We start from the raw sequence: 57,671 nt of genomic DNA, 5'->3' as shown, positions 1-57,671 counted from the left end.
GTTCAAGGCCAAAACCTCCCCATTCAGCAACTGGATGAAATGACCGAGAGGCATTGGCAATTGGGTTTATCACTCCTACAAGAAATCGTTGCTATTCCTAATGACGCAGCAAAAGCAGAACAAATCGAACCCAATATTCAATGGACAGAAAACCAGTTTACCCAAAGGGGCTGGCAGACCATGCGATTAAAAACAGAAGGGGTTCCTTTGCTTTTAGTACAAAAGGAACAACAAGGAGCGGAAAAAACTGTACTTTTTTATTTTCATATGGATGGTCAGGCGATCGATTCCTCTAAATGGGATCAAGCCAACCCCTACCAAGGAGTGCTCAAGAAACAAAATGGAAACGGATCTTGGGATAGCCTTCCGCTTTCTCTACTTCATAAAGAGTACGACTCCGAATGGCGAATTTTTGCAAGATCCACCTCGGATGATAAAGGACCTGTCGCTATGTTTTTGACGGGTTGGGATGCTATTTCTGAAGCGGGATTATCTCCTAATTATTCTATTAAAATCATTTTTGATTTCGAAGAAGAACAGGGTTCTCCCAATCTTCCAGCAGCAGTCATCAAGCATCAAAAAGATCTCAAAGCAGATTTAATGCTAATCATGGATGGCCCTCGTCATATTTCCAACGAACCTACGCTTACTTACGGGGCAAGGGGAATTTCTGAAATGACATTGACCACTTATGGGCCGAGAGTTCCTCAACATAGCGGACATTATGGAAACTACGCTCCAAATCCTGCCCTGATGCTTTCCCAGCTTCTAGCCTCCATGAAGGATGAAAATGGCAGAGTGAGCATTCCAGGCTTCTATGATGGAATAAATCTTAGTGAGGAAGAAATGGCAATCCTGAATGCAGTACCCGATGATGAAACAACCATAAAAAGGAAAATCGGTATAGCCAGAACAGATCAAGTAGGCAACTCCTATCAAGAAAGTATTCAGTATCCGTCTTTGAATATACGTGGTATGTCTTCTGCCTGGGTAGGTCCTGAAGCAAGGACGATTGTACCCGCTACAGCAGTTGCAGAATTGGATATGCGTCTGGTTCCCGAGTCAGATCCAATTCGGCTTTTTGAGTTGATTGAAACCCATATAAAAAATCAAGGATTTTATATCATCGATCGAGAGCCTACTGAGGAAGAGCGTCAGATTCATCCCAAAATTCTTTCTATGAAAAAATCAATTTCGTATCAGGCCTTCCGCACTCCCATGGACTCGGAGGCAGGGGCTTGGTTGAGAAAAGCCATGAAAAGGGCATTTGAGAAAGAACCTGTTCAAATTCGTATCTCGGGAGGCTCAATCCCGATTTCTCCATTTGTGGATGCTTTAGGAATTCCAGCAGTCACTATCCCCACTGTAAATGCTGACAATAACCAACACAGTCCCAACGAAAATATACGTCTGGGTAATTACAAGGAAGGAATAAAAACTATTATTTCTGTTTTAACAGAACCCTTAAATTGAAGCAAACAAAAGATTAAGTTTACTTACCGAGGCATTTATAATTTGACTGCTTTTTCAATAAACTGCTTTTTTCTAGTAGCTAATTTTTCAAATCTATCGTGGTTTTGTTCGGTTTCTAGCGGACTTGTTAGTAAAGTTCCTCCTTGACAACGAGATGTGAATTCATTTTAACTTATTAACTAAGAAACAGATATTCATTTTGCATATTTTTTCTTAGCTTGTTTTTTCAGTTCATCAAACTATTCAGATATGAGGTTATTTTTTCTAACAATAAGCTTGTTTTTATATTTTATCTCTACTCAAAGGTTGGTAGCCCAATCACAAAATGATTTTGAAATCATCCTAAGCCAGGCTTTTAATGATTTTCAATCCAGTCCTTCAACCCAAGAATTAGATGAAAAGGCGCAGGATTGGAAAAGGCAGTTGAATCAAGATGGAAGCTGGAGTGACATAGACTATAAAGATACCTCCCCCACGGGCTGGCAACCGAAAAAACATTTGGATCGAGTGAGTTTACTAAGTAAAGCCTACACTAGAAAAGGCAGCAAACATTTTCATGAAAATGATTATTACGAGGGAATTCTATCCGCTTTGCGCTACTGGACAGAGGTCAAGCCGGCACCACGCTCTACTAACTGGTGGTGGTTAAGCATCAGCGTGCCTCAAGAGCTTGGTGAAATTCTCACTAGCATGAGATTTGCCGAAAATGGACTTCCACCCGCTCTCGAAAAAAATCTTTTGGAATGGATGAATCAAACCGTATCAACGGATAAATCACCCGGAAAAGATGGGTCAAATCTCACTGACATTGTTCAACATCGGGTAATTCAGGCAGCGCTAATTCAAGACGAGGAGCTTTTAAAGAAATCAGTTTCCCTAGTTTCAAAATCGATAAAGATCTCTAAAAGTGATGGGATCAAGCAAGACCTTTCCTTTCATGCCCATGGTCCAGAATTGTACACCCACGGATATGGAAGAGAGTTTTTATCAGGAATAAGAAATCTACAGATTTATCTCCGAGGAACTCAATATTCCTTCACAGAAGAGCAAATGAACTTAATCTCTGAATTCACCCGGAGAAGCTTTCTAAAAGTAACCCGAGGTCGATATGTGGACTACAGTGTATTGGGAAGAGGGATCGCCAGATCCAATGCCACGAGAGTATCTCCTGGAATCATCCGCCAAATCAAAGCCATAGATAAGCCCGAATACCGTACAGAATACGACGCAGCCTTAGCCAGATTGGAAGGAAAGGAAGCTCCATCCTTTAGTATTCAAGCAGAGAATTTACAATTCTGGAAGTCAGATTATATGGTGCACCACCGACCCCATTTTATGGCTAGCGTGAATATAGCTTCTAAGAGAACCATCAGAACCGAATCTGGAAATAAGGAAAATCTGAGAGGGCAATTTTTGACGGAAGGAGCCATGTTTTTGGCCGCAGATGGAGATGAATACTTCAATGTATTTCCTTTTTGGCATTGGTACATGATACCCGGAACTACCACACCTGCCAACAAAAATTTAAGAAAAAGGACCAATTGGGTGGCCGAACGTGGCAATGCAGATTTCGTCGGGGGTGTCAGTGATGGGCAGGATGGCATTTCTGTTTACCATATGAATGCCTACCGCACAGAAGCTAAAAAAGCTTGGTTTTTCTTCGATGACATAATTATTTGTCTGGGTTCCCAGATTTCGGCCGATCGGCCCGAACCCATCTACACTACTGTTAATCAATCTTTACTCAAAGGCCCAATTTGGATTAAAGAGGCGGAAGACTTTCAAGAATACACTCCTTTCACCGATTCTCCTTCGGAGATAAGCCTAGTCTATCATGACCAATTCGCATATTTTTTTCCAGATGGTCAAAAAGTTCAATTGACAGCGGAAAAAAGAGAAAGCTCTTGGTCTGAAATCAATGGAAACTCATCCAATAAGAAAATCGAAAAGGAAATTTTCAGTCTCTGGATAGACCATGGACTCAATCCAAAGGGGAGCTCTTATGCTTACTATATTTTGCCTGGTATCGAAAAAAACGAAGTCCTATCAAAATTTGAACGAACAGAAATAGAAGTCTTAAAAAACAGTCCTCAACTACAAGTTCTGATGGATCCATCTCTCCAACTGACTGGAATGGTCTTTTATGAAAAAGGAGATTTTGAATGGGATTCAAAAACTATTAGTCTAGATCAAGCTGGATTGGTATTACTTAGAGAAATCGATAGCGACCTGTATGAGATTTCCTATTCTGACCCCACCCAACTTCTGAAAGGAAAAATAAATTTACTTCTGAAAATCCGAGGTCAATCCCATTCACTCAGTTTCGACCTACCCACCGGAGAGTTTGCAGGCTCAAGTGTATGCCAGACACTTTCCATTAATTCTGTACTATAAAACTATACAAATACGGTGCTTTGTGAGATCCTCCTGAATAAAGCTTTTCATGACGCTCCAAAATTCCAAGACTAAGCATTTTTCGCTGGAAATTAGCCCGGTTTTGCTTTTCCCCTAGAATCGCCTCATATACTTGCTGCAGCTCCTTCATCGTAAATCGCTCCGGAAGTAAGTTGACCGACAGCAGCTTTTGGTCAAGATGGGTTCGAAGATGCTCCAAGGCCTTTTCTACAATATGATTATGATCAAAAAGAAGCTGTGGCACAGCATCTACATCATACCAGTCAATAGAGTCTGACAAAGCATCTGGCTGAGGTTCTACCTTGGTATAATCGATCAAAGCATAATATCCTACCGAGATGAAACGCTCAAAAAGCCAATGCTTTTCTGGAACTACTTTATGCTGAGCTTGGAGGATTTTTCTCATAGCTTCAGGCCTGACTCTCTCGAGCGAGCCAAAGGTGTAAAACTGCTCCAAGTAAATGGATTCCAAGCCTGTTCGCTCTCGCAAGCCGCGGCTTACCGCTTCATCTAAGGGTTCATTGATTTTCACAAATCCACCTGGTAATGCAAACCAGCCGGTATTGTGGTATTCCATGAGCAGAATTTTCAGCTTCTCTCCAGAAAAACCAAAGATCACAGAATCATAGGCTATATGAGGAAGATATTGAACAGCTTCTGGTAAAGACATAAGGCGATTAGAAAATTTCCTCAAATAAATAGGATTTCAGTCAAATACCAATTACTATTGTTTCAACATGAAACAATAAATTCTTGCTATGCGATCAATTTATGCACTGATATTGGCTTTTATTCTGCTGCAAGTGAATGCAAAAATGGCTTATACCCAAGGAAATAACACGTTTTCTGTCCGCGCTTCCACCCAACAGGGAATCATAGAAGGTCACTACGACACAAAAACCAACATCCAAAAATATTTTGGAATTCCTTATGCTCAAGCTCCTGTAGGAGATTTAAGATGGAAAGCTCCACAACCTTTATCTCCTTGGGAGGGAATAAAGGAGACAACTTCTTTTGGCCCCAGAGCAGTACAAGCTCCAATTTTTGGAGACATGAGTTTCCGCTCTGATGGAATCTCCGAGGACTGCCTCTACCTGAATGTCTGGACTCCGGCCAAAAAAGATGATAAAAACTTACCCGTATTAGTTTATTTCTATGGTGGAGGATTTTCTGCAGGTGATGGTTCCGAGCCCCGCTATGATGGAGAAAGTATGGCCCAAAAAGGAATCGTAGTCGTTACTGTCAATTATCGATTAGGGCTTTTCGGGTTTTTGGCTCACCCTGATTTGAGTAAAGAATCAGCCCAAGGAGGCTCAGGAAACTACGGGCTCATGGATCAGCAAGCAGCATTGACATGGGTTCAAAAAAATATAGCAGCATTCGGAGGTGATCCCAAAAAAGTAACCATAGCAGGAGAATCTGCAGGCTCGATTTCAGTTAGCTATCAAATGGCGTCCCCATTATCCAAAGACCTTATCGCGGCTGCCATCGGAGAAAGTGGAGCGGGAATAAATCCAACACTAGCTCCTATACCCTTAGATGAAGCGGAGCAAGTGGGAACTGAATTTGTGAAAAATGCAGGTTATGAAACCATTGCTGATCTTCGGAATCTCAGCACCAAAGAACTCTATGAGTTATTCATCGAATCAGGAAGGTTTGGATTCCCTGTGACCATAGATGGCCATTTTCTTCCCAAAACTGTAACTGAAATCTTTGAAGCACAAGAGCAGGCTCAAGTACCTTTATTGGCAGGATGGAATTCAGCAGAGACACCCGGACAAGCCTTTATGCAGGGCAGACCATACACAGAAGAAGCCTTTGTAGAAAAGGTAAAAGAAGTCTATCCCACTGACTGGGAGGAAGTGCTTGAGCTTCACCCACATCAAACCAAAGAAGAAATAGAATGGTCAGCTACGCATTTAGCCTCAGACAGATTTATCTCTTACAGCACATGGAAATGGCTTGACCTTCATTCAAAAAATTCTAACCAGCCTGTATACCGATACTTATACGCCAAGCTTAGGCCTCCTTTAAGAGATCCCAACTTGATCTCGGGACTGGCGGGAGGTACTATGGAATCCAACGGTCAGGAGGCGCCAAGAGCAATAGGTGCTCCACATGCCTGCGAAATAGAATATGCGATGGGAAATTTGCATTTGGTCAAGGATTATGCCTGGGAAAAAGAAGACTTTATCGTTTCCAAACAGATGCAGGAGTACTTCGCCAACTTCATCAAAACGCATAACCCCAACGGTGACAATTTAGTGCATTGGGAGCCCATGCAAAAAGGGGATCCAAACCCTTCTTATTTAATCATCGATACCGAATCAGCTGCAGCTAAATCCGAGGTGGAGCCCCGATATCAGTTTCATGATCGCTTTTTTGGCAACAAATAGGTAGTACTTAATTTCAAAGCCTGTTGTAGCTGGAGGAAACCGAAAGATTTCCTCCTTTTTTTTACTTTGAATCAATCACCAATACCCAATCCTGCTCCTCCTCTGAAGGAGGTGTATTCCAAACCTTTTGATTCAATCCAAATTCGGATAGAATAAATCTGCTTCCATCCACAGGATTGAACCAAAATGCAGTGAACCTCTCCCCTGCAAGCAAGGATAGGTCGAGGGTAAACTCCTGTGGATTTGCCAAATAAATGATAGCAAACTTCCCATCCTCATGGATGGCGGCGCGAATATGATTTTCACCCTCTGGATTAGCTGATACTATCAGTTCCTGGGCGGGAATTATAGATGCAAAAGACCGCATTTCAAAAAGTTTGCGGATGTACTTCATACTTTTAGCCCCGGGTCTGTTAAGAGCTTCTTTCCAATCTGTCAAGGTGGGAATGACAAAGGTCTCCCCCTTCTTGTGCATTTGCCACACCGCATTATTGCCATAGGTATATCCTGCCGCGCCAGCCAAAAAATCCCAATAGGCATGGACTCTGACGCTTTTACCATCAAAAAAACCTTTATCAAACCTATTTTTATCAATCAAGTTTCCATCTTCTCCAGTGATATCAGCAAACTCCCCCGGCTTAAATTCCATGTACTCCCAAAAGGCTACAGGAATATCCTCATAAGGAGGTTCACCATCTATGGTTGGCTTAATTGGGTTCCTGGCCCTATCCTTCCTAGCAAAATTGTAAACTGGGGTATAAAATTGAGCATGGCTACTCTGGTACATATTAAAGTCCATCCATTCTGCTTCATGGAGATAATCCCCACTTGATCGACTACCCCTTGGATGGTAAGTTAGAAGGTGCTTGCCTTTGTCTCCTTTTTTCAATCCTAAAGCCATAGCATCCCAAACTGTCCGTACCGTATCATTCGCAATATCGCGATCTCCTCCTAGGATCCAGACCAAGTTATCATCTTGATATCGATCCCCGAGGAATTCGCCAAAAATCCGGGCATTCTCTTCACCAAAAAGGATTGGGCCTGCACCTGGATGCTCTGAGTAAACTTTATCCCCCCAAGTGGGCAAGACCCCTATTAGCAATCCTAATTTATTTCCTTCTCGGATTATAAAATCAACATGCTGAAAAAAGGCCTCATTAGGCTGCTTTGGATCTAAGTCATGAAAAGGTAGTTCCCCGTAGGCATTGGGTGTCCTAACTCCATCACGCTCGGCCAAAATCACTGCTTGAATCACAGTGAATCCTTGCTCAGCTCTGGTGCTCAGGTAATGTATGGCTTCTTCTCGATCCAATTTGTGAAAAAGCTCCCATGCTGTATCGCCCAACCAGAAAAATGGGGTGGAGTCTTCTTCATTGATGAGGTATCGCTGATTGGGAGAAATAGCTAGCTGCTGCGAAAAAAGATCTGACAGAGAAAGAACAAAGACCAAAATAAACACTAAATATCGCATGGCTTACAAATTTTTATTTCCAGCGATGACCATTTTGATAGTCCCGTAATCATACTTCCCTTCGAAGTGCTCTCGGAGTTCTTTCATCCCCGAAAACTTATCAAGCTGATCCATGATTTCAAGAATTACTTCCTGAGGAAGACAGTCTTCCAAATCGATTCTTCCAGTTGCAATTCCATCTGCTAAATGCCCCTTAATGGTAGAGGCTGCGAGTCCACGATCCGAAGCGATTTCGGAAATCTTTTTTCCCGACTCAAACAATTTGAAAGTTTCTTCTTTAGAATCTCCTTTTTGACGCTTTAGCTTTGGTCCATCCGCTTTTTTTCTTCCGGTTTTTGATTTGATATTTTTTATTTTCTCATGGGATTTTTCTTTGGCTTGAGCGATGAGATTCCTTCTGAGAGCTAAAACCTCTGATTCCAAATCATCCATTTTATCGATTGTTTCTCCCTTAGAAATCACTTGAATCAATTTACTTATTTTATTGATTTCAAGCATTTTTCTTACCATTAACTCATCAATAGCTTCAAGTCCATCTTGGTATTTTTTGGTTCTTGAAAAATTGGCCACCATTCCTCTTTGCTCCAAAATTTTCCCCATTAGCTTTTTAAACAATTCCTTATAATAATCTACTCCTTTTTGGAGTCGCTCATTGAGTTGTTCGAATGCTTCTGCCTGAAGCAAGCCTTGCAATTGCCTTCGGAATTTCTCTGTGTTTTCTGTTTCTACTCGGAGATTTTCATACACCACCGGGATGGCAGCTTGCATTTCCACGTCTTCAAACTCCATACTGCTTTCCTGATTTTTTTGAAAGTATTCGATCTCTTTCAGAATGGGGACAAAGTCAAAAGTCCTTTCTATCAAATGCCTCAAAAATTGACGCTGATGAAGCTTGAGTAGTTGGTCTAATCGCTCTTGCTGATGTGAGGATTGAGAAAACTTCACCACCTGATGATCGGAGTAAATCAGATCCGACTGTATCCGACTGCGGAGAATCAACCCCTCCAGACTTCGTAGCCTACTGAGTGCCACATAGACTTGTCCGGGAGCAAAGGCCTGCCCCACATCGATGATCGCTTTGTCAAAAGTGAGCCCTTGACTCTTGTGCACAGTCACGGCCCAGGCCAACTTTACAGGGAAATGGGAATAGGTCCCAATTACATCCTCGTCGAGCTCCTTGGTGTCAGGATTCACCACGTATCGCTTATTTTCCCAAACCTCTTTTCGCAAAATAAAGGATTGATCGTCATCATTCATCTTGACGGTCACCTCGTCCTCTGTAAGCGCCGTCACCTTGGCCAGCTTCCCGTTGAAATACATACCCAGACCTGAAGTATCATTTTTGATAAACATGATCTGAGCACCTTCCCGGAGTTCAAGCTGCTTAGGCAGGGGATAAAGTGACTCTGGAAAATCTCCATCCAATTCTGCCTGATAGAGATAGGATTCCCCATCTAGGGCCTGTAGTTCTTTTTGATTGATCTGATCCGCTTTGTAATTGTGCGTGGTGATGGTAATGCAATCCTTTTCTTCCTTGATTTGGTCCTGATTTCTAAAGTGCCGATTGAGTAGCTGAATATCCTGTGGGGTGATTTCATTATTGCGGAGGTGATTTAAAACCTGAATAAACTCCTCATCCTGCTGCCTGAATATCTTGTCTAATTCCAGATACACCAAACCCGAGTTTTGCAAAGCCTTGGCCTCAAAAAAATGCATGCTATTGTAGAAGCGACTTAAAATCTGCCATTCTTGATCCCTAACAATCGGAGGCAATTGATACAAATCCCCTATCAAAAGCAGCTGAACACCCCCAAAGGGATCCCGAAAATTCCCCTTTACACTCCTCATCCTATAATCTATCGCATCCAAAATGTCTGCCCTGAGCATACTCACCTCGTCGATGACTAATAATTCGGCTGCTCTCAATACACTCTTGCGGAGCTGATTTAAAGGATGTTTTCTGGCTAGTGTATGTTGAGTATAAAAGCCATATTGATCTGTAAAATTACCTTCGGGTTCTCTGACGGGCAAAAAACTCCCCAAAGGAAGTAAAAACTGGGAATGAATCGTAACTCCCTTGGCGTGCAGTGCCGCAATCCCTGTGGGCGCCAAAATCACATGGCTTTTATGAGTTTGATGTGTCAGGTTCCGCAAAAAAGTGGTCTTACCTGTTCCTGCCTTTCCCGTCAGAAATATCGGGGCGACAGTGGAGTTTACAAATTGGGCGGCAAGTTTGATACGATCGGTAGATTCCTCTTTCATTTAACTAAACTACCAATTTTACTAAAAAAAACCTTCCTTTCCACAGAATAATATCAAGGATCTCTACTTAAACTGCTCCTGATACTTCATCGACTCTCCCTCCACTTTTCTGAGTGTAAAGTAAAATATAGAACCGTGACCGAACTCCGATTCAAACCAAAGTTCACCTTGGTGCTGTTCCACTATCTTTTTGCACTGAGGCAGACCAATTCCAGTACCTTCCACGCCATTGTTACCGGGCACTCTTTTAAACAAACTAAGCACCTTATCTTCATACCTAGGGTCCACTCCTACTCCATTATCCTCTACTGTAAATAGCCAAAAACGGTCTTCCTCATGTGCGGAGATCTTGATTAATGGATTTCGGTCCTTATGCCTGTATTTGATGGCATTCGAGAGCAGATTTTGAAACAAAAGCGTAATCTCCATTCTAAACCCTCTGATACTAGGTAGCGCTCCCACTTCAATTTCTGCCCTACTCGAGCTGATTTGGAAATGAAGAGTGTTCATTACTTCTTGTATTACTTCCTTACAATCCACCTGAGTCATCATCTCATTTTTACCGATTTTGCCTAAGGCGATCAGAGATTCTACCATTTGCTGAAGACGTTTCCCCGTAGAATGGATGGTCTGCATGTAATTCAAAAGTTGACCGTCATTCAGTTCACCGCTTCCAGACTCCATTTTTATCAACTCAGATATCCCAAGGATATTATTAATAGGCTCCTTCAAGTCGTGAGTGGCAATATACAAGCTGCTTTCAAGTTCGGATTTTTGGTTTTCAAGCATCCTCACGTATTGGTCCGCTTCCAGGCGACGCTGACTAAGGTCAGTGACATCTTGTATTGTCCCAAAAGTCTTATAGGCCCTACCATCAGCGGAATAATAGCTTTTTCCCCTGGTCCGCATGTAAGATATCGACGGGTTGGGTGAATTAACCCGATGGATAATATTATAAGGAATACGGTTTTTGATAGAGTTAGCAAAAGCCTTCCCAATAAATTCCTGATCATCAGGGTGGAAAATCTGTTCCAAATCTTTGAAGCTGCATTGTTCAAATTCCTTTCCAAGGCCCAAAAGATCCATCAATTCTTCCGATAAGATCAATCTGTCCTCTTCAATCAAATATTCCCAAGTTCCAATTCGATTGATGACAAATGCCTCATCAAGCCGGGCTTTCGCAGATTCCAGCTGTATTGAATTATTGATAAATTCTGAGATATCCCTAATAACTACCAGAATCTGATCTGAGTCCAATAAATTCTTTGTGGAGAAATTGATAAAAAATCGACGCCCTGTTTTGGACTTACCGTAGTACCTCAACCTCGTGGTCTTATGCCAATCTACCACCTGTCTGCTCAGATTCTCAATCAAATCCGACTGGGTAGGAGTTAATGGAGCATCGAATAAATCGATAAAATTAGCTCCCAAGAGCTCATTCAATTCAAATTCAAACATTGTCTCTGCCTGAGAATTGGCAGAAGTTATTTTGAGCGTACCGTCTAAAAACACTACCGCATCCGGAAAGGAGTGAATTAAAACCGAATCGACATAAGGCTTCGATTTCATCAGGCTGGAATTTAGAATTTGAACTACAAAATTACTGATAATTCGCCAAATAGTCGATTTTACGAAGAAAAACAACGGCACAAAAACATGATCTTAATCAGCATTTTGGGTTGAAAGAATTCAGCTGTGTAATCTTGGGTAAAGGAGTTTGGAGCCTATCTCGAAAACCTCAAAATACCTCCTCTTAAATTTCATATTACCACTTAAATTCATTAGTTTATAGTTCAATTTAAACCAACAAACTTTTAAACATGAACACTGAAGAAATCAAAGCAAAATTTAAAAGCGCACTCACTGAAGCCAAAACCAAGTTGGCTGATTTAGAAGCTAAAAGAGAAGATCTTTCCGATAATTTGAAGGCTGAATTTGATGAGAAGCTTGCCCAAATGAAAGCTAAAAAAGACGATCTGGAGAAGAAACTCGATCAGTTGGAAGATACTTCGGAAGACAAATGGGATGAGGTAAAGGATCATCTCAGTGACGCTGCAAGCTCATTTAAGGAAGGCTTTTCCAAATTGGGAAAGCTATTCGGATAAAAACTGAAAGCGGGTCAAACGATCCGCTTTTTTTATTTAATCATATGGGTAAAAGTGATTTCCTTAATGAGTAATTGGCTTAGGCTACTTTTCTAACTTAATTCCATTGTACTCCAAAAAATTTAACCAGAGTAGCTACATCTTTTTTCAGGACTAGTTTGTAAAGAGCTTGGCTGCTCCCACAGGGACAATTTCACCCAATCCCGTTTTAGTATTTTCCCACATGAAATTAAAAGGCCCTCTGTAGGGATTACGAACGCTGCTGAACTGTCCGATTCGATATCTTTTTTCTTGGGGAATGTTTTCTTTAGATACAGCAAAACCTGCCAAGACAGTCAGAATTCCACTTTTTTGATTTTGTCTATCTGGATTGAGCACCTCTACTTTTAAGCCCGAATAGTCAAACACAAATTTATTGGTAGCGCTTTTTGGGTTTCCTCTCATTTCTAATTTGAGATGGTGCAGCAAACCACTTCTAATTCGCATATGAGCAAGTCGCTCCAGGACAGGATTGAGGTGAATCAACTGAAAATCATTCATCTCCAAATCAAGATCAAAATACTCTTGATCAAAGGGTATAGTAAAATCAGCCTTGACCAGTCCTTTCTCCATAAATTCCGTTTCTACAGACATCCTCATAGCCCCTTCCAACTGAAGGGAATCGATAGATACCAAATTGGAAATATCAGCTTTAAAACGATCAAAAATCAATACTCCCGGCTCTTGATCCCCTTCAGGAACTTCCGCATAGCGTATCCTTGAATCCTCTATTCTTACCTCATCGATCTTTAAAGGTAAGGGTAAGGATTGGAGCATTTTGGCAAACATTGGCTTTGCGTCCTGATACTTCCTGGGAAGATTTTTATTTCGATAATCATATAAATCCAAGCCTTCCAACTTCGCCAATCCAGCAATAATAGACCAGTCACCGTATAAATTACTACTCGCATCTAGTTGCTCCACTTGGAAACGTCTCAAATCAAAACTAATGAAGTCCTGTTGGTAGGATTCCTTTAAAGCCATTTCAAGCATTGGCAGGGTATACGATAAGGATAAGCCTTCCATTAGTAGCAGTTTTGAATTATAGTCAAAGCTCATGGAGTCCATAGAAAAAGTCTGCTCTTTGGTCAGATTAAGTTTAAAATTCTTAAGACTGCTGGTAATTTGATCTACTTCGAAAGGAACCGGATGGGTTAGGATCAAATAGTCAGTTTTCAGCCCCAAGGCATGTATGTTCAAATCTGTAAATTGCCCAAATCGAAAGAGCGTATCCCGTCCAAAAAACAACTCGCCTGTTCCTCCACTAAGCTTAAAATCCTCAATTCTTCCCCTTTGTATCAAATCTCCAAATAGATTTTGAAAAGCTTGCGTATTATCTCTTCCTCCTGCTGTACTATCTTGTCTTACTAATCTAAAAGAGGGCTCTACCAAAGACAGCTCACCGATAGAAACCTGATTGTGGAGCAACAAATCCCAATACCTCACATCCAATAACTGTATCTGATGTATAGAACCATTGACTCGAATGCCTAAATCTGCTTGTAAGGGCACCAGTCGAATTGCGTTCAGCGCAATTTTTCGCCCAAGTAAATCAATGGCAATATCATCAAAAAGTAGGTCATACTTTCGCTCCTCATCTGCATTCAAAAGTTGCCGAACCTTATACTCCAGCCAATATTCTAGAGCAAAATTTGCCCCGACTAAAATTCCGAAAAAAAGGAAAACCCCAATGACAATTCGTTTCATAGGCTATTTTCTCAAAAGATACCAAGATTCTCGGTGAAATGGGTTGAAATACTAAAAGGGAACCATCATTTTAATCAGCTCACCTACTACCATTTGTAAAATTTGAATACAAATTCTTCAGTTTTTACCTAGTTTGATGTTATTTACCAATACAAACCCTACCAACTATGAAGCTTTTGATTTGCTTTCTCTTTACCCTTTTTACCACCATCACTCTAAGCCAAGCTTTGCAAGGAGATTTCACTGTCTTGACGTACAATATCTATCATGGGGCCAACCCGAATGATGCCGGAAAAACCAATCTCAAGGAAATCGCCAACTTGATCATGGACTTGAAACCGGATTTTGTGGCCTTACAAGAAATAGACAGCATGACCCTACGAAGCCAAGAGATCTTTGGGAGGAAAGTAGATATTATGCAGAAACTTGCCGCAATGACTGGCTACACAGGCTTTTTTGCCAAGGCAATGAATTTCTCAGAAGGAGGCTATGGAGAAGGACTCTTGGTAAAGGGGGAAGCAAGTTTCTATCCACAGCAACTCTCTATCCCTGCAGGTGGGGAACCCAGATCGGCTGTATGGGCTAAAATTTCCTTAGGAAATGGGAGAGAGTTTCTAGTAGGAGGTACCCATCTCTGTCATCAATTTGAAGAGAATCGCTCGGCTCAAGTCAGAGATTTGCTTTCCTATAGTCAATCCAGGGCTCTGCCAATTTTGTTGATGGGAGATTTTAATTTTTCTCCGAATAGTAGTTCTTATGATCTCATCCCTGATAATTGGGGTGACGCAGCACTAGATTTCGAACCAAAAACTCCTACTTACGGTAATGCTGAAACTGGAGAGCGAATTGATTACATTTTCTACGACAAGGAACAATTTGAAATCTTAGATTATAAAGTCATTACTGTCCCATACTCTGATCACTTTCCTGTTTGGTCAAAAATTAGAATGAAACGTTAAAGAAACCAATGGCTTTAAGCGTCCTAGAAATAGGTCCTGAAAAACAAAAACATTAAATAAAAACTCATGAATCGCATTTTCATTTTACTCCTCGCAGGCATAGGGCTTTGTCTTTTTTCTTGCGAAAATCAACAAAACAACATCTCTGACGGTCCGGAATGGATCCAACTCTTCAATGGGAATGACCTCGAAGATTGGACTGTGAAAATCCGAAAACATGATTTGGGTTACAATTATGGCAACACCTTTCGAGTAGAGGATGGCTTGATGAAAGTGAGATACGATGAATACAGTGATTTTGACCAGCAATATGGTCACATTTTTTACAAAGAGCCTTTTTCTTACTACCTCCTTCAGCTCGAATACCGCTTTGTCGGAGAGCAAGCTCCCGGAGGAGAAGGGTGGGCATGGAGAAATAGTGGAGCCATGCTTCATGGTCAAGCTCCAGAAACAATGCTCAAGGATCAAGACTTTCCTATTTCAATAGAGGCCCAACTTCTCGGAGGAAATGGAAGCGAAGAAAGAAGCACCTGTAACCTTTGCACTCCAGGCACAGAAGTATACTTAGCTGATACACTTTTCACTCCCCACTGCATAAATAGCAACTCAAAGACCTTTCATGGAGACCAATGGGTCAGTGTAAACTTCCTGGTTTTAGGGGGTGAAGCAGTTCATCATTTGGTAGAAGCAGACACAGTGTTTAGCTATTACAAGCCACAGATAGGTGGAGGAATGGTTAACCCAGTGGATGAAACGGTCAAAATTGACGGGAAATCCCTGACACAGGGATATATTTCATTACAAAGCGAATCTCATCCGATTGACTTCAGAAAAGTAGCACTTTTAGACTTGAGCCAGGTCAAAGATCAACCTTTGGAGATGAAAAAGTGGATAGATCAAGCACTGAATCAATAAGTCCAGAACACTATTATTACATACAAAAAGAGGCTATCTCTTAAACGCTGAGAGTCAAACTGGGTACACTTTTAAAGCAAGGCAGGAAGTGTCAAGTTGAAATAAAGCGGATCGGAAATAGCCTCTTTTGACGAAATGATTTTCTAAACTCTGACTTTTGTATTTCCTCCACCGTCCAAGGTGATGGAAACAGGTTTATTGGTTTTCCAATGCCCTGCCGTGAAATCTGGTACATCTATGGAGTTGGATCGGTTGGCGACTGACCACTCACTCAGCGGGCTGATACAGCTCCACAAGGCTGCGTCGTAGACATCTTGATCTAGCGGAAGTCCATTTCTCAAACAATCAATCAGGCGCCAATCCATCATGAAGTCCATTCCTCCATGCCCTCCTACTTGCTTGGCCAACTCACCCACTTTTTGGACTATTTCGGGCGTATACTTCTTTTCTAGTTCTTTCATTTCCTCCGCACTCATCCAACTGTGACCCTGGGCCACTTTATTTTCAGGATATTTTTGGGCGTAGCCTTCCGTACCACTCACTACATGTAATCGAGAGTAAGGCCGCGGAGAAGTCACATCATGCTGAATCATGATCGATTTTCCATTTTTTGTTTTCACCATGGTGGTATTCATATTTCCACGGTAGTCTTTCGCGGCATAAGAAGACCAAAAAGCATCTTGCTCTGCCAGTTCTTGAGCTTTCTTTTTCATTTGAAAATCATCGGAGGATAATGAATTCAGATAATCCATCTGATCACCTCTATTGATATTCAAAATCTGACATATAGGCCCTAGACCATGTGTGGGGTAAAGATTTCCATTTCTAAAATTTTCCTTCAATCTCCACATGTCCTGATAGCCTGATTCCTTATCAAAATTGAGCCAAAGTAAATCATGAATATAGGCGCCCTCCACATGCAAAACTTCTCCGAAAAACCCTTCTCGGGCCATTTTCAAAGTCATCAATTCAAAAAAATCATAGCAGCAATTTTCAAGCTGCATACAATGCTTTTGAGTACGCTCAGAAGTCTCCACTAATTGCCAACACTCATCTAAGGTTCTTGCAGCCGGCACCTCCACCGCAGCATGCTTCCCCGCTTCCATCGCATATACGGCCATAGGCACGTGCCATTCCCAGGGGCTAGCGATATAAATCAAGTCCAAATCGGGCCTATCACACATTTCTTTGTAAGAATATACTTTACCCGAATAGGTTTCGGGACGATGTACCGTGTCTTTCAGCATATCCTTCGCTTTTTCTGCTCTTTCGGGAATCAAATCGCAAAGTGCTTTGATCTCTACTCCTTCGATTTTACTGAGACGCTCTACAGCACCTGGACCACGCATTCCCAATCCCACTACTCCTACTCTGACGGTCTCTAGTTTTGGTGCAGCAAAGCCCGACATATTAAAAGATTGTACTCTCTTCTTAGCATAGTTTGCCTCTATCGGCAAGGTACTCAACTCTCCTCCAAGTACTGATCCTGCCCCAAAAAGTCCAAGGCCTGCCAAGCCAGTAGATTTTAAAAATTCGCGTCTTGCATTATTCTTCATCGTGATCAATTTTAGGTTTTAGATTTCCAATAAATAAAATTATCACTGAAGTTTCTACACTTTTGTAAATTCTTGTTAAAAAAAAACCGAAAGCTACTGCTTCCGGCTTTTCCCAAAACTATTACGCATTATCTATCTTTTCGCTGATCGCGAACAAGTATTTATTCCCAAAATCGTGTACAATGGGCAAAAACCAACGAGTGTAGTCAATGTAAACACGGCAGCCACAATAAGTGCAACTATTCCAAGGGTTCCGACTATGATTCCCGAAAAATAGCCCCCTACCAAAACTGCTGCTACCAACAACCTAATCGCTCTGTCTGTGCTTCCCATATTAATTTTCATGACTTTGGGGGTTTATTTCCGAATGGATTATCTTCTTATTGATAATAAAACTAGCCCACTTCTCACAAAAGTCACATGACAAAAGTCACAGAAGAAACTGATTTTCAAAGATTGGAAAAATAATGCCGCAGCACTTCCTCTGCTTGTAGTCCTTGAGGGGTAAAGTCAGGATCTCTTCGCTTCCCATCGGGATACCATTTCCAAAAATAAACTCCCGCTAACCAGTCTTTCTCCCAAACAGATTGAAAAAACGCCTCGTAACAAAGCGCCTGAATGGCTTCTGAAAGAGCTGTTTCTTTGCGCTCATTTGGCCATACCCAAGGTTCTCTTGCGGCATCTGCTGTATTGCAGTAACCGATTTCAGTAAATATTACCGGTTTTTGAAATCGAATCACCGTGCTCTCGATAATTTTCAGATGTGACCTCCAGGACTTGAGTAAATCTTTGAGTTGAGGTTCATCCTTTTCTGATAGGGGAAAATAAGCCTGTATTCCGATGAAGTCTAAGTCGGTCCAAAACTCAACCTGCTCAAACTCGGTGAAATTAGCAGCATAGGTCAACTGTCCGCTATACACCTTTCGGATGGCTTGAATAATCTTCTTCCAGTCTGCTGTGCGATGGCTGCTTTTCTCCAGTTCTGTGCCAATACAGAAAAATGGCATCCCTGTGCGCTCCGCAAAATTGGCATAGTCTAAGATAAAGGCCTCATACTCCTCAAACCAAAGCTGCCAGTCTGTCTCAGATTTCATTTCAATCTCCCCAGGCCAAGCTCCTCTTACCCACAGATGGGGTTTTAGCATAGTGGATATTTGATGAATATTCCCTGAGTCCAAGGTGGCTTCCAATCCTTTACCGGACTCACCCCACCACTTCCTGTCATCCTCTAGGGACCAGCGAATCTCAGGGCTATTTGGGTCTGACTGCCAACCAAATGGAGTTTGAGACATAGCATTCGCTCCTATTGAAGCTAGATTTTTGAGTTCGCCTCCTTTGAGGCCCTCTCTACCACCAACCCAACATACTCCTTTCAGCTTGTCTTTAATGATCGGGAATTTTTCATCAGAACTTGGGTAAAAAAACCAAAACCCAAAAATTAAAAACACCAAGCTTAATGAACTGAAAAGATATTTAGTGGAGAAAGGTTTCACTTTGCCAGCATGGTCTGAATCAAAATATCATCTTCTAAGGTTCGATGCACAGGACAGCGGTTGGCGATTTCCAACAAACGGTTTCTCTGTTCCCCATCCAATTCTCCCTCTAGCTCCAGTAGCCGGGTAAATTGAGATACTTTTGCGCTCTCTTGTTCGGCTTGTTCAGAATCTTCCTTATGTACTTTTTCATGATTCAGATAGACTCGTACTTCTTTTAGGTCCCACTTCTTTCTGGCCGCATACATTTTCAGGGTCATGGCAGTACAGCTTCCCAAAGAGGCCATTAGAAAGTCATAGGGATTAGGACCTAGATTTTTACCTCCAACCTCAATTGGCTCATCTGCTATTAAATGATGGTAAGGAGTTTTGATTTCTGTGGTATAGCCAGGCCCATCAGTCAGCCTGACCATTACCGGATTACCTTTTGTTTGATTTTCTTTGACTTCCTCATGATCAACATAGCGCACACTCCAGGAAGCAATCACCTGCCCCGCATACATGGCATCCTTTTCTTTTTTCAATAGGTGATCCGCGCCATCCAAAGACACGAAACTTTTGGGATGAAAAGCGCTTTGATAGATTTCTTGCGCATTCTCTATCTCCACAATCTTATCCTGAGGAGAATGTAGAATCAGAATTGACTTCCTCATCTTCTTCAAAAAAGACGACAAAGGCTTCTGCTCTAGATCTTCTATAAATTGCTTGTCTATTGCAAATGGTCTTCCACCGATATTCACTTGGGCTTTGCCTGACTTCTCAATCTCTTCCACATCCCCTTCGAATAAATGTCTGACATGTCCTGGATCCGCCGGTGCGCCAATTGTGGCTATTGCAGAAACAGCATCCAATTCACTAGCCGCATACAATACTGCAGCTCCACCCAATGAGTGACCGATCAACAGTTGGGGAGCAGCATAATGCTCCTTGAGATAGGCTGCAGCATCAACTAGGTCAGAGATATTTGCAGAAAAGGTGCTTTCCTTAAAATCTCCTTCGCTCATCCCCAATCCTGTAAAATCAAAGCTTAACACTGCGATACCTTCCTGAGAAAGCGCCGTACAAATTCGAGTGACCGAGGAAAGGTTTTTGGAGCAGGTGAAACAATGGGCAAAAATTGCGTAAAATTTCGGCACCCGATCTAATGGCTGATACAAATCAGCCGCAAGATCCAAGCCTTTACTATTTGGAAAAGTAAGTTTGGTGGGATTCATCTCCTATGGGGTTAATGATTTGACCTTGATATTCTCCAGATTGATTTCAGAAAGCAATTCCAACTGGCCAGTTTCGTAAAGCTCCTGCAAATCCTCAACTGGGGTGACTTTATTTTCCGGTTTATAATTCAAGTAGTTTTGAAAACGGATGCCACCGACCTCTTGACTAGTAGACACTTCTCTCATCCTGACTCCTCCTCCATCGGTATGATAGCTGTAAGCCAAGAAGTCTACATAATAATCCTCCGTGTCTATCCAATACAAAAATTGATCATCATAGTCTTCTCCGCCTCCTTCTTGCTCAAAAGTGACTTTGATGAGATGGTAATTTTCTCCATTGAGACTGACTTCACCCAAATATTCTTTGATAGTGGCAGGATCATTCAGTCCGTAGGGCAAAAATGCAAAGTAAGCCACCGAATTGACCGATCTTGAAAAAGCCCCTATTCGCTCCTCCGTCAAGGTATCTACCCGAGTTCCATTGAGGGTTCGTACAAAGCCCGAATTATTCAGCACATCCTTGATAAGACCCGTAGAATCTGTAAACTCACGCGTGTATTCAAAAGAATCTGCTGTCTTATAAATCTGATAATGAATATCTCGAAAATCAAATTCGATTTGTGAGCGCTCAAAAGCTTTTCCTCCATGTGCTTCGATTGCCAAATCCACAATTTTCTCAGCTTCTGATCTCTGATCACATGCCTGAAGGCCCACAATGAGCAAAAAGGCGACAAATAGCATTTTTTTCATTTATCGTATAAGTTTGAAATTATCGTATTGATAGCTTGCTCTTAAATAAGTCTTTGCACCGGAAGAGTCTAACCTGTAGCTCTTTCTCCCGCCGTAAAATAGAAAATCCTCCACCTGACTGTAATCCAGGTTCTCTACCAAACTGCGGTGGTCCTTCAATTGTACCTCATTACCTACCATCAAGTGGGTTTTGGGATTAAAGTAATACCACCACCTGTCGGCATCCGGTCCGTAATCCACCTCTATGACTTCCACATTACCCAATTGACTTTCTTGGATGCCTTGGTAAGACAGCTTTACTTCCTCATCCTTCAGAAGCATCCAAGGCATCCCTACCACATAGAGTGCAGCATCCAATTCCTTCTTTTTAGCTTGGAGAAAATCAGGATTTTGGATTGGATTTCCTGCCATTTGGTAGCTTATCTTTTCTCCGTCGAAGGAAAGCTTATGCTCAACCGAATCCTTCACCCATTGCATAGTGCCGGAATAGACCAGTTTGAATCGAAAATCAATCCGCTGTATCAAATCCTGCTCTAAAGTACCATCCTCCAGATAAAGCTGGGTGGATTTGGAGAATTGTATACCTTTCAAACCCTCCCATGTCTCCTGACCTCCATGAGCTGCTATTGATTTTTTCAATAAAGATATCGCCTCTCGCTCTTCCTTAGGCATACAGGAACTGAAACTGAGCATAAAGAGCAGGCAAATCCAGAAATAAGTATGGGTCTGCTTTATTTTTTCCATAGGTGGATCAGAAAGTTAAAATATTGGGAGCGATAATCATATAGCAAAGCTAAAGCAAGAAGGCTATATTCTAAGACTAAGAACGTCGGCCTCTCGACATAATTCTCATTTCCGTAGGCTTGATAGGAAAATATAACCGCAAAGCTCCAAATCAAAAACCCCACTTTTCCTCTCAAAATACTCAATCCCAAGCCAGGGATCAAATACCACGGATGAATCACAGGCTGCAAAAGCAAGTAGATTAAATAGATTCCTATCCAAAGCTCTACCCAGTTTTCGACTTTTGAAGAGTTATTTTTCCAAGAAATCCATAGGATTAAAACCAGAGTAAGCAAGCTAAGACCTTTGGTCAAAACAGCAATCGTATTATAGCCTTCCACCCAATACCCCACAGTGCGGGCCAAATAATAAATGGATGCATTAAATTCAAACTTCCCCTGATATAAACTTAAGCTTTGAGCAAAATTTTGCCAAGATTGATCCCAAAGCAAAGGAGTAAATAGGAAAACACCGACCAAGCTCGCCCCTATCCAAAAGGCCCATTTTTTCGATTGAGTATTCCAAAAACTCGGAGCCAATATCAATGGAAGTAGTTTTAATCCAATAGCCACCGCCCAAAAGGCACCTGCTGAGTAAAAGCGGTTTTTTAAACTAAAGAACAAAACCAATAACAAGACCAATAGTACCAACCCCTCAAAGTGAAGGTTGCCACTGATTTCTAGAATCACGAAAGGATTCAGCCAATACAATAATATAGCTCTTTTCTCCATCCGGAACTTTTTAAGGAGAGAGCTCATCAAAAAAAACACACCAACTTCTCCCCCAATGAGCAGTATTCTTATAGCCATGAGATTTTGAATCAGTGAGTCTCCACCGATCTCGGCAATGAGCCAAAAAAAGAATTGATTTAAAGGCGGATAGACAGAAAAGTAATCAGGAGAATTCATTTGACTCAAAAGCTCTGCTAAATAGGCTGAAAAATACTCGGAATAGAGTTGGGCCCATTGATTGGGAGTATGCAAATAAGGATTAAATCCTAATTGCAAGAGTTTGCCATCCCATAGAAATCTTGCAAAATCCTCTGACCATGTAGGAAAAGATAGAAGGAGAAGTATTCGGAGGATTAATCCAAAAATAAAAACAGTCCGGACCGAACTGGTGCTCTTTGCTAACCCATAAAAAAATGCCATTAGCGCAAAAAGCCCCAAATAAATGCCAAATAATAGTGCAAAATCCGTCCTTGGTACTTGATAACCCAAAGAATAAACCCCTGCTGTCATCAGCAAAACACCAAGGATACCAAGCTCCTTTTTCCCTGTTAATTTCAAAGACCTAAATCTTTTCTTAAGGGTTCGAAAATTTTATTATTCTTTTCCCAATAATCTACCATTTCAAGGTTTCTTCTTACGGCCTTGGTGACTTCTTTGTCCCCATTAGGTTTTGCCTGCACTTCCTCCCAGGAAATGATTTCATAAGGAAAGAATTTCTTGAATTGAATAGTCAGCGTCCTCTTCAATGTGGGGTAATTAACGACAAACTGATTGGTGTTATCTCTTAGTTCTTCCAATGAGATTTTGGCTCGCTCCGAACTCAAAGGCACGTGAGAGAAACGCTGATAAATCAAGCTGGGAATTAATCTCACATCGCCTAGAGGTACAAGCTCTGGATTCAATCGAATCAAATTGAAAAGTTCATCCTCTGGCTGTGCATCAATCTTTAATTCCTGATCACCCTCCGACTCAAAATAAGAAAACAGCTTCACCTGATAGCCAGAATTTTTCCAGTTCATCTGCGTAAAAGCCTGCCCACACCACTCGGTGACTGAAGCCGTCAGCTTGTAGGAGTTCACCTCATCATAGACAGGTGTAAAAACGGAAAGCATGGTATGATAAGGATAGATACCTGTCACAAATTCACGCATCATATTCAGTTTCATCACCTTTCTCGCATCCGCTCCGGCACCACTAGGATCATCAAGCTTGACTTGCTTTCTTCTGGAAAAATCCTCTGTCACAAAAATCATCACCGCATGTCCTTCTCTCTCCTCTCCATACCTCACTTGCGTCAGATCGAACACATTAATCTCTGCGAGTCCCTTATACCAATACCCGGCAAACTCCTCTTCTTTGACTCCATCACGTCCTTCAGGTCCACAGGCGGAAAGCAACACAAGAAGTAAACTACTCCATCCCAATAGGGCCCGAGAATAGTTTGTGAGCAGACTAAACTTCAAATCTTGAAATTTCATTTTCACTGATTTTAGACGATTTACCAATACCTAAAGATCGTCAAAATAATTTTGTATCCTGCGCCGATTACTCCTTTAACTGTTCCACTGACTTTAGACACACCTATCCTTTTTCTATAATTTACAGGAACCTCCACATAGCTCAATCCGGCTTTATGGGCCTTGATTTGCATTTCTATCGTCCATCCGAAATTTTCATCCTTCATCTCAAGTGCCAGCAATTTATCCCACTTGATCGCTCTAAAGGGGCCCAAATCCGTGAAATGAGCACCTTGGATATGTTTCATTAAGCTAGTAGCAAGCCAATTCCCGAAAATCTGCGGTGGAGTCATAGAGCCTGAAGCCCTTTCTCCCAAAGATCTCGAGCCAATCACCATGTCCACATCATCATGAATAATGGGATCGATCAAATCTCTCATTTGCTCCGGAAAATCGCTGTAGTCTCCATCGAGAAATACAATGATTTCGGGAGGGGTTTCTTGTTTCCTTATCCAATCCATGGCGGTGAGACAAGCCATACCATATCCTTTTTGAGGTTCAAAAACCACCACAGCACCAGATTTTTCAGCAACCGATGCGGTATTGTCAGAGGAATTGTTGTTTGCTACTACGATATTCCTGACAAAATCCGGGATTTCAGCCAATACTTTTGGAATAGACTCCTCTTCATTGTAGGCCGGGATAATTACGTCGACAAGGGGAAATCTATTCATAAATTAGGATCGTCCGAGTGCATAAGATTTGAATGAAGTATAGAAAACCAGACTGTAGCCAAATGCCAGCATGGCGTGGAAAGGTAAAAAAAGATAGTTTTCTTCCTTGAAAGCCAACACAACCATGAAACTAAAAATCAATGCAAAAACACCTTCTAACCAAGTAGTCACCGGGGTTTTGAAGGAGAGGTAAAGATTTGACTTCAAGCTTTGTTTTTTGCCTTCGAGATTAAATTTTGGTGTGCGAATAAATGGGGACTTTTTTCCCGTAAGCCCTTCCCATACCGCCTGTGCATTGTGTAGAGCCATACCCATGGATACGGAGAGAAATAAAGGAAGAACAAAAATTGCCTCGGCAAAGCTTCGGAAAAAACTACGCTTTCCGTAGAAATAGGAAAGCAAATAAACCAAAGCAATCAATACAAAGCCGATTAAAAAAATGGCAGCGAATCGGAGCCATTGATCCGATAAAAGCCCCTTTTCTCCCAAAAACCAAACGCCTATACTACTCAAACTCACTATCAAAACGGCTATAAAAATACTGCTATTGAATAAATGAGCCATGGCATGAAACTTCACCTGCAAAGGCAAGTTTTTCTGCTTTAAGACAGATTTGGCATGTTTAACCGCACATTCCGCACCTCCCTTGGTCCATCGAAACTGCTGTGATTTGATTGCGGACATGATGGGGGGAAGTTCAGCTGGTGATTCTATTTCGGGTCGATAGACAAATTTCCATCCTTTTTTCTGGGCTCGATAGCTTAAATCCAAATCCTCCGTCAACGTATCATCATGCCAATTGCCCGCATCGAGGATGCAGCTTTTGCGCCAAATACCTCCAGTTCCGTTGAAATTGATAAAAGCCCCTTGTTGATTTCTGCCCATTTGCTCAATCAAAAAATGAGCATCAAGCGCAAAAGCCTGAAGCTTGGTAAGCAAGGAGTAACCTTCATTAAGATGGGTCCAACGAGTCTGAACCATCCCTACGTCATCAGCACTAAAATACGGAATAGTCTTCAGCAGAAAATCAGGATCAGGCACAAAATCCGCATCAAATATGGCTATGAATTCTCCCTCCACAACATTCAATCCCTCACGTAGAGCTCCTGCTTTAAAGCCTTTTCTATCCACCCGATGAATATATTTGAAATTGACGTCAGGGTAGTTTTTCAAGCTCTGTAAAATTAATTCCGCCGTACGGTCTGTGCTGTCATCCAAGAGTTGAATTTCCAATTTGTCTGATGGATAGTTCAATTTGGCTACGGCGTCTATAAGTCGTTCGGCTACGTAGAGCTCATTAAATATCGGCAGTTGGACAGTGACTTGGGGCCATTCGCTAGGTTTATTGGGAGTAGTCTTCCCCAAGTTTTTCTTTGCTTTCAAAAAGCTGAACAGCAAATGTCCCTGTGCAAGACTGTAAATGAAAATAAATAGCATGCCCAGCAGATACAGCAGCAGCAAGGCGTAAAGTAAAATATCAGGCATTCAATTTAATCGAATCATTTCCAATAATTATGGGCAAGTCATTTATTCGGCCTTCTTCTGACTCATTCTCCAACTTGAGTACACCTCGGGGACAGACCGCAGAGCAAACACCACAGCCCACACAGGAGGATCTTACTATATTTTGGCCTCGCTGAGCATACCAACGCACGTCTATGCCCATCTCACAATAAGTGGAGCAATTGCCACAAGAAATACACTGTCCTCCATTGGTGGTGATTCTGAATCGCGACTTAAAGCGCTGTACTATTCCCAAATAAGCCGCAAGAGGGCACCCAAATCTACACCAGACGCGATTTCCCATAAATGGGTAAAAGCCGGTTCCCACTACTCCCGCAAAAGCAGAACCTATCGCAAATCCATAGAACGAATGTAGCTGGTTGGTCACATTTCCCAAAAAGGAAAACCCAGAAAAATAATTGGCAATCGTAAGAACGGTCATAACCACCGCCAAAACCAACACGGAATGAACCAAGTACCGCTCAATTTTCCATGATTTCAAGGATTTGTCCGAGAGTTGGCGATAGGGATCACCTACAGTCTCAGCCAAACCTCCACAGCCACAGACCCAAGAGCAATACCAACGCTTACCGTAGAAATAAGTAAATAGCGGCACGGCTACGATAATCAGGATAATTCCCCAAATCAGCATGAATAAACCGACTCCTCCACTAGACAAAAAAGTACTGATCTGATAATCGTAAAAGAAATCGTAATCCAAAGGCCAAATATTTTTGAAATCATAGTAGGGCTGATTTAACAAAACCAGAATTTCCGGAATCAAAAAGGCAAATGAGGTCTGGAAAAACATGACCGATGTCGTCCGTAACTGCTGGTATCGGTTCCCCTTATATTTCCTAAACATCCTCACTCCCATCACCAAAATGGCAAGGGTATAAATTAAACCATATAAAAACCATTGACTGGCAGGATTACCAGAAAGTATCTGGCTCAAAGGATCCACCATCCAGACCAAGCCTACCAAATAAGCCGGAAACCAGTACAACAAAATGTAAAAAAGGATGAGATAGGTTCCAGTTAGCATTCCTACCCAACCTCTGTTTTTCATGGCCGAATGATAAATCCCATTATTTTTGATTCCATCCGGTTCTCCTTGATGCTTTGGCAGGACATACATCACCCCCCCTAGTACCACAAGCCCAATGGAAAGCAGCAGAAAAAGATAGGGACTTTCCCTTACCGGGCTTTGATGGGAGGCTTTAGCAAGGGGGAAACTGTAATCATCCCAAATGACCTCATCCCATTTTTGCTCTGATTTTAATTGATCGTTGTAAGTATTAAAATGAGAATTGTAGGCCGATATAAAGGAAAAATTAGAAGAATAAGGCTCACCATACATCGGTGCCAAAATCTCAAGCATTTTCTCCTGATGGATTGATTTTGTCTCACGCTCAACCATCTCTTTTTCCAATTGGTAGTTTCCTAAAAAAGGAATCATGGTAAAAACCAGGAGTCCTACTAAAAAGAAAACCAATCCAATTATTTGTATTTTTTTCATACTCTTGCTCCGAATAGTTGATAAATCCAAGATCGCTTGGCTTTAGAAATAGAAACAGAAAACTGATGACTAAACGCTTCCTGTATGGCTTGATGATAAGGGGCGTAAAACTCCGGATCGAAATTAGCCCGATCCAAGTGGGCGATCACTTTCTCACCTGACCACTTTTCACGGATGGCTGTATCAAAGAACTCATGCCTTAATCTTAAACCGAAAGAGTTTACTCCAATTATTTCTCCATCAGAGCCCATTAGCATTCGAAAAGCTACCTTTCCTCCAGAGTGTTCCCAATAAAAATTTTGAAGCTTCTCTATCTCCCAATCAGCAGGGACATAGCCGTAGGTTTGGTATTCGATATCTAGAAATTTGGCCGAATTAAACCACACGCCCGGTCGATAAGGTACAGGCTCATTCAATAAATTATAAGCCAAAGTCTCCCCATGCATCCGACCAGTGTACCATACTTGCTCGATAGAGCGTCTATCGACAGCAGGTGGCACTTTAAATTCTGCACAATCTCCAATTGCATACACATCAGGGATATTGGTCTTGAAGTAAGCATCTACCACTACACCACGCCCAATCTCTAAGTCAGAACCCTTCAGAAAATCAACATTAGGGCTCACCCCTGCAGTCAATCCCACAAAATCGCAGTTAATCTCTTCACCTGCTTTGGTCCGAACTGCTTTTACTCTTCCTTCGGTATTGGGAATGATTTCCTCCAGTTCGCTTTGTAACCTCAGATCAAAATGATGTTCTCTTATGTGTCTACCGACCAATTCCGACTCTTCCTGAGGGAGAATATTTCTCCAAAAACCAGTTTCACGCACTAAGAAAGTGACAGGGATTTTTTTATAGGCCAACATTTCGGCCATTTCAATCCCAATTAGGCCTCCTCCTACGATCACTGCATGATTGACATTGGATCGGGTGTTATCCTCCATCAGTTCCAGATCTTGCTTGGTGTAAAGTCCCTGTACCCCCTTGAGGTCCTCTCCCGGCCATCCGAATTTATTGGGCTTTGAGCCGGTGGCGATGATCAACTGATCATAATCAAGGAAATCTCCGTTGTTGAAAATCAGCTTTTTTGAAGAAAAGTCCACGGACTCAACCCAAGCTTGCTTTAGATTAATTCGGTTTTTTTCCCAAAACCAATTTTCATAGGGCTGCGTGTGCTCAAACTTCATGTGTCCCATGTAGATGTACATCAGTGCTGTTCGGCTAAAGAAATACTCACTTTCACCTGAGATTAAGGTGATTTGAATAGTCTCATCCATTTTTCGCAGATGCCTAGCGCAAGTGACTCCGGAAATCCCATTCCCGATTATTACTACATGTTTGGAAGTAGACATGAAATAGACCTTTTTACCGCTTCAAGGTAAGTTTATTCGTTTAGACTCCAGTTATAATCCATGTGTTTTATACTGGCCTGGGCAGAAATTTTAACTTCACTGTACTGATTCAAAAAATCGATCAGACTTCCGTTTTTGGTAAAATCACCTTTAAACCAAGAGAAAATAGAAGATATCTCAACTTTATCCGGGCTAATCTTATTTCTGCTTTTATCATTGATGAATTGCTTCGCCACATATTCGAGTTGCTGATCTATTTTCTCTGGCACAAAAGCTTCATTGTGTAAGCGAGGACAAGAAATAGAAGCACAATTGATGGCAAAATGAATTCTGGGTTCCTCAAATTCCTTTCGCAAAATTCCATGTTCGATTTCATCCAAACTGGACTCCTTTCCTCCAATTTTGAAAAACTTGTAGTGCCAGACATCCTTTATCAAGGGGATCTTAAGCTTTGGTCCTAGGTCCCGGATACTTTCGACGGGATAGTTATCCGTGATCAGTTTCACGGTGAATGCATTATACGCATTGATCCAATAGGCAAGTTGTTCATTTTGAGTCCAAGTATTTCTGTCGGGAGCATTGGCGCTCAGTAGTTTTAGATATTCTTCAAGTTGAGCCTTATCCGCAATAAAACCAGGATAATCCACCAATCCATTGGCTTTGACATGTTTTTTGACCAATTGATCCCAAAGCTCATGGCTTGGTGAATTGGTTCCTGACATTCCAAGGGTAGATGAACTACAGTTGAATAAGAAAAGGCTTAGAAAGAGGAATGCTATTGATTTAAAGTTGTGCATCTTTTTTATCTGGATTTACGAATGCGAACAAGGTATAGATCATTAAGGAGAGAAAAGGTCTTGAAGCAGACAGTCAAAGTAGAAGGACTCTAAAGTTTGAAAAGATCCTTTTCAGTAAACCTTTTCACCATTTTGAAGCCATATTCCCCAGGTGCGAGTGTAGGTATGAACCTGACGTGTAAGGGAATCATCTTGGTAAAGGGGGTTTTCTTCATTTGCCCAATGGATAATCCCTCCGTAAAGATTATATACTTTAGAAAAACCAGCCTCTTGCAGCTGCTTACCTATAGTTTGGGACCTTGCCCCGACGGTACAATACACAAGCACGGGCTTTTCTTTGTCAAGGTCCTTTACATTTTCCAAGGAAAAACTGTCATAGCCTACCCAAATTGCACCTTTCAGATGACTGACCTGAAATTCTTCTTTTTCACGACTATCAATCACCTGAAACTTGCTCAAATCCTGTATTTCCTCCGGTTTCAAAACAGGAAATTGCGAATCATACAGTGTATTTAGAAGTGTCTTGTACGCCAAAGATTGTGAAAAGCCCATTTGACAAATCAAAAAAAGGCTGACCGTAATCAACCCTTTCCATAAATTTCTTGATTTATTTTCTGAAAGATTCATAGGTCAAAAACCTCAATCTACTCCGGAAGGTTCTCCCTTAAGCATAAAAATCCGATAAACGGGCAAGTCCTCGAGGATCTTTAATGATGATTTTTTTACCCTCCAATTCGATCAGTTTGTCTTTTTTGAATTCTGACAAAAGTCTGATTATTGACTCAGTGGCAGTTCCTACTATGCTCGCAATTTCTTCTCTACTGAGTACCAAATCTATTCTTTTGCTATCGCCACCTTCTACCCCATAGCTACTGGCAAGATGCAGGAGAACGAAGGCCAAGCGCTCCCTGATGCTTTTCTGAGTAGCATCGGTAAGTTTTCCTTCCATGATTCCTAACTCATGGCTCAACTGCTTGGTCACTCTTTTAAAAAATTGGGTATTGGATAGCAGGGTGTTCAGAAAGGCCTCTTTGGGAATAAAGCAGATCTTGGCGTCCTCTACGATCATGGCAGAATTAGTATAATTCTCTTCCCCCAAAAGGGCTGCATAACCCAAGAAATCACCTTTTTGAGCTAAATGAACGATTTGCTCTTTCCCATTGGAGGCAGTTTTGTAAACTTTAACCACACCGGCATTAATGCAAAAAATACCCAAAGGCTTGGTCCCCTCGTAATAAAGGATTTGACCTTTTCTATGTGAAATAAGATTCTTGTGGTCCGAAATCGTACAAACTTGCTGCTCTGACAGATCAGAGAACATGGAGTACTTTCTACTTGCACATAGCTCGCAAGGTGTATTATGAGAATTATTGGACATGTTTTTCTTGCTTAATTGAATTTACTTTCACTGCCTAAAAGTTAAAAAAAGCCTGATTAATATCATAGAAATAGCTATTAAATCGGTGCTTCAGGAAAACTTTTAAGTTGTTCAAAACGATTTTCCTCAGCAATCCATCTTAAAGAAACATGCTTCATTCCATTGCTGAGAATCAGGAATTTTGATTTTAAGGTACTATGATAGAGACAAGCCTGCTCTAGGGTCTTTTGATTGATCGAAATTTGGGGCGCCTTGCATTCGATGATAAGGTAGGGACTGCCCGACTGATCAAATACAAGCACGTCGGTTCTTTTCTGCAGTTGATTGTATTTCATTCCTTTCTCCAAAGACAATAAACCTTTGGGATAATTTAGCTGCACTAAGAGAAATGAAATCCAATGCTGCCTCACCCACTCTTCAGGAGTCAAAATTAGATCCCTCTTGCGATGAAAATCATAAATGAACAATTTCCCATCCTGCTTCTTTAACTGAGGTTGAATCTCAGGCAGATTTAGATTAGGCAATTGAATTTCTGAATCGATCATATTCATCGTGCAAATATGCTAGAAGAACGGTGATTTTCTCACTAAAATTCCAAATAGGGTTCCAGTTTTTTGATCCATTCTGATTTGAAGATCTTTATTTTTAGCAAATCTTCAGATCCTGAGTAGTTTCCATGCTGCTTGCGAAAGGCGACGATCACTTTGGCCTCACCGTATCCAATGTAAGGATGCTTGGCTAGGTCGGCTACATCCAGCTCATTAATAGCCAACTTCTTATATATTCCGGGATCAAATTCAAAAAATTCCCAGAGCTTCTCCACCACCTCAGGTTTCAGCCCAAAGATTTCTTCCAGCTGCATCTCACTATGAAACCCTCCGATATTTTCTCTGTAGTTCACTATCCTTGCCGCCAATGCCGGTCCAATACCGGGAACAATCTGCAAAGTCACCGAATCACTCTCTGAGAAGGGGATTTTCTGAATTGACCCCATTCGCTCCGAGTAAGATTTTTTGGCGGTGTCTTCCGGATTGAATAGTAAGCCTTTCGGTTCTACCTTGAAAAATCCCGCTCCTTGCAAACTATCAATTCGGTTTTTTAAAAATTGATCCTGTACATCAACCTCAATTTTCGCCAACTTATTCATCACTTTAGGTGCGAATACCAGAAACAGCAAAAACGGCATTAAAAGAATATAGCCAGTAGATTCTCTCCGAGAAAAGCCAAAAGAAAGCTTCATCCAATACAAAAATTTCTTCCACATATCCGTATGAATAGATATTATCAATAACGGATAAGTTAATAATATTGGTTTAGAAAATCAATTTCTGCGATATTTGAGGATTGAATTCTATTTAGATGTATTCTAAATTGATAAATAGAATGAAGTAATGAACCCTAGCGAGTGCATTCTCTGTTAAATTTGCACTGCAAGATTTGGAACTATGCAAATCAAGTTTAGAGCCCTTAGTTTATCACATAAAACCGCCCCCGTACAAATCCGAGAGTTGATTGCTTTGGATGAGCGATCTATTCATAGCATCCTGCTGAAGCTCAAAGAGTTTTTCAGCATGAATGATGCTTTGATTCTTTCGACTTGTAACCGCACGGAGGTGTACTACAGCCATGACTTAGATCTAAGTACCGAAATCGTTAAACTGATCGGTCTAGAAAAAGGAATGAGTGATGTGGTGAATTACCTGGAGTATTTTGAGATATTCAATGAGGATCAAGATGCCATTCAGCATTTATTCCGAGTGGCCATGGGTCTTGAAGCTCAAGTTGTAGGAGATATACAGATTTCCAATCAAGTGAAGCGTGCCTATCAAGCGGCGGCAGATTTAGACATGGCTGGCCCATTTCTACATCGGCTGATGCACACTATATTTTTCACCAATAAGCGAATTGTACAGGAAACAGCCTTTCGTGACGGAGCAGCTTCTCTTTCCTATGCGACCATTGAGCTGATCGAAAGCCTTACTTCCAATACCTATCAACCCAGAATTTTATTAATAGGAGTCGGCGAAATAGGAGAAGATGTAGCCAAAAACATGGTATACCTTCCTGATGCAAAAGTAAAAATCACTAACAGGACCTATTCCAAAGCAGAAGAAATTGCAGTTGAGATGGGATTCGAAGTAGTTCCCTTCGAAGATTGTATGGAGGCCATGCAAGAGGCGGATGTGATTGTTAGCTCTATTCATAGAGACGATCCTTTCATTACCAAAAAATTAATAAGTAAGTTCGAAATACAATCCTACAAACTGTTGGTCGATCTCTCTGTTCCTAGGTCGATCGAAACTACCGTAGAAGATGTACCGGGAGTGATCCTATACAATGTGGACAACATCCGTAGCAAGGCTACAGAAGCATTGGAAAAGAGACTTTCCTCTATTCCAAACGTAGAAAGTATCATTGAAGAAAGCATTGAAGAGTTCTACAGTTGGAAAAAGGAGATGATGGTATCTCCCACCATCAACAAACTCAAGCAGTCTCTCGAACAGATTCGCCAAGAAGAATTGAGTAGGTACCTGAAAAATTCAACTGAGGAAGAATTTGCTATCATAGATAAAATCACCAAGAGTATGATGCAGAAGATTCTCAAAGTTCCTGTGGTCCAACTTAGAGCAGCCTGCAAACGGGACGAGGCTGAAGAAATGATAGAGATCATCTCAGATCTTTTTGACCTAGACCGAGTTAAAAACGACAAATAACAATAAGTAACCTAAATAAATGACCAAAAGACCTTCTTTGTCTTTTGGTCATTTTTATATTTAGGCACAAATCACATCGCTTCATGTATCGCCTAAAATTAACACTTTGCCTTTTCCTGATTCTCTCTGCCTTAGTGCCCATTCAGGCACAAACCTGGGAGCTTTACGACAGTGACTATCAACTCAAAAGCCGTCTAGCCTATGAGTCTATACTTCTACTAAGCGAAACGGTAAAAATCGGTAAAACAGACAGTAGCCTTCATTTGCTAAGTTCAGAATTCAAACCTAGTGTCAATCTGGAGGGGGATGATTTGTACCAATTTTTGGAGCCCTGGATTCTTGTAAGAAATGAAAAAGGCATCGGTGCTTTTCATGAGTATGGCCAAAAGGTCTTAGATCTGGAATATGATGAAATCCAGACTTATTTCAATCTCTTATTGGCGCGAAAAGGCAATGAATACTGGGCTTATGAGCGAGGCAAAGGCAAGACCACCTATTTAGGAGAATATGAAAAAGCCACTATCACTCATAATGGTCAGTTAATAGCTAAGCAAGGTGAGAATTACTCGCTACCCCTATCTCCAAACTCCGATCAAAGCTACTTCCTGCTTTCGGAAAACGAAGGAGATTATTTATTGGCCAAAGCTGCATCAGGCTACGGTCTCATTAATATTGAAGGCAAAACCGTACTGGAACCTGTAATCGATACACTAATTCACACTCGGGGAAACTTTTTCTTTGGCCATGATGAGGAGCAATACTTGCTAATCGAAGGCAATCCCATCAAAGCAAATGTCCGCTACAATTCCTTCCATAAAATCACCTACGAAGATGGCCTAATGCTAGAATACATCCATGGAAAACTTCGTCGCGTAATGGAAGAGGACGGTATTCTACTCGATGCAGTAGGGATGACTCAGGTTAATCGAATCGAAAACGATGTCTATCAGGTTAGGTTCAGAGATGACAAACTTGGCCTTTTAGGAAAAAAAGGCTGGCTCGTCAAACCAACCGATAGTCTGGAAAACATCTACAATGGTCAGGAAGGACTTTTTCCCGCTCAAAAAAATGGTGCATATGGATTTGTAGATGGGGAAGGAAATTGGAAAATTCCGCCAACATTCCAAGAGGTCACTCCTTTCTCTGAAGCAAAAGCAGCTTTTAAAGCTGGATTACTTTGGGGTTTGATGAATGATCAAGGCAGCATCTTGAGTGCCCCGCAATGGGATGAAATTAAACCTTTTAGGCAGGGACTTGCTTTGGCCGGCAAGGACAAAAAATGGTATTTATTAGATACTTCTGGAAAGGTCATTGCCAATGAGGGTTATGAACAAATCTCAAGAACTGAACAAGGATATTTTCTCTTTGGAAACAATCAAAAAATAGGATTGGCAAATACCCTTGGGGATATTATGTTATCCGTGGATTATGATTTTCTACAGCGTGAAAAATCAGATTTAATCATAGTAGGTCAGAATCAAAAAATTGGTATCGTCACCGAATCAGGTGATGTTAAATTACCTCTTGACTACCAAGAAATCTTGGTGGACCTTCCCAATCGACAAATACTTGCAAAAAGCAATTACCGTCCGGTGATAGTCATAGAACCTGAAACCAAAGGGAAGCAAAAAAGAAAAAGGAGTGAAAGGTAGGCGCCTGAAGGAGGAAGTCTGAATACCAAAGAACGAGGGCAATAGTAAAAAGACAAGAGACGGGGGATTGGATTACGGAAGTGATTTTTTACGTAAAAAATTAATGGCAAAGATAAAACCAAACATATTTTACTATGACTAGTCTCATCTTTGCCACTTGCATTTAAATGAGCTAAGGCCTATTTAAATGGCTTTTGCTCTTATTTCTTTTCGTTTTTGCCTTTTCCTGAGTCTTTATTATCCGTATCGGAATTGGCAATGGAATCACGCATTGAAGTATCGGATTTGATATTTTCCATTCTGTAATAATCCATCACACCGAATTGTCCTGAACGGAACGCCTCCGCAAGTGCTTTTGGGACTTCAGCTTCGGCTTCTACCACCTTAGCTCTCATTTCCACATTCTTGGCCTTCATCTCTTGCTCAAGGGCCACTGCCATCGCTCGTCTTTCTTCTGCTTTGGCCTCTGCCACTTTCAAATCCGCAGAAGCCTGATCAATCTGAAGTTTCGCTCCGATATTGGTACCTACATCAATGTCAGCAATATCAATGGACAAAATCTCAAAAGCAGTACCTGCATCCAAGCCTCTTTGAAGGACAAGTTTGGAGATTTTATCAGGGTTTTCTAAAACATTCTTATGTGAATCCGCAGAACCAATAGAGGTGACTATCCCTTCTCCTACTCTTGCCAGAATAGTATCTTCTCCAGCACCACCTACCAATTGGGCAATATTTGCTCTTACCGTAACTCGGGCTTTAGCGATAAGCTGAATTCCATCTGCTGCCACAGCTGCAACACTTGGTGTATTGATTACTTTCGGGTTTACAGAAATCTGAACGGCTTCAAATACATCTCTACCTGCCAAATCAATCGCCGTAGCCTGCTTAAAGGTCAAATTGATATTTGCCTTATCGGCAGAAATCAAAGCCCTAATCACATTAGGCACATTCCCTCCAGCTAAATAATGCGTCTCCAGATCATTGGTGGTCAAATCCAATCCTGCTTTGATTGCAGTGATCAGAGAATTGACAATCACACTTGGCGGAACTTTCCGAATTCGCATTCCGATCAATTCACCGATGCCTACTTTGACATTGGCAAACTGTGCCGTAATCCAGAGGTTGACTGGGACGAAATAGAGAAAGATAAATAGTAGTACTATCCCTGCGAGTGCAGCGATCAAAACAAACATTGAACTAGATGGATCCATATTATTTGACGATAATTTTATTGGTTTCTACTTTGACTATAGTGATTACAGAGTCTACGGTGATGAAACCTGAATCTGACTTCACTTCATAAACTTGATCATTTATTAATGCTTTTCCTATTGGTTTGATATCAGAAAGCGCCTTTCCACTCATCCCCACCTCAAGACCGGTAGTGCGGTCATCAAAAGTACCGCCTTGCATTACTCCTTTAAGCGAAAACTTATCCCAAACTCCTGATCGAAACCCATAAACCACTGCCGCCACATTGAGCAATGTGGCAATTGATGCAATCCACCAGGCGATTTCTGGAGAAAAGCTCGCAAAAGCATAGGCAATTCCAGCTAGACTCACTACAAGTCCAAAAATTCCTACGACTGTAGTGCCCGGAATAAAGAGCACCTCCAGGAGAATCAGGATCAGCCCTATTCCTAAAAGCGAGGTCAATATTAAGATTGTCATTTCACCCAAAAGTTGAGATTTCTAAAATACAAGAAAGAACCGAACCCTACATGAATAATACGTAAATAAGTCTAAAAACTGACGGAAAAATAAAAAGCCCGGAATCCCCGAGCTTTTTTATTGGTTCAATTTAACTTCCAATGCAAATGGCTGTCCTATATCAATAGGCTTTTGCAAAGAGTACTCTACCCTTGGAAGGCTTCCCTGAAAACACGCAGGTGCCTGATTCTTCCTTTTGATCCAAAGGGATACAACGAATAGTTGCTTTGGTCAATTCTTTAATTTTGTCCTCGGTCTCAGAACTGCCATCCCAATGCGCAGAAAGGAATCCACCTTTATTTTCCAAGGTAGTTTGAAATTCATCCCATGAGTTCACTTCGGTAATTTTTTCCTCACGGAAATCAAAAGCCTTTTTATAAATACTATCTTGAATTTCTGTGAGAAGATTACCAATCTTTTCCTCTATGGCTTGAGAGCTAAGATCGAAGGTTTCTTTTGTCAGATTATCTCTTCGGGCAAGTTCGATAGTGCCATTTTCAAGATCCCTAGGACCTATGCCTATTCTCAAAGGAACACCTTTCAATTCATACTCTGCAAATTTCCATCCTGGCTTGTGGGTATCTCTATCGTCATATTTGACAGAAATTCCAGCTTTTCTCAAGGCCACCATGATTTCTTTGGCCTTTTCAGAAATTGCATTTAACTGATCATCTCCTTTATATATAGGAACAATCACCACCTGAATCGGAGCCAATTTGGGAGGCAAAACTAAGCCATTGTCATCCGAATGCGCCATAATTAAGGCTCCCATAAGGCGAGTACTTACTCCCCATGAGGTACCCCAAACGTATTCAAGCCCTCCTTCTTTGGTTGCAAATTTCACATCAAAAGCTTTGGCAAAATTTTGACCCAAAAAATGAGAAGTACCTGCTTGCAAAGCTTTTCCATCCTGCATCATTGCTTCTATACAGAGGGTATCATCTGCTCCGGCAAAACGCTCATTTTCTGTTTTTCTTCCTTTTACTACAGGCATAGCCATAAATTCCTCTGCAAATTGTGCGTAGATATTCAGCATTTGTGCCGTCTCCGCTTGAGCTTCTTCTTTAGTAGCATGGGCGGTATGGCCTTCTTGCCAAAGGAATTCAGCAGTCCGGAGAAACAAACGGGTCCTCATTTCCCATCTTACGACGTTGGCCCACTGATTAACCAATAAAGGCAAATCTCTGTAGGACTGAATCCAATTTTTATAAGTGCTCCAAATCACTGTCTCAGAAGTGGGTCTCACGATAAGTTCTTCTTCCAGTTTTGCCTCGGGATCTACAATGACTCCGCTGCCATCCTCAGCATTTTTCAATCGATAGTGCGTGACTACTGCACATTCTTTTGCAAATCCCTCTACATGGGAAGCTTCCTTACTCAGAAAAGATTTTGGGATAAAAAGTGGAAAATAAGCATTGGTATGACCTGTTTCTTTAAACATACGGTCCAATTCCGCCTGCATTTTTTCCCAGATAGAGTAGCCATAAGGCTTGATCACCATACAGCCTCTTACAGCTGAATTTTCAGCCAAATCGGCTCTTTTTACTAATTCATTGTACCAAAGGGAATAATCTTCACTTCGTTTGGGTAATCCTTTACTCATGGTAGTTGATTTGGATAAGAAATGTCTATATTTTTGTTAACTTGAGCGGGGCAAATATAAGTTAAAAATATAACCCTCAGTCTTTGGTCACGTATAAGAAAGTAACAATCTAACTTCAACCATGAAGAAATTATCATTATTAACCACTTCAGTAATCCTAGGTTCACTCGCCTTGGCATCTTGTAGTACCAACCGGATGGCTAGCATGGGTGATTCTGACAATATGTATTTCATGGCATCTGACGCCAAGATGTCCACTGAATATGCAGTACAGAACAATAACCCGGATAATTTTGAAAACATCAGCTCTTTAAACGCGCTACCTGAAGAAAATTTCAGTAGCAGAAATGTCAATCCAGATTACCTATCCCGGTATCAGGCTGAGACCAATCAATCCTCCAATGATGAAGTAGTGTACTTTGAAGAGGGCGTAGCTTCTAATCAGCAGAACAATGCAAACATAGATGCCTACAATAATTATTCCGCTGGAAATAATAACAATGTAGGAAACGCCTTCAATACCGCTACTGCATTCAATATGGGATTTGGTATGGGAATGATGTCAGGATTTAGTCCATGGGGAATGGGTGGTTTTTATGATCCATTCTGGGGTCCTGGATTTAGACCTGGATTTGGATTTGGATCTGGATTCGGATTCAGACCTGGATTCAATATCTCTATAGGTATGGGTTTTGGATGGGGATCTCCTTTCATGAGGCCTGGATTCGGCTGGGGAGGTTTTTATGACCCATTCAATCCTTTTATGCGACCTGGATTTGGCTGGGGCGGAGGTTTTTATGATCCGTTCTGGGGACCTGGTCTAGCTTGGGGAGGTTATCCAGGCTTTGGTTACGGAAGACCTATATATGTATTACCAGGAGGAGAATTTGGTGACAGAAGATTAGTAAGAGGCGCAAGACCTACTAGAGGGGCTGGATTAGCTTCTACCGGTGTAAATCGCGGATCCTCAGCAGCAGCATTGCCCAATACAAGCAGAGCACAAGCGAGAAGAGATGCGATGGGAACTAATAGAAATTTGGTTTCATCAGACAGAACTCGAGCTACCTCTAGAGACTTTGGAACTAGTCAAAACGATTATTACAACTCAAGCCGATCTAGAATTGCTAACAGCAGTTCACCTAGAAATGTGAATTCTCCAGCTTTAAGCCGTTCTTCAGCTGTCAGAAATAGAAGTGCCATGCCATCTGCAAGACCTAGTGCCGTTCGTCCTACAAATTCTAGAACGTACACACCTTCCAGATCAATGAATAATTACAATAACAGCCGACGAACTATTAGTCCATCTTACAATAGATCCGGTACACCTTCTTACAATAGGTCTACACCTACAAGAAGTACTTCACCGGCATACAATAGAAGTAATACGAGAACCATTCCATCCAGAAGTGGGGGGTCCGTAGGGATTCCAAGTCGAAGCTCTGGAGGCGGGATGAGTACCGGTGGATCCAGAGGAGGCGGAAGCGTCTCATCAGGATCCAGAGGAGGAAGGGGGAATTAATTCCCCCCTTTTTTTTGCTTAAATCTATCCATCAAGTCCCTCCTATCGTATAATTCAATATTACCAATAAAAAAACTTCATGAGATATAGTGGTTTAATTGTGTTTCTATTGCTCTCTTTTCCCGCTTTTTCACAAAGTGGGTATTTTGAAGATGCTCTTCGTTTTAGTCAATCTAATCCTTCCGGTTCTGCTCGAATTATGGCAATCGGAGGCACACAATGGTCTCTCGGGGGAGATGTCTCCAATATCGCTGGAAATCCTGCTGGATTGGGCTTCTTTAGAAACTCTGAAGCTAGTCTTACGCTAGGGTATTCAGATTGGGGTGCAGATACCCGCTATTTAGGCCAAAACAGAAACTTTAATACCAGTAATTTTTCTTTGCCCAACCTATCTGCTGTGTTTGCCAATCCAAAAGGGCCTCTCCACAGAGGAGCTTTTAAAGGTGGTTCCTTTGGGGTAAGTATTCAACGTATCGCCAATTTCAACAATGAGTTTGGCTATTTCTCAGATCAAATTGGTGATAACTCCATCATTGATTTCTATATCCAAGACGCCTTTGGAATACCTGAAAATCAAATTGAATCCTTTGGCTTAACAGGACTTGCCTACCTTACCTATCAAATCAATCCTGTTGCCTTTGATGAGCAAGGAAATCCCATAGCCAATCCGGATGTATATGACTCTTTCGTTTTGGATAATCCTTTTCAGGATGAAAATGTAGTACAGGAAGGTTCCTCCAGTCAAATCTCATTTAGTTATGGAGCTAATTTTAACCATAAAGTATTTGTAGGAGCATCTTTGGGCATCCGGTCCATCAGCTTTGCCTCTAGAAAAATTTATGGTGAAGAATTCATAGATCAACCTTTGAGAAATTCTACTCTAGAGGAAAATTTGTTTATTAATGGCGCTGGCGTCAATCTGAATTTTGGTTTGATTTACAAACCCATCGATTATGTGAATCTAGGGTTCAATTTCCAATCCCCTACTTGGTATAGCTTAAATGAAGAATACGAGGGGAGAATGGTCGCCAACTACAACAATTTCTATTTTGAGCAAGAAGATGTGACATTGGGAAGAGAAGAAGCATTCACTGATCTTTTCTTAAGTTCCTATCGACTTCAAACACCACTGAAGCTTGGTGGTGGAGCTACTTTCTTCCTAGGAAAGAATGGCTTTATCTCCGCGGATATAGATTATGTAGATTACAGTGCTGCCAGATTAAATTCGAATGATTTTAATCAGGGACCGGATAATCAAGCGATCCGGAGTCTTTATACCAGTACTGTCAATTATCGTGTGGGAGCAGAAGCAAAATTAGATATGTTTAGGTTGAGAGGCGGTTTTGCTTACTTTGGAGATCCGTATACCTCTTCTAATTTTGACCGAAGTACCACCCAAATAAGTGGTGGTGTGGGTGTACGACTTTCTAATCTATCCATAGATTTTGCATTGGTCAATCAAAAATATAATGCCCTTTACTCTTCCTACCAAGTGCTTGATGCTAACGGAAATAATGTGGGGCCAGTGACCGAAATCAATAACTCAATCGTAAATGGGGTATTGACCTTGGGGCTCAGTTTTTAAGTAAATGAATTAATTCAGAGAATAAAAGCTCAGTGGAAAAATCAGTTCCGCTGAGCTTTATTTTTGCTTGTCTGTAGTAAGAATCGCGCTGTGCTTGTAAGCTTTTTAATTTTAATATAATTTCCCCCGAACCCATCCCTTGAAACATAGGTCTATTCTGCACTTTGGAAGCTTCCAATCGTTCGGAGATTTCTTCTAGAGGGACATCCAAGTAAACAGAGATTGCTTTTTCATTAATCCTGTCCATGTTATCATTAAAGCAAGGACATCCTCCTCCTGAGGCTAAAACATAAGCCTTCTCCCAAGAAAGAACCTCTTCTAGTGTTTCGGTTTCCATTTCACGAAAACGGCCTTCTCCATATCTCGAGAAAATTTCCGGGATTTTTAAAGAAAACCGCTCCTCAATCAAGGTATCCAAATCGTAATATGGGAAATGTAGTGCTAAAGCCAACTGTCTTCCGAAAGTACTTTTTCCGGAGCCGGGAAGACCTATTAATACTACTTTCAAATCGTTTTTCATGGGAGCAAAATATCCAATATTTCTGTAGGCTCCGGTTTATTATTATGGTGAAATTTGGACAAAACAGTGCCGTCTCTTAAGAGCATCAAACCAGGATTAGCTCTAATCATCGTCTTTACGACTGTGGCATCAGCTTGTAGGGAAAGAATATCCCACGATCTTTCTTTTTTAAGTAGTTGGATCTCATCCTCCGAGGCAGCTGCCACCAAAACCATTTCTACAGGAGAGTTTTTCAGGGAACTGACCAAAAGATCAATATCTTCAAGATTGGAATCCGACATTTTAGAATAGCTGGAGATTAAAATCAACAACTTATTTCCTGCAAAGATTTCTTCAGTAAAATCCCCTTCTGTATTCCAAACTGCAAAATCTGAGATTTTAGGAAGTGCATCAGGGTTCTTCAGTACCATTTCTACAAATTCATAACCCTCCTCCGAAGGATACTGATCTAGGACTACCTCTTCCCCATCCTTTTTCATGATGTAGGAATAATTTAGTGTCTCAGAGGGCTGCATGTTCTCTTGGATATTCACCCCTACTTTATATGCCCTAAAATCAATAAAAGGAAGGTTTCTTATAGCATAAATTGACAAGAACGTACACAGGAGAAAAACCCCAAGGGTAGTCTTATTCGCCCAAGAGGGGGAGGATTTTGGGAGATGATTTCGTAAGAGTATAATCCCTCCTATCAAGATCAACAAAATGACATCTTTGTAAAAAGACTCCCATGGAGTGAGTTTGATGGCATCGCCAAAGCATCCGCAATCTGTCACCTTATTGAAATATGCAGAGAAAAAGGTAAGAAAGGTGAAAAATAGAATCATCAAACTCAAGGACCAGAGGGTCAGCTTAGATTTAACTCCAAGAATCAACATTACTCCCAAAACCACCTCTATCACTACCAGAAAAACAGCGAGGTATAAAGCGAAAGGTTTGAGGTAAAAGAAGAATCCCGCAATATCATTAGAAAAGACATCGAAGTATTCCTCAAGTTTGATTGCCGTACCTACAGGGTCGTTTACTTTGATTAATCCAGAGAAAATAAAAAGACCTCCAACCATAAGGCGGAGAATCCAAAGTAATGCTTGTTTAGCCATGATATCCTAATTTGATCAGACAAAATACCGAATAATTGATCATATCTTGATAATTGGCTTCTATTCCTTCAGAAACCAGGGTTTGTCCTTCATTATCTTCAATTTGTTTTACTCTCAGGAGTTTCATCAGAATGATATCTGTCATCGAACTCACCCTCATTTCCCTCCATGCTTCTCCATAATCATGATTTTTGTTTTCCAATAACCCCTTGGTGTCCTGCACCCATTGGTCATAGGAAGGCTCCAATTCCTCAAAGGGGATTTCCATGCGATCGTCCTCACGAAAGGAAATTTGAAGCAAAGCGATCAAACAGTAATTAATAATCCCGACAAACTCATCGACAATGGGATCCTCCACTTTTTGATTTCCCTTCTCCTGAATAGATCGGATACGCTGTGCCTTGATAAAAATCTGGTCAGTGATAGAAGAAAGTCTTAAAATCCTCCAAGCTGTCCCATAATCGATAGTTTTCTTACGGAATAGTTCTTTACAACGGCTAATAACTTCCGTATATTCGCTACTGGTTTTTGTTTTCAATTGATCTTAGTTTAATGGTTTTGGCCACAGGCACTGCATCATCTTCCTTCGAAGATAAATTATTTCCCCAAAAATATACACTTCAATCGAAGGGAAGGCTTATCATTTGGGAAAAGCCGCAAATAATGGGGATTTTAAATACTACACCCGATTCTTTTTATGATAAAAGCAGGGTAGCCCTAGAAAAAGATAGTCTTTTGACCAAGGCGGAGAAGATGCTACAAGAAGGAGCCACTATTTTGGATGTGGGTGGCTACAGCAGCAGGTCTGGAGCGGCGGAGGTGACTGAAGAGGAAGAGATCAGAAGGACGGCAGATGCGATCTCTTGGATCAGCGAAAGCTTTCCTGAAGCATTGATTTCTATCGACACCTTCCGGGCCAAAGTAGCAAAAACAGGGGTAGATGCAGGCGCTCACTTAGTCAATGACATTTCAGCAGGAAGCCTAGACGAGCAGATGCTGGAGACTGTGGGAAAACTCAAGGTCCCCTATATTGCTATGCATATGAAAGGAAATCCTCAAAACATGCAGAAACAAACAGAATACTCGGATATTATCCCTGAAATTCTGAACTATTTTGCCAAAAAACTAGATTTTATAAGTGAGTTTGGCATTAAAGATGTAATAATTGATCCGGGCTTTGGATTTGCAAAAACTTTAGAGCAAAACTATCAAATCCTCAAAAATCTAGATTATTTTCATCTTTTAGGATTACCTATTTTGGCAGGGCTATCTAGGAAATCCATGATTTACAAACTCTTGGAAATAGATCCAAAAGATGCGCTCAATGGTACCACGGCCTTGAATATGGTAGCACTTCTCAAAGGTGCTAAAATCTTGAGAGTTCATGATGTGAAAGAAGCAAAAGAAACCCTAGAACTATATAAACAACTCTACGCTTGACCCTTTTATTTAAAATAGGCTTTTTAGACATCTCCATAGTCAATATGATAGATATTGCCTTGGTGGCTGCTCTATTGTATCAGGTGTACAAGCTACTTAAAGGGAGCGTAGCGATTAAAATCTTTTTAGGCTTTTTATCTATCTACTTGATCTACCTATTAGTCAGAGCTTTGCAAATGGAGTTGCTCTCCTCCATTCTTGGGCAGTTTATGGGTGTCGGTGTCATTGCTGCCATCATCATCTTTGCTCCCGAAATTCGTAAATTCTTGCTTCTAATCGGACGTTCCTCCCTACTCTCCAATGACAATATCTGGAGGGACTTGGTCTTCTTTTGGAGAAAAAAAGAAAATGGGTCCTTCAATATCAGTCCTATCATTGATGCCTCCAAAACTTTGGCTGGAAGCAATACCGGCGCCTTGATGGTCATTTCTAAGAGTACCGAATTGAAATTTTATGCTGAAAGTGGTGATCTCTTGGATGCTGAACTTTCTAAAAGGCTACTTGTCTCTATTTTCAACAAGTACAGCCCACTACATGATGGGGCGGTGATTATCCATAACGGCCGAATCAAAGCAGCTCGTTGTATTCTACCAGTCACTGAGAGAGAAGTTCCAGCCCAATTTGGCCTTAGACACCGAGCAGGTATTGGGATGGCAGAAGCTACAGATGCTGTTGTGCTGATTGTTTCAGAGGAAACAGGGCAATTATCCATGGCAAAAAATGGAAAAATCTTACACAATATGTCTTTTCAAGAGGTACGAGAAACACTCAATGATTACCTCAATAATCTCGACGTAGATAGCCGATTCGATAATCTAGAGGATTATGAAATGAAGAAAAAGCGGAAAATGGCCATGACTAGTAAAAGTCAGAGTTAAGTCATTTTTTTGTCATTTTTTTTTCTTCAGTAAAATAAACGCTCTCCTTATAGGTATTTATTCCTTTATATGTGTTTAAAATTTGATTTTTAATGGCCATAACTTGTCCCGAGTATCGGGATAGCTTGTCTCGCACATTTTCCCCGATAATTTGGGACATACCACTGTGTGTCGCTTTGGGTCATGCTCGATTTCAACAGTCATGAGTGAGAAAATCAAGAAGTCAGAGAGCCTGTATCGTAATTTCTTATAATTAGCTAGAGAATCATGAAGATGGGAGAAGGAAGACAGAAGACAGAAGATAAGAAACCGGAAAGGGACAAGCGGAAAGAGCACCGCGGCCAAGGTAACCTAGCGGATAAATGGAATCCCAAAGTAAAAAACCGTTTGATTCCGATATAAACGATAGCAATTGACTGCTGTCATCAAGATGACTGCTCCAAAAGTAATGGCCGTACTCCAAATAAAGAGTTGGAAAGACCACTGAAAGAAACCGATACTGATCTCACCATCATTGAAGGAAGGTAAGACACGCAAGTAACCGATTAATCGAACGATATAGTATGGAATCAAAAGAGTCAATTGAAAATTAACCAGCTTTTTACCTAAGTAATCCACTCCTTCTATTTTATTTCTTCGATTTAGCCATAAAACAAGGGGTATCACTAATCCCAACATCGGGCTGAAAAGAAAAAGCAATCCCGAGAGGATCATCGTGTATAAAAATCCCTTTTGCTCTTCCTTGCTCCAATCCAAGACCTCTTCAGGACTTTTACCAAAAATCTGAAACAAACGCTTTACAGTGTCCCCTCTGGGAGTAGTTTCGGCATTTTCGAAACGCTGCACCGTTCTGAGACTTACTCCTGCCTGTTGGGCTAAATCCTCTTGGGAATAACCAGATTGAACGCGTAGATTCTTTAACTGTTGACCTATTTTATTTTCCATGCTTATTTGATTTTTCCAAAAGTAGAGAGGAAGCATTTCTCCCTGCAAAAATTACTTACGTCATTTCTACGACATTAAAGTCAGAATCAAAAAAAGCCCAATTAAATCGTGTAATCGGGCTTTTTGGTTAAAAGAAAGTAAAATTAAATCACTCCCAATTCTTTGCCTACTTCGGTAAAGGCTTGAATCGCCTGATCCAAATGCTCCTTATCATGTGCTGCAGAGATCTGAACACGAATTCTCGCTTGTCCTTTTGGTACGACAGGATAATAAAATCCAATCACATAAATCCCTTTCTCCAATAGCTTCTCAGCCATTTGCTGAGAAAGTACTGCATCATACAGCATCACTGGTACGATAGGATGAGTACCAGGCTTAATGTCAAATCCTGCGGCAGTCATTTTCTCACGAAAATACATGGTATTATCTTCCAGTTTATCCCTGAGTTCGGTGGTCTCCGAAAGCAAATCAAACACAGCGATAGATGCTCCGGTGATAGAAGGCGCTAGGGTGTTGGAGAAAAGGTAAGGACGGGATCTTTGACGGAGTAATTCCACGATTTCCTTTCTGCCTGAGGTAAAACCTCCGGAAGCACCACCCAGTGCTTTGCCTAGGGTTCCTGTGATAATATCGATCTTTCCCATGACCCCACAATGCTCATGAACTCCTCTTCCTGTCTTACCCATAAATCCGGTGGAGTGACATTCATCGGACATGACCAAGGCTTCGTATTTCTCAGCCAAGGCTACAATTTTATCTAATTGGGCGATGGTACCATCCATGGAAAATACACCGTCGGTTACGATGATCTTTTGTTTCGCTCCTTTAGCCACAGCATCCTGTAGCTGCTTCTCCAGGTCCTCCATGTTGTTGTGCTCGTATCGGAATCGCATAGCCTTACAAAGTCTCACTCCATCGATGATCGAAGCATGATTCAAAGCATCTGAGATTATAGCATCTTCGGGCCCTAAAATAGGCTCAAACACTCCCCCATTGGCATCGAATGCAGCAGCATAGAGAATAGTATCCTCTGTACCCAAAAATTCGGATATTTTTCGTTCGAGCTCTTTATGAATATCTTGAGTACCACAGATAAATCGAACCGAAGACAATCCAAAGCCATGAGAATCGATGGCCTCTTTAGCTGCTTTTATCACCTGCGGATGAGAAGAAAGCCCCAAGTAATTATTGGCGCAGAAGTTTAGTACTTTTTTTCCTCCAGAGATCGTGATTTCAGCCGCCTGAGGAGAGGTGATTACACGTTCCTTCTTGAAAAGGCCCGCTTCTTCGATAGATTTTAATTCTTGTTCTAATTTGGGTTTAAACTGATCGTACATGTTTAAGCTTTTATGATAAAGTTTCAGATTTTCCTTTGGTCAAAAATTCGCTTTGACCCTCTCTTTTTTCTTACTTTTGCGCAAGCAAACCCAAATATAAACAAAAAGCCCTGTAGGTTCAGGTGCTTTTGAGAAAGACCTGAAAATGGAAAAAATCCTTGTAATCGGTGCCGCTGGACAGTTGGGATCAGAATTAACCAAATCACTTACAGACAGACACGGGCAGGAGCAAGTTATCGCTACTGACCTAAATGAACAAGCCAAATCGAAGTTTGATTTTTGTCGATTTGAAGTATTAGACGTGATGGATCAGGAGCGATTAAGAAAGCTGGTCAAGGAAGAAAAGATTACGCAAATTTACCATTTGGCAGCGGTATTATCGGCTACGGGCGAACAGAAACCTCTTTTTGCTTGGAAGCTTAACATGGACAGTTTAATGGGGGTTTTGGAACTTGCTCGAGAATTTAAACTCAACAAGGTGTACTGGCCTTCTTCTATAGCTGTCTTTGGACCGAATACTCCCAAAGTAAATACTCCTCAATTTGTAGTAAAAGAACCCAATACGGTATATGGCATCAGCAAGCAGGCTGGTGAGCAATGGTGCCAATATTATTTTGAAAAATACGGAGTGGATGTCCGGAGTTTAAGATATCCGGGTTTGATCGGCTATAAATCCCTACCTGGAGGAGGCACCACAGATTATGCAGTAGATATTTATCATAAAGCCCTAGCTGGAGAAAAATTCACCTGCTTTCTCAAGGAGGATTCCAGTCTTCCGATGATGTATATGCCTGATGCGATTAAAGCCACCCTTGATCTCATGGAAGCACCCAAGGAATCTATTAAGGTCCGATCAAGCTACAATCTAGCGGGGATGAGTTTTACCCCGAAAGAAATTTTTGAGAGTATTCGCAAACATTATCCTGATTTTGAGATCGAGTATCAACCTGATTTTAGGCAAAAGATTGCAGATAGCTGGCCGGACAGTATTGATGATTCAGAGGCCAGAAAGGATTGGGGTTGGCGCCCTGAGTATGATTTAGATCAAATGACTCAAGATATATTGGCTAATCTCCCCGCCTTTTTTCCAATAGAGAAATAAAATCAGGATCTCAGGAATTATGAAACTCATAATTCCTGATTTTGGATATGGCCTCTATCATGCTATTGGAATTGGTTTTCTGCATGATATTGGCACGATGTCTCTCCACGGTCCTCCTTGAAATTTGAAGCTTTTCGGCAATCAATTTCAAGGGGAAACCTTCCTCAGAAAGATGAAAAACCTCATTTTCTCTTGCAGTGAGTTCCATTCTGCCATATTCCTCCCCTATAATCTTACTTTTTTTAGGTTTAAGGGTTGACTCACCCGAATTAATCTTCAGTTCCATCAAAAACTCAGAAATCCCAGAAAACTTACCACGAAATAGAAATAAGTCAAAAAGTAATGGAGTCGCTAATTTCGCGGAAATCGAGTTCAAATAGCATTCATTGGCTACCTGATGTTTGAATTTGAAATAATTGAGACGGGTGGATTCATTTCCCTTTAATTCAAAAACTTGTTCCACTTTTTTATCTAAAACATCCTCTGCTTGACTGCCAAAAATCTTCCCTACTGCATAATTTATCGATTGGATTTTCTCATCTTTCACCCAAATCATGGGAGTCAAGGTCGATTGGAAATACGTTTTGAAATCCAATACTTTATAGAGATTTACATCGGTCTTTTTCTTTAACGCCCTTTCCAATTTACTCTTTATAGACTCAGGCTGAAAAGGCTTGAAAATCACATTATCAATCCCCAAATCATGTACTATCATCAATTCCTCTTTGAGAACCTCCCTTTCCAAAACCAAAAAGAATGGAATAAATAGCTCCTCCAAAAATGACTTGATGGACTTAAAAACATAGAAGCCATCATGATTTCCTTGACAACTCGAGCAAAGCACTAAATCAAAACGCTTTGAGTTGATCCCCTTCAGCACATCTCCTAACTCACTAAACAATTCCACCTCATACCCAAAGTCAAGGAGGAGGCTTTCAAGGGGACTTTCATTCTCCTTAGGCTGAACCAATAATACATTACTCATAAGAAGAAATAGTTTTTTAAAACAATTACTGCAAAAACTTATTAGTGCAACATGATTGCACATGTATTTGTTGTAAAGATTTTTTCATTCTCCAAAAGCACAGTAGACCTATTACGAGGAATCTTCTACCTCAGCTTGCTAGGGGAAGGAAGATGAGGTAGAATAATACAGTATTAGCTAAAACCTAATATTGCCTGAATTGAATTTTAAGCACCTGTTCTAAAGGTCCAAGTCGGACTATTCGCCACATTCTTACCGTCAAACTTGGCCACGACATACCAGAAATAAGTGGTGTTTGGCCGAAGATTAGAGACAACGGCTTCTCTATTGGCTAAATTCTCTGATACGATGGTTTGAGTAGTAGAATTACTTTCAAAAAGGTAAACCGTGTACTCAAGCTCCACAGATCGATCTTCTTGGTCTACATTCCAGCTTAGCGTCTGTGTTAAAGGTTGATCCACTGCTCCATTTCCAGGAACAGGATCAAACAAAACCACATTACCTACATTATTTTCATCCTCGAGTAAGAAGAAGGTTACCGAGGTATTTTCTTCTTCAAAAACGGCCACATTGATAGACCCTGTGAGGTACTCATTTCTTCTTGCGTTGATTAATACATCTCCGGCGACAATTTTCTCCAATTGAAAACTACCTCCTTCATCTGTCAAGACCGCACTACTCGCCGGCGAGGTGGTAATCAGCACACCTGGAAGAGGTTCATAAGTACTTCCGTTTACTACTATTCCTGTGATAGTGCCAAATCGATCCACATTCACCAACTGTTCTTCGCAGGAGGAAATACCAAATAACAAAAGAGAAAAGGAAGCTATTTTTAAAATTCTATAGTTCATACGAGTTATTTTCCTAGGTAAAAACGAAATCCAAGATTGACGCCCCAGATGACATCATTGAATGTACCGGCCTCTACCCCATCATAGCGATCATTGAATAGTTGATTGACATAAAATCTGGAAGTCAAGGAAGTTTTATCCGAAAACAAATACTCCACACCAGCGGCGTATTTGGCATAAGGGAGCCAAGAATTATTGGAAAGTCCCACTTGATCCTCAAGATCAAAAAAGCTTCCTAATCCGGCTGATGCATAGGGAGATAATTTACCCTTATGATTTGCCATGTAGACAAGATTCAAGTCCGCGAAATAATCAACAGACTGTACCAATTCTTTAATTTCGATTTGCTGGACTCCTGCACCTGCTTCTAAGAATAGTGATTTGGATAGCCCGACTCCCAAACCGGCTGTGAAACCAGGCCTAAACATCATACTGGAGTAATCTCCCACGTAAGTTTGGGTATTTCCCATCACAGAGAGGTATGTAGACGTACGTTCATCAAAATCTTGAACTCTTCCGATGTAGTCTATCCTTTGATTTTCTTCTTTTTCTGCCATGTATTGATCCACGGCAACCTGAGTACTGTCATCATTTTCTGCAAACTGCCACAGGTTGTCCACTGCGCCTTCTATTATTAGGCTGTGAACTGCCTTTTCAATCGCCTCTATAATGGCCATTTCACGGGGTTCATTGTAAGTGTATCCCGTTTCTGCTTCTAGTAGACGTCGAAATTTGACATAGCGAAACAAGCCCGCTGAGACCTCCTGAGAGAGAATGGATTTTGTCGTATAGACTGTTTTCAGAATTTTACCATTATTGGTAGAAATGGCTCGCAAGTAAATGCTGATTCTATCTTCCCGGTACTGAGAGGAAGCGTCTGTGCCAAAGTATCGTAAGCCGGCTCCTCCGGTATAGACATTTGTTTCATAAGAAACGATTCCTCCTTCCAGTAATACTCCCGCGAATAAAAGCGGGGGAAGCAATACATTATTACTTCCCTCATACTGTTCTCTACTCGAGCGGATGATTTTCCGCTCGTTCAATAAGTTGGAAATATTTTCACGCTCTATAGGCACAAACCAACCTGATTCTTCAAGAGCGCGGATCAAAATATTGGTAGCGCCCTGAGTCACAGCAGTAGACCAACTTGCACCTACATTTGACTCCTTGTATTGGCCTGTCTGATCTCTAAACTTATATACCGCCACATAAATAGGTTCTTGGGGCTTTGGTAATTCCTGTAGCTCCTTTTTCATGGGAGTTTCAGGACCAAGCCTAGCATCTCTATTATTGAAGGGCTGATAATAATAAGGGGAACATGCCGAGTTGAGCAAAAGACAAAAAACAAGCAGCTGTCCTCCCCTCTTACAAATTCTATTGAACATAAAGGTTTTTAGAAAAATGGCACTTCAATATTCGTAGTAGCACCAGAAAGCACATCTACGATAGTAATACTGAGACCTGATCCTGAATTATTGATTTGAATTTGATAATCACCCAAGTCGTAATTTCCCTCACCGATAGAATCCTCACCAAACTGCCTATCTACAATATCACGGGCAAGACGACTTAAGATTTGTCGGTTGAGTGTTTCAGAAAAATCCTGTAATGGATCTCTTTGAAATCCAAAGGGATCATTGGAAAGGTCATTGGGATCTCGTGTGGTATTTTGAGCTTCAGCAGAGGAAAGCAACCATTGATAGTTAAACGTATCACCACCAAAAGCTGGATTCTGTGGTCTATAAACGAGCTGCTGACTTTGAGCCTCAAAAGACATCAATCCAAAAACTAAAATCGGAATCAATAAGAGTAGTTTTTTCATAATTGGTTATCAATAAATTCCAGTTCCTCGAGTATCTTCTCCACCCAACTCTCTGACGAGTTCATCGTATTGCTGCAAATAAAACTGAGTATTTGCTATTGACTGCACCGCAAGATTTTCTACGAAATCCCCACGGGGTTGAAGAAAAGACTCAAATACTGTGATTTCATTTATTTTAATTTCGATAATCGTGGTATTTAATCGAAAAGGTTTTTCAATAATAAATATGGAGTAATTGCTGGCTTCCTCAGGTGCTTGCCAATCACGAAAAAAGAAATCATAAAAATCTCGTCCTACCTTGGTTTTGGTCTCATCGACGATCAATCCGTCTATCTCCAACTCTGCATCTGAGGACACTTTTTTGACTTCTTCTTTTACAATTTTTTCGAGTAGGGATTTAAGTTCTTGTTCTGTTTTTTTGAGTTGCTTGGTCGAGTCATTTTTTTCTTTTTGTACTTGAGCTTCAGACACATGCGAGCAAAAAAAGAAGCATAAAGAAAAAAGAAACACCTTAAAAAGATATTCCTTTTTCTTTTTCTGATTCAATTCATCAACAAAACTATATTTTAGCCTAGAATTCATTTATTCCTCACGAAATTGTAATTTATATTCCTAAATTAAATTTGAATAGTTTTATTTTCAAACTTTAGATTATAAACGGTTGATTAACGTGTTCGAAATGGCAAAATTCCGATACCAGGAGATTGAGTGATATTCATCGTCATTCCGCCAGTTTGACTGATGACGATATTATTTCCAGGACCTGAGAATGTATTTACATCCACATTCGCTTGATTCCCTTGTCCCATCTGATTGATTAAAACCGGCTGTATTCCAAAACCAAAGGAAGTGTTGAGATTGACATCGATGGAATTATCTCTGCCCATTTGATTGTAGAGAGCTACAGTTCCACCTAAACCGTTGAAGTTGATATCACTGGAGATCTCATTTCGTCTTCCCATCTGATTGGATGCCTGTACCACATTATTGCCTGATGAGTTAAGCGAAGCGATGTTTGCATTCCCCATCTGATTGACCAAGGTAATAAGACCTACTCCATCTTGGCCAACTTGAGCATGGTTACGGTTGCCCATCTGATTGACTGCAGCGAGGTTAAATGGGATGGTAGGTATTAGACCTTGAACCAATCCATTCCCCATTCCGGGGAATTCACCGATACCTTGGGAGGGAAAATCCCCATTATTACCAGGAAAGAGGCTAAGACCTTGTGATGGGAAATTGATTCCCAAACCACTGCTTTTGCTCTGCTGTATTTCGGTTGAATTATTATCACCTATTTGGGAGACAAAAGCTCCATTATTGAAGCTGACATCCATAGCCGAAACCAGCCCATTACTAATTATATCTTCCCCATTAAATCTACCTTGACCTAGCACCAAAAAGGTGCAAAGAACCAAAGGCAAAGTCAAAAGGTATTTAATTTTGAAAGACATGGTATATTATTTTAAAATGAAGACTTCCCATAGAATTGCCCATGGGAAGTCTACAAAAACTATTTATTAAAGCGAAGATCCAGGACCTTGCGAAATTACGGTGCTATTTCCGTTTCCGATCATTTGGAAAGAGGCCGTATTAGCAGAACCCATTTGAGTTACGATACCTGAGTTTCTATTTCCCTCAATGGTAAATCCTAATGCAGCCCAGTCTCCACCTGATCCCAAGATTAGGTTTCCTTCACCAGTTTGCTGAATTTCAAGAGAGTTTCTATTTCCTCCCATAGAACCACTGATTCTGTTATTGTTTCCATCCTGAAGGATTTCAATAGAAGAGTTATTAAGCCTCAACCCGTTATCGCCAGGACCTGTTCCTCTAGCATTGACATAAGAGAAGTTTCTATCACCCAACTGTTCTACAGAAAAATCATTTCCATTACCTGTAATTTCAGTTCGCTGATTGTTGAACAATCCATCTTGAGTAGAGTAACCTGTGTTTCCAGAACCCGCGATCCACTGAGATGCGTTATTATTTCTTCCAGACTGTCTGATTTCACCAAAATTATTGTCGCCATCTTGACGGATAGCAGCGGAATTGTCTCCTCCACCTAATTGGAAGGTACGAGCAGTATTTCCATTTCCGATTTGGTCAATATCTACAGCGTGACCGGAAGCTGACTGCTGACTGAAAGAGGTATTTCTATCTCCCATTTGGTAGACAGAACCTGTATTTCCACCGTTAAAGGTTTGAAGGAATGCGTCATTTCTATCTCCGATTTGCTCTACAGAATGCTCACTTACAGCAGTTCCGCCTGAGAAACCTTGTCTTTGCAAAACAGAAGCAGTATTCCTATCACCTATCTGAGAAATAGAACCTAAGGCATTGTTGGACTGCACATTACCACCACCAAAGTTTCCTTGCTGAATTAGAGCTTCATTATTGTTCCCTGTTTGGGAAGTGGTACCTGAGTTACTCTGACCAGTTTGCAAAACAGATGAGCTGTTTCCATTACCTGTTGTGCTTGAGGAAGCTGTATTCCCCTGTCCGAAGGCCACTCCTGCTGTAAAAGCCAGGGCACCCAACATCAAAATTGATTTTTTCATGGTTTGAAAATTTAAATTGATTAAAAGAATTATTATATGTGATTGTCAGTCAATCCATTTGGAGTTCCAAAAAACGCATTTGATCATAAGAGAAAGTTTTAAATAATATAAAACTTATTTCAAATACTATTTTTTGTATTTGATTCAAAAGTAGACCAAAGGAAGTCCTGTGACAATGCGTAATTTCCGACAATTTTAAAAAGTTTTAATGCGTATTTTCACTCATATTCAATCAGAAATAGTAAAAAAATTGAATTAATCTTAGAAAAAAATCAATAAAATTAGATTTATCAATTAATCTTTGATAAGTAGGTAAAGCAGTGATTGTCTTTCAAAGACATTTTTTTGATGACAAAAATCTATCTCGCTGAGAATTCTATTTAAAAACCTAATGTCCACTCTTGGCTTACAGATTCCGAATGACTTAACACTTGGATTTGATCTGTAGAAAAACGATGGAAAAATTGTCTTAAAATGTAAGCCGTTTCAGGAAAGGGTTTTACAGGGTTTAATTGGGCTTCTTTAAAAGTGGCCTCTTCAAAAAAGCCATACTTGGTCAGCATACCGTTTTCAAAAACACAGCAGGCTTTTTCATGGCTAGCTCTTCCAGGTAGCTCGATGGCGATTGCTCCTCTACTTTCTTTTATTCTTGAAAGAAATTGTTGCGTGCGCTCATTATAGTCAGTTATTCCCTCTTTTTGTTCGCAAGCACCATAACAATTTTGATCTTTCACATCAGCACAGTTTACTTTTCTCAGTCCGGACAATTTTGCACAAAGTGAATGCTGACTCAGAGCTTCCTTCAGAAAATCCTGAGCCTCTTCCCTAGAAAAAAAGGTCTCCAAAGGTTGGAGTGATGCACTGACTTTGGCTATTTGAAACCGCTGATAACCCACGCCATCGATATAGGAAAACAAGCCCCAAAGTGTTTTGGGCATTTTTAGGGCCGAATTATATTTTGGCCAGAGACGCTTAATCTCCAAGGCTTCCAGAATGAGGGCCATAAATTCTGTTCCGGTCAACTCCCATTTTAAATTATGGATTTCGACTTTAAGCTGATTTTTTAAATGAGGTAGGGCTTGTCCTGTAAAATGGCCCTTAAATCGCTCTTTGATATTATTTGCTTTTCCTACATAAATGACCTTCCCCTTATTGTCCAGCATGTAATAAATCCCTGTTTCCTCAGGTATTTCTCGAAATCGACTCAAAGGAAAGTTAGGAGGCAGAAAAGTCAGCCCAGTATTTTTTTTCAGGGATTCATAAATATGTGCTTTATTCACTTTTAGCATTTGATCAAAAAGGATAGCCGTGGCCTTAGCGTCTCCCATGGCTCGGTGCCGGGCTAAAATCGGAATGCCTTTGCTCTCGCAGATCCTTCCTAAGCTGTAAGAGCGCATTCCTGGAAAAACCTTTCGCGCTAGCCTAACGGTACAGAGTTTGGGGCTGGAAAGCTTTCTGCCCAATCTGGAAAAAGCCTCAGCGATAAAGCCAAAATCAAAATTAACCTGATGAGCTACAAAAACGCGGCCTTCCAGCAATTCCCAAAGTTGCTCTGCTATCTGCTCAAAAGTGGGGGAATACCGAACCATTTGGTTATCTATTCCAGTCAATCCCGTGATATAAGTGGGAATTCCCTGTTCAGGGTTGATGAGAGTCTGAAACTCATGCACGATTTGATGTCCATCATGGATCACTACGGCGATTTCTGTAATACCTCCCAACTTCGCATTTCCTCCTGTGGTCTCTATATCGACGATAGCAAATTCCATATTCAAAAGTAAGGAATGTACTTGAGTCATTTCGGAATTAGACAATAATTGTCAGGAAGGTATTGATGGGGAAGTGATGAATTGTCGAACTGTTTAATCGATGAATCATATCGAAGTGCCGTAGGCCTGCCTACCGGCAAAGGCAGGTTCGGGACTAGCTCATTTTACAACGAGCACAAAGTCGAACCCAGCTGACCCTGAAGGGGTCAAACTATGAATAGCCCCGTATGAGGGAGGAGAGGACTGAGCGTTAATAATTTGTCCAAAAGGACAAATTTAGCGAAGGGCCAGAATGCAGCGCAGGCAAACGAAATGCGGGGTATTTGGTTTTACGACGATCCCAGCGCTGTCCCTTGTTTTTTTCGGAAACCTCAAGGCCAATGCCAGCAAGATGGAAACGGGGTCTGGCAATTTTCAATGTGCAATGGACAATTTTCAAGTTCTGACCTGTATAGCTAGTTTTTATTAAAATACCTTTCCCCATTAGGACCTATGGAGAAGTGTCGCCCCTGCAGGGCTTTATCCAGGTGTGTAGATTCTTATCCGTGGGCTTACACCCACGGTGATGAAAAATT

Annotated in this window: 51 protein-coding genes (1 of these 51 running past the window's edge); 13 read left to right on the top strand and 38 right to left on the bottom strand. The window is 41.0% G+C overall.

Features of this window, described 5'->3' with window-relative positions; genetic code table 11:
* On the top strand, positions 1 to 1,473 hold the 3' portion of the coding sequence (locus tag BLQ57_RS14475) for a M20/M25/M40 family metallo-hydrolase (protein ID WP_087940068.1). The gene continues 45 nt to the left of window position 1, outside the view; only the last 1,473 of its 1,518 coding nucleotides appear in the window; the start codon falls outside the window, past its left edge; it ends in the stop codon at positions 1,471 to 1,473.
* A 249-nt stretch (positions 1,474 to 1,722) separates the two neighbouring features.
* On the top strand, positions 1,723 to 3,867 hold the full coding sequence (locus BLQ57_RS14470) for a polysaccharide lyase 8 family protein (protein WP_087940067.1): 2,145 nt from the start codon (positions 1,723 to 1,725) through the stop codon (positions 3,865 to 3,867).
* Here BLQ57_RS14470 and BLQ57_RS14465 read toward each other — a convergent pair.
* Entirely contained in the window at positions 3,851 to 4,558 is a 708-nt protein-coding gene (locus tag BLQ57_RS14465; RefSeq protein ID WP_087940066.1) for an NUDIX hydrolase, read from the bottom strand. The two genes, BLQ57_RS14470 and BLQ57_RS14465, sit on opposite strands and share 17 nt — an antisense overlap.
* A gap of 88 nt (positions 4,559 to 4,646) precedes the next feature.
* Here BLQ57_RS14465 and BLQ57_RS14460 point away from each other — a divergent pair, with 88 nt between their 5' ends.
* On the top strand, positions 4,647 to 6,284 hold the full coding sequence (locus tag BLQ57_RS14460; protein WP_175444674.1) for a carboxylesterase/lipase family protein: 1,638 nt from the start codon (positions 4,647 to 4,649) through the stop codon (positions 6,282 to 6,284).
* Positions 6,285 to 6,345: 61 nt separating this feature from the next.
* Here BLQ57_RS14460 and BLQ57_RS14455 read toward each other — a convergent pair whose 3' ends face one another.
* The 3 genes from BLQ57_RS14455 to BLQ57_RS14445 form a co-directional block, all read right to left on the bottom strand.
* On the bottom strand, positions 6,346 to 7,755 hold the full coding sequence (locus BLQ57_RS14455) for a glycoside hydrolase family 140 protein (RefSeq protein WP_087940065.1): 1,410 nt from the start codon (positions 7,753 to 7,755) through the stop codon (positions 6,346 to 6,348).
* 3 nt (positions 7,756 to 7,758) lie between these two features.
* Complete coding sequence (locus tag BLQ57_RS14450; RefSeq protein ID WP_087940064.1) at positions 7,759 to 10,017, bottom strand: helix-turn-helix domain-containing protein; 2,259 nt, start codon at positions 10,015 to 10,017, stop codon at positions 7,759 to 7,761.
* 63 nt (positions 10,018 to 10,080) lie between these two features.
* Positions 10,081 to 11,586, bottom strand: a complete 1,506-nt coding sequence (locus tag BLQ57_RS14445; RefSeq protein WP_087940063.1) for a PAS domain-containing sensor histidine kinase — start codon at positions 11,584 to 11,586, stop codon at positions 10,081 to 10,083.
* Positions 11,587 to 11,837: 251 nt separating this feature from the next.
* Here BLQ57_RS14445 and BLQ57_RS14440 point away from each other — a divergent pair, with 251 nt between their 5' ends.
* Positions 11,838 to 12,122 (top strand): sll1863 family stress response protein, encoded by a 285-nt coding sequence (locus BLQ57_RS14440; protein WP_087940062.1) that lies wholly within the window; start codon positions 11,838 to 11,840, stop codon positions 12,120 to 12,122.
* Positions 12,123 to 12,275: 153 nt separating this feature from the next.
* Here BLQ57_RS14440 and BLQ57_RS14435 read toward each other — a convergent pair whose 3' ends face one another.
* Positions 12,276 to 13,868: an AsmA family protein gene (locus BLQ57_RS14435; RefSeq protein ID WP_087940061.1), complete on the bottom strand. Its 1,593-nt coding sequence runs from the start codon at positions 13,866 to 13,868 to the stop codon at positions 12,276 to 12,278.
* 167 nt (positions 13,869 to 14,035) lie between these two features.
* Here BLQ57_RS14435 and BLQ57_RS14430 point away from each other — a divergent pair, with 167 nt between their 5' ends.
* A complete protein-coding gene (locus BLQ57_RS14430) occupies positions 14,036 to 14,827 on the top strand; it encodes an endonuclease/exonuclease/phosphatase family protein (protein ID WP_087940060.1) in 792 nt (263 codons plus the stop codon).
* Positions 14,828 to 14,893: 66 nt separating this feature from the next.
* A complete protein-coding gene (locus BLQ57_RS14425; protein WP_087940059.1) occupies positions 14,894 to 15,742 on the top strand; it encodes a 3-keto-disaccharide hydrolase in 849 nt (282 codons plus the stop codon).
* 143 nt (positions 15,743 to 15,885) lie between these two features.
* Here the strand turns inward: BLQ57_RS14425 and BLQ57_RS14420 are convergent, their stop codons facing one another.
* The 17 genes from BLQ57_RS14420 to BLQ57_RS14340 all read right to left on the bottom strand — a co-directional run bounded on the left by BLQ57_RS14420 (position 15,886) and on the right by BLQ57_RS14340 (position 32,273).
* The gene (locus tag BLQ57_RS14420; RefSeq protein WP_087940058.1) at positions 15,886 to 17,298 is read right to left on the bottom strand and encodes a Gfo/Idh/MocA family protein; all 1,413 of its coding nucleotides are present in this window, start codon (positions 17,296 to 17,298) and stop codon (positions 15,886 to 15,888) included.
* A gap of 132 nt (positions 17,299 to 17,430) precedes the next feature.
* A complete protein-coding gene (locus BLQ57_RS14415) occupies positions 17,431 to 17,643 on the bottom strand; it encodes a YgaP family membrane protein (RefSeq protein WP_087940057.1) in 213 nt (70 codons plus the stop codon).
* Between the two features lie 104 nt (positions 17,644 to 17,747).
* A complete protein-coding gene (locus BLQ57_RS14410; RefSeq protein ID WP_244887424.1) occupies positions 17,748 to 18,791 on the bottom strand; it encodes a glycoside hydrolase family 113 in 1,044 nt (347 codons plus the stop codon).
* Complete coding sequence (locus BLQ57_RS14405; RefSeq protein ID WP_087940056.1) at positions 18,788 to 20,005, bottom strand: bifunctional alpha/beta hydrolase/OsmC family protein; 1,218 nt, start codon at positions 20,003 to 20,005, stop codon at positions 18,788 to 18,790. The genes BLQ57_RS14410 and BLQ57_RS14405 overlap by 4 nt, the downstream gene beginning before the upstream one ends.
* A 3-nt stretch (positions 20,006 to 20,008) precedes the next feature.
* On the bottom strand, positions 20,009 to 20,755 hold the full coding sequence (locus tag BLQ57_RS14400) for a DUF6503 family protein (protein WP_087940055.1): 747 nt from the start codon (positions 20,753 to 20,755) through the stop codon (positions 20,009 to 20,011).
* Positions 20,756 to 21,499, bottom strand: coding sequence for a hypothetical protein (locus tag BLQ57_RS14395; RefSeq protein ID WP_087940054.1), 744 nt, complete (start codon positions 21,497 to 21,499; stop codon positions 20,756 to 20,758).
* Positions 21,487 to 22,827, bottom strand: a complete 1,341-nt coding sequence (locus BLQ57_RS14390; RefSeq protein ID WP_087940053.1) for an MptA/MptB family glycosyltransferase — start codon at positions 22,825 to 22,827, stop codon at positions 21,487 to 21,489. Before BLQ57_RS14390 ends, BLQ57_RS14395 begins: the two co-directional genes overlap by 13 nt.
* Complete coding sequence (locus tag BLQ57_RS14385; RefSeq protein WP_087940052.1) at positions 22,824 to 23,747, bottom strand: hypothetical protein; 924 nt, start codon at positions 23,745 to 23,747, stop codon at positions 22,824 to 22,826. The genes BLQ57_RS14390 and BLQ57_RS14385 overlap by 4 nt, the downstream gene beginning before the upstream one ends.
* Positions 23,748 to 23,767: 20 nt before the next feature.
* Positions 23,768 to 24,460, bottom strand: coding sequence for a glycosyltransferase family 2 protein (locus BLQ57_RS14380; protein WP_087940051.1), 693 nt, complete (start codon positions 24,458 to 24,460; stop codon positions 23,768 to 23,770).
* Positions 24,461 to 24,463: 3 nt separating this feature from the next.
* Complete coding sequence (locus BLQ57_RS14375) at positions 24,464 to 25,945, bottom strand: cellulose synthase family protein (protein ID WP_087940050.1); 1,482 nt, start codon at positions 25,943 to 25,945, stop codon at positions 24,464 to 24,466.
* Positions 25,938 to 27,482 (bottom strand): 4Fe-4S binding protein, encoded by a 1,545-nt coding sequence (locus tag BLQ57_RS14370; protein ID WP_087940049.1) that lies wholly within the window; start codon positions 27,480 to 27,482, stop codon positions 25,938 to 25,940. Before BLQ57_RS14370 ends, BLQ57_RS14375 begins: the two co-directional genes overlap by 8 nt.
* The gene (locus BLQ57_RS14365) at positions 27,479 to 28,834 is read right to left on the bottom strand and encodes an NAD(P)/FAD-dependent oxidoreductase (protein ID WP_087940048.1); all 1,356 of its coding nucleotides are present in this window, start codon (positions 28,832 to 28,834) and stop codon (positions 27,479 to 27,481) included. The genes BLQ57_RS14370 and BLQ57_RS14365 overlap by 4 nt, the downstream gene beginning before the upstream one ends.
* A 32-nt stretch (positions 28,835 to 28,866) precedes the next feature.
* Positions 28,867 to 29,631: a DUF547 domain-containing protein gene (locus BLQ57_RS14360; protein ID WP_087940047.1), complete on the bottom strand. Its 765-nt coding sequence runs from the start codon at positions 29,629 to 29,631 to the stop codon at positions 28,867 to 28,869.
* Positions 29,632 to 29,742: 111 nt separating this feature from the next.
* Positions 29,743 to 30,258: a rhodanese-like domain-containing protein gene (locus tag BLQ57_RS14355; protein ID WP_240507825.1), complete on the bottom strand. Its 516-nt coding sequence runs from the start codon at positions 30,256 to 30,258 to the stop codon at positions 29,743 to 29,745.
* Positions 30,259 to 30,295: 37 nt separating this feature from the next.
* Complete coding sequence (locus tag BLQ57_RS14350; RefSeq protein ID WP_087940046.1) at positions 30,296 to 31,009, bottom strand: Crp/Fnr family transcriptional regulator; 714 nt, start codon at positions 31,007 to 31,009, stop codon at positions 30,296 to 30,298.
* A gap of 77 nt (positions 31,010 to 31,086) precedes the next feature.
* Positions 31,087 to 31,554: a type I restriction enzyme HsdR N-terminal domain-containing protein gene (locus BLQ57_RS14345; RefSeq protein ID WP_240507824.1), complete on the bottom strand. Its 468-nt coding sequence runs from the start codon at positions 31,552 to 31,554 to the stop codon at positions 31,087 to 31,089.
* A gap of 41 nt (positions 31,555 to 31,595) precedes the next feature.
* Complete coding sequence (locus tag BLQ57_RS14340) at positions 31,596 to 32,273, bottom strand: ComEA family DNA-binding protein (protein ID WP_087940044.1); 678 nt, start codon at positions 32,271 to 32,273, stop codon at positions 31,596 to 31,598.
* A 181-nt stretch (positions 32,274 to 32,454) separates the two neighbouring features.
* Between BLQ57_RS14340 and hemA the strand changes: the two genes are divergently transcribed.
* On the top strand, positions 32,455 to 33,723 hold the full coding sequence (gene hemA, locus BLQ57_RS14335) for a glutamyl-tRNA reductase (protein WP_087940043.1): 1,269 nt from the start codon (positions 32,455 to 32,457) through the stop codon (positions 33,721 to 33,723).
* An 83-nt stretch (positions 33,724 to 33,806) separates the two neighbouring features.
* A complete protein-coding gene (locus BLQ57_RS14330; RefSeq protein ID WP_087940042.1) occupies positions 33,807 to 35,375 on the top strand; it encodes a WG repeat-containing protein in 1,569 nt (522 codons plus the stop codon).
* Between the two features lie 200 nt (positions 35,376 to 35,575).
* Here BLQ57_RS14330 and floA read toward each other — a convergent pair whose 3' ends face one another.
* The 3 genes from floA to proS form a co-directional block, all read right to left on the bottom strand.
* Positions 35,576 to 36,586, bottom strand: coding sequence for a flotillin-like protein FloA (gene floA / locus BLQ57_RS14325; protein WP_087940041.1), 1,011 nt, complete (start codon positions 36,584 to 36,586; stop codon positions 35,576 to 35,578).
* Position 36,587: 1 nt separating this feature from the next.
* Positions 36,588 to 37,046 (bottom strand): NfeD family protein, encoded by a 459-nt coding sequence (locus tag BLQ57_RS14320; protein ID WP_087940040.1) that lies wholly within the window; start codon positions 37,044 to 37,046, stop codon positions 36,588 to 36,590.
* Between the two features lie 160 nt (positions 37,047 to 37,206).
* A complete protein-coding gene (gene proS, locus BLQ57_RS14315) occupies positions 37,207 to 38,688 on the bottom strand; it encodes a proline--tRNA ligase (RefSeq protein WP_087940039.1) in 1,482 nt (493 codons plus the stop codon).
* A 121-nt stretch (positions 38,689 to 38,809) separates the two neighbouring features.
* Here proS and BLQ57_RS14310 point away from each other — a divergent pair, with 121 nt between their 5' ends.
* Positions 38,810 to 40,207: a hypothetical protein gene (locus BLQ57_RS14310; RefSeq protein ID WP_240507823.1), complete on the top strand. Its 1,398-nt coding sequence runs from the start codon at positions 38,810 to 38,812 to the stop codon at positions 40,205 to 40,207.
* Between the two features lie 79 nt (positions 40,208 to 40,286).
* Positions 40,287 to 41,792, top strand: coding sequence for an OmpP1/FadL family transporter (locus BLQ57_RS14305; RefSeq protein ID WP_087940038.1), 1,506 nt, complete (start codon positions 40,287 to 40,289; stop codon positions 41,790 to 41,792).
* Here BLQ57_RS14305 and BLQ57_RS14300 read toward each other — a convergent pair.
* From BLQ57_RS14300 to BLQ57_RS14290, 3 genes are read right to left on the bottom strand one after another with little or no spacing between them, the layout of a single operon-like run.
* Complete coding sequence (locus BLQ57_RS14300) at positions 41,782 to 42,312, bottom strand: shikimate kinase (RefSeq protein ID WP_087940037.1); 531 nt, start codon at positions 42,310 to 42,312, stop codon at positions 41,782 to 41,784. The genes BLQ57_RS14305 and BLQ57_RS14300 overlap by 11 nt on opposite strands.
* Positions 42,309 to 43,409, bottom strand: coding sequence for a BT_3928 family protein (locus BLQ57_RS14295; RefSeq protein ID WP_087940036.1), 1,101 nt, complete (start codon positions 43,407 to 43,409; stop codon positions 42,309 to 42,311). Before BLQ57_RS14295 ends, BLQ57_RS14300 begins: the two co-directional genes overlap by 4 nt.
* On the bottom strand, positions 43,402 to 43,947 hold the full coding sequence (locus BLQ57_RS14290) for a DUF1599 domain-containing protein (RefSeq protein WP_087940035.1): 546 nt from the start codon (positions 43,945 to 43,947) through the stop codon (positions 43,402 to 43,404). Before BLQ57_RS14290 ends, BLQ57_RS14295 begins: the two co-directional genes overlap by 8 nt.
* Before the next feature lie 14 nt (positions 43,948 to 43,961).
* Between BLQ57_RS14290 and folP the strand changes: the two genes are divergently transcribed.
* Positions 43,962 to 44,849, top strand: a complete 888-nt coding sequence (gene folP, locus BLQ57_RS14285) for a dihydropteroate synthase (RefSeq protein ID WP_087940034.1) — start codon at positions 43,962 to 43,964, stop codon at positions 44,847 to 44,849.
* Positions 44,846 to 45,727: a diadenylate cyclase CdaA gene (gene cdaA, locus BLQ57_RS14280; RefSeq protein WP_087940033.1), complete on the top strand. Its 882-nt coding sequence runs from the start codon at positions 44,846 to 44,848 to the stop codon at positions 45,725 to 45,727. The genes folP and cdaA overlap by 4 nt, the downstream gene beginning before the upstream one ends.
* A gap of 351 nt (positions 45,728 to 46,078) precedes the next feature.
* Here cdaA and BLQ57_RS14275 read toward each other — a convergent pair whose 3' ends face one another.
* Complete coding sequence (locus BLQ57_RS14275; RefSeq protein ID WP_169712761.1) at positions 46,079 to 46,672, bottom strand: helix-turn-helix domain-containing protein; 594 nt, start codon at positions 46,670 to 46,672, stop codon at positions 46,079 to 46,081.
* A 143-nt stretch (positions 46,673 to 46,815) separates the two neighbouring features.
* The gene (gene kbl / locus BLQ57_RS14270) at positions 46,816 to 48,009 is read right to left on the bottom strand and encodes a glycine C-acetyltransferase (RefSeq protein ID WP_087940031.1); all 1,194 of its coding nucleotides are present in this window, start codon (positions 48,007 to 48,009) and stop codon (positions 46,816 to 46,818) included.
* A gap of 145 nt (positions 48,010 to 48,154) precedes the next feature.
* Between kbl and BLQ57_RS14265 the strand changes: the two genes are divergently transcribed.
* Complete coding sequence (locus BLQ57_RS14265) at positions 48,155 to 49,111, top strand: NAD-dependent epimerase/dehydratase family protein (protein WP_087940030.1); 957 nt, start codon at positions 48,155 to 48,157, stop codon at positions 49,109 to 49,111.
* Positions 49,112 to 49,121: 10 nt separating this feature from the next.
* On the opposite strand, the gene BLQ57_RS14260 is transcribed toward BLQ57_RS14265, so the two are convergent.
* The 8 genes from BLQ57_RS14260 to BLQ57_RS14225 all read right to left on the bottom strand — a co-directional run bounded on the left by BLQ57_RS14260 (position 49,122) and on the right by BLQ57_RS14225 (position 57,126).
* On the bottom strand, positions 49,122 to 50,096 hold the full coding sequence (locus BLQ57_RS14260; RefSeq protein WP_169712760.1) for a response regulator transcription factor: 975 nt from the start codon (positions 50,094 to 50,096) through the stop codon (positions 49,122 to 49,124).
* Positions 50,097 to 50,302: 206 nt separating this feature from the next.
* The gene (locus BLQ57_RS14255; RefSeq protein WP_087940028.1) at positions 50,303 to 50,947 is read right to left on the bottom strand and encodes a carboxypeptidase-like regulatory domain-containing protein; all 645 of its coding nucleotides are present in this window, start codon (positions 50,945 to 50,947) and stop codon (positions 50,303 to 50,305) included.
* Positions 50,948 to 50,952: 5 nt separating this feature from the next.
* Positions 50,953 to 52,203 carry a CsgG/HfaB family protein gene (locus BLQ57_RS14250; RefSeq protein WP_240507822.1) on the bottom strand — a complete coding sequence of 417 codons (1,251 nt, stop codon included), beginning with the start codon at positions 52,201 to 52,203 and terminating at the stop codon, positions 50,953 to 50,955.
* Between the two features lie 137 nt (positions 52,204 to 52,340).
* Positions 52,341 to 52,769, bottom strand: a complete 429-nt coding sequence (locus BLQ57_RS14245) for a curli production assembly/transport component CsgF (RefSeq protein WP_087940026.1) — start codon at positions 52,767 to 52,769, stop codon at positions 52,341 to 52,343.
* A 9-nt stretch (positions 52,770 to 52,778) separates the two neighbouring features.
* Entirely contained in the window at positions 52,779 to 53,351 is a 573-nt protein-coding gene (locus BLQ57_RS14240; protein ID WP_087940025.1) for a CsgE family curli-type amyloid fiber assembly protein, read from the bottom strand.
* An 83-nt stretch (positions 53,352 to 53,434) separates the two neighbouring features.
* Complete coding sequence (locus tag BLQ57_RS14235) at positions 53,435 to 54,223, bottom strand: hypothetical protein (RefSeq protein ID WP_087940024.1); 789 nt, start codon at positions 54,221 to 54,223, stop codon at positions 53,435 to 53,437.
* A gap of 66 nt (positions 54,224 to 54,289) precedes the next feature.
* On the bottom strand, positions 54,290 to 55,327 hold the full coding sequence (locus BLQ57_RS14230) for a hypothetical protein (RefSeq protein WP_087940023.1): 1,038 nt from the start codon (positions 55,325 to 55,327) through the stop codon (positions 54,290 to 54,292).
* A 380-nt stretch (positions 55,328 to 55,707) separates the two neighbouring features.
* Positions 55,708 to 57,126 carry an exonuclease domain-containing protein gene (locus tag BLQ57_RS14225; RefSeq protein WP_240507821.1) on the bottom strand — a complete coding sequence of 473 codons (1,419 nt, stop codon included), beginning with the start codon at positions 57,124 to 57,126 and terminating at the stop codon, positions 55,708 to 55,710.
* Between the last annotated feature and the right edge of the window lie 545 nt (positions 57,127 to 57,671).

Origin of the sequence: Algoriphagus faecimaris (assembly GCF_900101705.1) — a bacterium.
In the GTDB taxonomy this organism is placed as follows: domain Bacteria; phylum Bacteroidota; class Bacteroidia; order Cytophagales; family Cyclobacteriaceae; genus Algoriphagus; species Algoriphagus faecimaris.
Note: the sequence above shows the minus strand (reverse complement) of the source record. Positions and strands in the feature narration are given on the sequence as shown.

Excerpts from the sequence above, each read along its gene's own strand:
- BLQ57_RS14470 (WP_087940067.1), top strand. The coding sequence starts at position 1,723 with ATGAGGTTATTTTTTCTAACAATAAGCTTGTTTTTATATTTTATCTCT.
- BLQ57_RS14465 (WP_087940066.1), bottom strand. The coding sequence starts at position 4,558 with ATGTCTTTACCAGAAGCTGTTCAATATCTTCCTCATATAGCCTATGAT.
- BLQ57_RS14460 (WP_175444674.1), top strand. The coding sequence starts at position 4,647 with ATGCGATCAATTTATGCACTGATATTGGCTTTTATTCTGCTGCAAGTG.
- BLQ57_RS14455 (WP_087940065.1), bottom strand. The coding sequence starts at position 7,755 with ATGCGATATTTAGTGTTTATTTTGGTCTTTGTTCTTTCTCTGTCAGAT.
- BLQ57_RS14450 (WP_087940064.1), bottom strand. The coding sequence starts at position 10,017 with ATGAAAGAGGAATCTACCGATCGTATCAAACTTGCCGCCCAATTTGTA.
- BLQ57_RS14445 (WP_087940063.1), bottom strand. The coding sequence starts at position 11,586 with ATGAAATCGAAGCCTTATGTCGATTCGGTTTTAATTCACTCCTTTCCG.
- BLQ57_RS14440 (WP_087940062.1), top strand. The coding sequence starts at position 11,838 with ATGAACACTGAAGAAATCAAAGCAAAATTTAAAAGCGCACTCACTGAA.
- BLQ57_RS14435 (WP_087940061.1), bottom strand. The coding sequence starts at position 13,868 with ATGAAACGAATTGTCATTGGGGTTTTCCTTTTTTTCGGAATTTTAGTC.
- BLQ57_RS14430 (WP_087940060.1), top strand. The coding sequence starts at position 14,036 with ATGAAGCTTTTGATTTGCTTTCTCTTTACCCTTTTTACCACCATCACT.
- BLQ57_RS14425 (WP_087940059.1), top strand. The coding sequence starts at position 14,894 with ATGAATCGCATTTTCATTTTACTCCTCGCAGGCATAGGGCTTTGTCTT.
- BLQ57_RS14420 (WP_087940058.1), bottom strand. The coding sequence starts at position 17,298 with ATGAAGAATAATGCAAGACGCGAATTTTTAAAATCTACTGGCTTGGCA.
- BLQ57_RS14415 (WP_087940057.1), bottom strand. The coding sequence starts at position 17,643 with ATGAAAATTAATATGGGAAGCACAGACAGAGCGATTAGGTTGTTGGTA.
- BLQ57_RS14405 (WP_087940056.1), bottom strand. The coding sequence starts at position 20,005 with ATGAATCCCACCAAACTTACTTTTCCAAATAGTAAAGGCTTGGATCTT.
- BLQ57_RS14400 (WP_087940055.1), bottom strand. The coding sequence starts at position 20,755 with ATGAAAAAAATGCTATTTGTCGCCTTTTTGCTCATTGTGGGCCTTCAG.
- BLQ57_RS14395 (WP_087940054.1), bottom strand. The coding sequence starts at position 21,499 with ATGGAAAAAATAAAGCAGACCCATACTTATTTCTGGATTTGCCTGCTC.
- BLQ57_RS14385 (WP_087940052.1), bottom strand. The coding sequence starts at position 23,747 with ATGAAATTTCAAGATTTGAAGTTTAGTCTGCTCACAAACTATTCTCGG.
- BLQ57_RS14380 (WP_087940051.1), bottom strand. The coding sequence starts at position 24,460 with ATGAATAGATTTCCCCTTGTCGACGTAATTATCCCGGCCTACAATGAA.
- BLQ57_RS14375 (WP_087940050.1), bottom strand. The coding sequence starts at position 25,945 with ATGCCTGATATTTTACTTTACGCCTTGCTGCTGCTGTATCTGCTGGGC.
- BLQ57_RS14370 (WP_087940049.1), bottom strand. The coding sequence starts at position 27,482 with ATGAAAAAAATACAAATAATTGGATTGGTTTTCTTTTTAGTAGGACTC.
- BLQ57_RS14365 (WP_087940048.1), bottom strand. The coding sequence starts at position 28,834 with ATGTCTACTTCCAAACATGTAGTAATAATCGGGAATGGGATTTCCGGA.
- BLQ57_RS14360 (WP_087940047.1), bottom strand. The coding sequence starts at position 29,631 with ATGCACAACTTTAAATCAATAGCATTCCTCTTTCTAAGCCTTTTCTTA.
- BLQ57_RS14355 (WP_240507825.1), bottom strand. The coding sequence starts at position 30,258 with ATGAATCTTTCAGAAAATAAATCAAGAAATTTATGGAAAGGGTTGATT.
- BLQ57_RS14350 (WP_087940046.1), bottom strand. The coding sequence starts at position 31,009 with ATGTCCAATAATTCTCATAATACACCTTGCGAGCTATGTGCAAGTAGA.
- BLQ57_RS14345 (WP_240507824.1), bottom strand. The coding sequence starts at position 31,554 with ATGATCGATTCAGAAATTCAATTGCCTAATCTAAATCTGCCTGAGATT.
- BLQ57_RS14340 (WP_087940044.1), bottom strand. The coding sequence starts at position 32,273 with ATGTGGAAGAAATTTTTGTATTGGATGAAGCTTTCTTTTGGCTTTTCT.
- hemA (WP_087940043.1), top strand. The coding sequence starts at position 32,455 with ATGCAAATCAAGTTTAGAGCCCTTAGTTTATCACATAAAACCGCCCCC.
- BLQ57_RS14330 (WP_087940042.1), top strand. The coding sequence starts at position 33,807 with ATGTATCGCCTAAAATTAACACTTTGCCTTTTCCTGATTCTCTCTGCC.
- floA (WP_087940041.1), bottom strand. The coding sequence starts at position 36,586 with ATGGATCCATCTAGTTCAATGTTTGTTTTGATCGCTGCACTCGCAGGG.
- BLQ57_RS14320 (WP_087940040.1), bottom strand. The coding sequence starts at position 37,046 with ATGACAATCTTAATATTGACCTCGCTTTTAGGAATAGGGCTGATCCTG.
- proS (WP_087940039.1), bottom strand. The coding sequence starts at position 38,688 with ATGAGTAAAGGATTACCCAAACGAAGTGAAGATTATTCCCTTTGGTAC.
- BLQ57_RS14310 (WP_240507823.1), top strand. The coding sequence starts at position 38,810 with ATGAAGAAATTATCATTATTAACCACTTCAGTAATCCTAGGTTCACTC.
- BLQ57_RS14305 (WP_087940038.1), top strand. The coding sequence starts at position 40,287 with ATGAGATATAGTGGTTTAATTGTGTTTCTATTGCTCTCTTTTCCCGCT.
- BLQ57_RS14300 (WP_087940037.1), bottom strand. The coding sequence starts at position 42,312 with ATGAAAAACGATTTGAAAGTAGTATTAATAGGTCTTCCCGGCTCCGGA.
- BLQ57_RS14295 (WP_087940036.1), bottom strand. The coding sequence starts at position 43,409 with ATGGCTAAACAAGCATTACTTTGGATTCTCCGCCTTATGGTTGGAGGT.
- folP (WP_087940034.1), top strand. The coding sequence starts at position 43,962 with ATGGTTTTGGCCACAGGCACTGCATCATCTTCCTTCGAAGATAAATTA.
- BLQ57_RS14275 (WP_169712761.1), bottom strand. The coding sequence starts at position 46,672 with ATGGAAAATAAAATAGGTCAACAGTTAAAGAATCTACGCGTTCAATCT.
- kbl (WP_087940031.1), bottom strand. The coding sequence starts at position 48,009 with ATGTACGATCAGTTTAAACCCAAATTAGAACAAGAATTAAAATCTATC.
- BLQ57_RS14265 (WP_087940030.1), top strand. The coding sequence starts at position 48,155 with ATGGAAAAAATCCTTGTAATCGGTGCCGCTGGACAGTTGGGATCAGAA.
- BLQ57_RS14260 (WP_169712760.1), bottom strand. The coding sequence starts at position 50,096 with ATGAGTAATGTATTATTGGTTCAGCCTAAGGAGAATGAAAGTCCCCTT.
- BLQ57_RS14255 (WP_087940028.1), bottom strand. The coding sequence starts at position 50,947 with ATGAACTATAGAATTTTAAAAATAGCTTCCTTTTCTCTTTTGTTATTT.
- BLQ57_RS14250 (WP_240507822.1), bottom strand. The coding sequence starts at position 52,203 with ATGAAAAAGGAGCTACAGGAATTACCAAAGCCCCAAGAACCTATTTAT.
- BLQ57_RS14245 (WP_087940026.1), bottom strand. The coding sequence starts at position 52,769 with ATGAAAAAACTACTCTTATTGATTCCGATTTTAGTTTTTGGATTGATG.
- BLQ57_RS14240 (WP_087940025.1), bottom strand. The coding sequence starts at position 53,351 with ATGAATTCTAGGCTAAAATATAGTTTTGTTGATGAATTGAATCAGAAA.
- BLQ57_RS14235 (WP_087940024.1), bottom strand. The coding sequence starts at position 54,223 with ATGTCTTTCAAAATTAAATACCTTTTGACTTTGCCTTTGGTTCTTTGC.
- BLQ57_RS14230 (WP_087940023.1), bottom strand. The coding sequence starts at position 55,327 with ATGAAAAAATCAATTTTGATGTTGGGTGCCCTGGCTTTTACAGCAGGA.
- BLQ57_RS14225 (WP_240507821.1), bottom strand. The coding sequence starts at position 57,126 with ATGACTCAAGTACATTCCTTACTTTTGAATATGGAATTTGCTATCGTC.